This window comes from Thauera aromatica (assembly GCF_023093595.1).
GTDB lineage: Bacteria > Pseudomonadota > Gammaproteobacteria > Burkholderiales > Rhodocyclaceae > Thauera > Thauera aromatica_A.
This window is the reverse complement of sequence record NZ_JALLIK010000093.1, coordinates 1-57,338: the sequence shown is the minus strand read 5'-3', so window position 1 is coordinate 57,338 and position 57,338 is coordinate 1. Positions and strand designations below refer to the sequence as shown.

The 57,338-nt window shown below is 67.9% G+C and carries 46 protein-coding genes (1 of these 46 running past the window's edge); 17 read left to right on the top strand and 29 right to left on the bottom strand.

What is annotated here, in order from left to right:
• From MXC99_RS06615 to MXC99_RS06550, 14 genes are all read right to left on the bottom strand, one after another.
• Positions 1-2,073 carry the 5' portion of a malate synthase G gene (locus tag MXC99_RS06615; protein ID WP_247724698.1) on the bottom strand. The gene continues 111 nt to the left of window position 1, outside the view, so the window shows 2,073 of its 2,184 coding nt (coding positions 1-2,073); its start codon is at positions 2,071-2,073; its stop codon lies beyond the left edge, outside the window.
• A 195-nt stretch (positions 2,074-2,268) separates the two neighbouring features.
• A complete protein-coding gene (gene fdhF, locus MXC99_RS06610) occupies positions 2,269-5,049 on the bottom strand; it encodes a formate dehydrogenase subunit alpha (RefSeq protein ID WP_247724706.1) in 2,781 nt (926 codons plus the stop codon).
• Positions 5,049-6,812, bottom strand: a complete 1,764-nt coding sequence (locus MXC99_RS06605) for an NADH-ubiquinone oxidoreductase-F iron-sulfur binding region domain-containing protein (protein WP_247724697.1) — start codon at positions 6,810-6,812, stop codon at positions 5,049-5,051. The genes fdhF and MXC99_RS06605 overlap by 1 nt, the downstream gene beginning before the upstream one ends.
• A gap of 118 nt (positions 6,813-6,930) precedes the next feature.
• Positions 6,931-8,460 (bottom strand): 3-hydroxyacyl-CoA dehydrogenase PaaH, encoded by a 1,530-nt coding sequence (gene paaH, locus MXC99_RS06600; RefSeq protein ID WP_247724696.1) that lies wholly within the window; start codon positions 8,458-8,460, stop codon positions 6,931-6,933.
• A 69-nt stretch (positions 8,461-8,529) separates the two neighbouring features.
• A complete protein-coding gene (locus MXC99_RS06595) occupies positions 8,530-8,697 on the bottom strand; it encodes a rubredoxin (RefSeq protein WP_107220383.1) in 168 nt (55 codons plus the stop codon).
• A gap of 150 nt (positions 8,698-8,847) precedes the next feature.
• Positions 8,848-9,621, bottom strand: coding sequence for an alpha/beta fold hydrolase (locus MXC99_RS06590; RefSeq protein ID WP_247724695.1), 774 nt, complete (start codon positions 9,619-9,621; stop codon positions 8,848-8,850).
• A gap of 86 nt (positions 9,622-9,707) precedes the next feature.
• Positions 9,708-10,421, bottom strand: a complete 714-nt coding sequence (locus MXC99_RS06585; RefSeq protein ID WP_247724694.1) for an ABC transporter ATP-binding protein — start codon at positions 10,419-10,421, stop codon at positions 9,708-9,710.
• Positions 10,414-11,169, bottom strand: a complete 756-nt coding sequence (locus MXC99_RS06580) for an ABC transporter ATP-binding protein (protein WP_247724693.1) — start codon at positions 11,167-11,169, stop codon at positions 10,414-10,416. The genes MXC99_RS06585 and MXC99_RS06580 overlap by 8 nt, the downstream gene beginning before the upstream one ends.
• Positions 11,162-12,133 (bottom strand): branched-chain amino acid ABC transporter permease, encoded by a 972-nt coding sequence (locus MXC99_RS06575; protein WP_247724692.1) that lies wholly within the window; start codon positions 12,131-12,133, stop codon positions 11,162-11,164. Before MXC99_RS06575 ends, MXC99_RS06580 begins: the two co-directional genes overlap by 8 nt.
• 3 nt (positions 12,134-12,136) lie before the next feature.
• A complete protein-coding gene (locus MXC99_RS06570; RefSeq protein WP_247724691.1) occupies positions 12,137-13,003 on the bottom strand; it encodes a branched-chain amino acid ABC transporter permease in 867 nt (288 codons plus the stop codon).
• 118 nt (positions 13,004-13,121) lie between these two features.
• A complete protein-coding gene (locus MXC99_RS06565; protein WP_247724690.1) occupies positions 13,122-14,303 on the bottom strand; it encodes an ABC transporter substrate-binding protein in 1,182 nt (393 codons plus the stop codon).
• Between the two features lie 155 nt (positions 14,304-14,458).
• Positions 14,459-16,057 (bottom strand): benzoate-CoA ligase family protein, encoded by a 1,599-nt coding sequence (locus tag MXC99_RS06560; RefSeq protein WP_247724689.1) that lies wholly within the window; start codon positions 16,055-16,057, stop codon positions 14,459-14,461.
• 184 nt (positions 16,058-16,241) lie between these two features.
• Positions 16,242-16,709, bottom strand: coding sequence for a DUF4863 family protein (locus tag MXC99_RS06555; protein ID WP_247724688.1), 468 nt, complete (start codon positions 16,707-16,709; stop codon positions 16,242-16,244).
• A 172-nt stretch (positions 16,710-16,881) separates the two neighbouring features.
• Positions 16,882-18,459 carry a 3,4-dehydroadipyl-CoA semialdehyde dehydrogenase gene (locus MXC99_RS06550; protein ID WP_247724687.1) on the bottom strand — a complete coding sequence of 526 codons (1,578 nt, stop codon included), beginning with the start codon at positions 18,457-18,459 and terminating at the stop codon, positions 16,882-16,884.
• A 389-nt stretch (positions 18,460-18,848) separates the two neighbouring features.
• Here MXC99_RS06550 and boxC point away from each other — a divergent pair, with 389 nt between their 5' ends.
• The 3 genes from boxC (at position 18,849) to boxA (ending at position 23,368) form a co-directional block, all read left to right on the top strand.
• A complete protein-coding gene (gene boxC / locus MXC99_RS06545; protein WP_247724686.1) occupies positions 18,849-20,513 on the top strand; it encodes a 2,3-epoxybenzoyl-CoA dihydrolase in 1,665 nt (554 codons plus the stop codon).
• A gap of 73 nt (positions 20,514-20,586) precedes the next feature.
• Entirely contained in the window at positions 20,587-22,008 is a 1,422-nt protein-coding gene (boxB, locus tag MXC99_RS06540; RefSeq protein WP_247724685.1) for a benzoyl-CoA 2,3-epoxidase subunit BoxB, read from the top strand.
• Between the two features lie 109 nt (positions 22,009-22,117).
• Positions 22,118-23,368 carry a benzoyl-CoA 2,3-epoxidase subunit BoxA gene (gene boxA, locus MXC99_RS06535; protein WP_247724684.1) on the top strand — a complete coding sequence of 417 codons (1,251 nt, stop codon included), beginning with the start codon at positions 22,118-22,120 and terminating at the stop codon, positions 23,366-23,368.
• Between the two features lie 151 nt (positions 23,369-23,519).
• On the opposite strand, the gene bclA is transcribed toward boxA, so the two are convergent.
• Entirely contained in the window at positions 23,520-25,103 is a 1,584-nt protein-coding gene (gene bclA / locus MXC99_RS06530) for a benzoate--CoA ligase (RefSeq protein WP_247724683.1), read from the bottom strand.
• A gap of 287 nt (positions 25,104-25,390) precedes the next feature.
• On the opposite strand from bclA, the gene MXC99_RS06525 reads away from it, so the two are divergent.
• Positions 25,391-26,302 (top strand): helix-turn-helix transcriptional regulator, encoded by a 912-nt coding sequence (locus MXC99_RS06525; protein WP_247724682.1) that lies wholly within the window; start codon positions 25,391-25,393, stop codon positions 26,300-26,302.
• Between the two features lie 39 nt (positions 26,303-26,341).
• A complete protein-coding gene (locus MXC99_RS06520) occupies positions 26,342-26,950 on the top strand; it encodes a hemerythrin domain-containing protein (RefSeq protein WP_247724681.1) in 609 nt (202 codons plus the stop codon).
• A 244-nt stretch (positions 26,951-27,194) separates the two neighbouring features.
• On the opposite strand, the gene MXC99_RS06515 is transcribed toward MXC99_RS06520, so the two are convergent.
• On the bottom strand, positions 27,195-27,743 hold the full coding sequence (locus tag MXC99_RS06515) for a MarR family winged helix-turn-helix transcriptional regulator (protein WP_247724680.1): 549 nt from the start codon (positions 27,741-27,743) through the stop codon (positions 27,195-27,197).
• Positions 27,744-28,075: 332 nt separating this feature from the next.
• Between MXC99_RS06515 and MXC99_RS06510 the strand changes: the two genes are divergently transcribed.
• Together MXC99_RS06510 and MXC99_RS06505 are read left to right on the top strand one after the other, a co-directional pair.
• Positions 28,076-29,107 carry a TRAP transporter substrate-binding protein gene (locus tag MXC99_RS06510; protein WP_247724679.1) on the top strand — a complete coding sequence of 344 codons (1,032 nt, stop codon included), beginning with the start codon at positions 28,076-28,078 and terminating at the stop codon, positions 29,105-29,107.
• A 191-nt stretch (positions 29,108-29,298) separates the two neighbouring features.
• The gene (locus tag MXC99_RS06505) at positions 29,299-30,627 is read left to right on the top strand and encodes a porin (protein WP_247724678.1); all 1,329 of its coding nucleotides are present in this window, start codon (positions 29,299-29,301) and stop codon (positions 30,625-30,627) included.
• Here MXC99_RS06505 and MXC99_RS06500 read toward each other — a convergent pair.
• From MXC99_RS06500 to MXC99_RS06460, 9 genes are all read right to left on the bottom strand, one after another.
• On the bottom strand, positions 30,615-31,835 hold the full coding sequence (locus tag MXC99_RS06500) for an osmoprotectant NAGGN system M42 family peptidase (protein WP_247724677.1): 1,221 nt from the start codon (positions 31,833-31,835) through the stop codon (positions 30,615-30,617). The genes MXC99_RS06505 and MXC99_RS06500 overlap by 13 nt on opposite strands.
• Before the next feature lie 65 nt (positions 31,836-31,900).
• Positions 31,901-33,658, bottom strand: a complete 1,758-nt coding sequence (ngg, locus tag MXC99_RS06495) for an N-acetylglutaminylglutamine synthetase (RefSeq protein WP_247724676.1) — start codon at positions 33,656-33,658, stop codon at positions 31,901-31,903.
• Positions 33,659-33,668: 10 nt separating this feature from the next.
• The gene (locus MXC99_RS06490; protein ID WP_247724675.1) at positions 33,669-35,441 is read right to left on the bottom strand and encodes an N-acetylglutaminylglutamine amidotransferase; all 1,773 of its coding nucleotides are present in this window, start codon (positions 35,439-35,441) and stop codon (positions 33,669-33,671) included.
• Between the two features lie 114 nt (positions 35,442-35,555).
• Positions 35,556-37,364, bottom strand: coding sequence for an acyl-CoA dehydrogenase (locus MXC99_RS06485; protein ID WP_247724674.1), 1,809 nt, complete (start codon positions 37,362-37,364; stop codon positions 35,556-35,558).
• A 29-nt stretch (positions 37,365-37,393) separates the two neighbouring features.
• Positions 37,394-38,161, bottom strand: coding sequence for an SDR family NAD(P)-dependent oxidoreductase (locus MXC99_RS06480; RefSeq protein ID WP_075147497.1), 768 nt, complete (start codon positions 38,159-38,161; stop codon positions 37,394-37,396).
• A gap of 21 nt (positions 38,162-38,182) precedes the next feature.
• Positions 38,183-39,442 carry a thiolase family protein gene (locus tag MXC99_RS06475; RefSeq protein ID WP_247724673.1) on the bottom strand — a complete coding sequence of 420 codons (1,260 nt, stop codon included), beginning with the start codon at positions 39,440-39,442 and terminating at the stop codon, positions 38,183-38,185.
• Entirely contained in the window at positions 39,439-40,209 is a 771-nt protein-coding gene (locus tag MXC99_RS06470) for a crotonase/enoyl-CoA hydratase family protein (protein ID WP_247724705.1), read from the bottom strand. The genes MXC99_RS06475 and MXC99_RS06470 overlap by 4 nt, the downstream gene beginning before the upstream one ends.
• Before the next feature lie 23 nt (positions 40,210-40,232).
• On the bottom strand, positions 40,233-42,098 hold the full coding sequence (locus MXC99_RS06465; RefSeq protein WP_247724672.1) for a feruloyl-CoA synthase: 1,866 nt from the start codon (positions 42,096-42,098) through the stop codon (positions 40,233-40,235).
• 29 nt (positions 42,099-42,127) lie between these two features.
• Positions 42,128-43,270, bottom strand: coding sequence for an ABC transporter substrate-binding protein (locus tag MXC99_RS06460; RefSeq protein WP_247724671.1), 1,143 nt, complete (start codon positions 43,268-43,270; stop codon positions 42,128-42,130).
• 329 nt (positions 43,271-43,599) lie between these two features.
• Between MXC99_RS06460 and MXC99_RS06455 the strand changes: the two genes are divergently transcribed.
• Positions 43,600-44,514: a TetR/AcrR family transcriptional regulator gene (locus MXC99_RS06455; RefSeq protein WP_247724670.1), complete on the top strand. Its 915-nt coding sequence runs from the start codon at positions 43,600-43,602 to the stop codon at positions 44,512-44,514.
• Here the strand turns inward: MXC99_RS06455 and MXC99_RS06450 are convergent.
• The gene (locus tag MXC99_RS06450) at positions 44,511-45,476 is read right to left on the bottom strand and encodes a LysR family transcriptional regulator (protein ID WP_247724669.1); all 966 of its coding nucleotides are present in this window, start codon (positions 45,474-45,476) and stop codon (positions 44,511-44,513) included. The genes MXC99_RS06455 and MXC99_RS06450 overlap by 4 nt on opposite strands.
• Before the next feature lie 153 nt (positions 45,477-45,629).
• Between MXC99_RS06450 and MXC99_RS06445 the strand changes: the two genes are divergently transcribed.
• The 9 genes from MXC99_RS06445 to MXC99_RS06405 all read left to right on the top strand — a co-directional run bounded on the left by MXC99_RS06445 (position 45,630) and on the right by MXC99_RS06405 (position 53,925).
• A complete protein-coding gene (locus MXC99_RS06445) occupies positions 45,630-46,670 on the top strand; it encodes a cupin domain-containing protein (protein ID WP_247724668.1) in 1,041 nt (346 codons plus the stop codon).
• A gap of 47 nt (positions 46,671-46,717) precedes the next feature.
• Entirely contained in the window at positions 46,718-47,428 is a 711-nt protein-coding gene (locus tag MXC99_RS06440) for a fumarylacetoacetate hydrolase family protein (RefSeq protein WP_247724667.1), read from the top strand.
• A gap of 26 nt (positions 47,429-47,454) precedes the next feature.
• Entirely contained in the window at positions 47,455-48,663 is a 1,209-nt protein-coding gene (locus MXC99_RS06435) for a 3-hydroxybenzoate 6-monooxygenase (RefSeq protein ID WP_247724666.1), read from the top strand.
• A gap of 14 nt (positions 48,664-48,677) precedes the next feature.
• Positions 48,678-49,316 (top strand): maleylacetoacetate isomerase, encoded by a 639-nt coding sequence (gene maiA / locus MXC99_RS06430; protein WP_247724665.1) that lies wholly within the window; start codon positions 48,678-48,680, stop codon positions 49,314-49,316.
• Positions 49,317-49,368: 52 nt separating this feature from the next.
• Positions 49,369-50,343 (top strand): TRAP transporter substrate-binding protein, encoded by a 975-nt coding sequence (locus tag MXC99_RS06425; RefSeq protein WP_247724664.1) that lies wholly within the window; start codon positions 49,369-49,371, stop codon positions 50,341-50,343.
• A gap of 77 nt (positions 50,344-50,420) precedes the next feature.
• Positions 50,421-50,918 (top strand): TRAP transporter small permease, encoded by a 498-nt coding sequence (locus MXC99_RS06420; RefSeq protein ID WP_247724663.1) that lies wholly within the window; start codon positions 50,421-50,423, stop codon positions 50,916-50,918.
• Positions 50,915-52,192: a TRAP transporter large permease gene (locus MXC99_RS06415; protein ID WP_247724662.1), complete on the top strand. Its 1,278-nt coding sequence runs from the start codon at positions 50,915-50,917 to the stop codon at positions 52,190-52,192. The genes MXC99_RS06420 and MXC99_RS06415 overlap by 4 nt, the downstream gene beginning before the upstream one ends.
• Positions 52,193-52,248: 56 nt before the next feature.
• The gene (locus MXC99_RS06410) at positions 52,249-52,794 is read left to right on the top strand and encodes a hemerythrin domain-containing protein (RefSeq protein WP_247724661.1); all 546 of its coding nucleotides are present in this window, start codon (positions 52,249-52,251) and stop codon (positions 52,792-52,794) included.
• A gap of 105 nt (positions 52,795-52,899) precedes the next feature.
• Complete coding sequence (locus MXC99_RS06405; RefSeq protein WP_247724660.1) at positions 52,900-53,925, top strand: TRAP transporter substrate-binding protein; 1,026 nt, start codon at positions 52,900-52,902, stop codon at positions 53,923-53,925.
• Between the two features lie 106 nt (positions 53,926-54,031).
• On the opposite strand, the gene MXC99_RS06400 is transcribed toward MXC99_RS06405, so the two are convergent.
• From MXC99_RS06400 to MXC99_RS06390, 3 genes are all read right to left on the bottom strand, one after another.
• Positions 54,032-55,357 (bottom strand): TRAP transporter large permease, encoded by a 1,326-nt coding sequence (locus MXC99_RS06400; RefSeq protein WP_247724659.1) that lies wholly within the window; start codon positions 55,355-55,357, stop codon positions 54,032-54,034.
• Entirely contained in the window at positions 55,354-55,878 is a 525-nt protein-coding gene (locus tag MXC99_RS06395; RefSeq protein WP_247724658.1) for a TRAP transporter small permease, read from the bottom strand. The genes MXC99_RS06400 and MXC99_RS06395 overlap by 4 nt, the downstream gene beginning before the upstream one ends.
• A gap of 74 nt (positions 55,879-55,952) precedes the next feature.
• Entirely contained in the window at positions 55,953-56,978 is a 1,026-nt protein-coding gene (locus MXC99_RS06390; RefSeq protein ID WP_247724657.1) for a TRAP transporter substrate-binding protein, read from the bottom strand.
• Positions 56,979-57,338: the final 360 nt, after the last annotated feature.

Here is a 57,338-nt window from a genome sequence, read left to right as displayed (position 1 = left end):
GGCCACCGAATCGTTGAAATTCGGCGCCATCGGGCGGTAAGCCGGGTCACCGGCGTTCTGCCCATCGACCACCGCAGCCATCCGGCGCAGGGTCTGTTCGACTTCCTCGGCGCCGACCACGCCATGGCGCAGCCAGTTGGCGATGTGCTGGCTGGAGATGCGCAGGGTGGCGCGGTCTTCCATCAGGCCGACGTCGTTGATGTCGGGCACCTTGGAGCAGCCCACGCCCTGCTCGACCCAGCGCACCACGTAGCCGAGGATGCCCTGGCAGTTGTTGTCGAGTTCCTGCTGGCGCTCGGCGGCGCTCCACCCGGCCTTCGCCACCACCGGAACGGTGAGCAGGTCGTCGAGCAGCGCGGCGGCCTCCCGGTTCAGGTCGAGCTTCTCGATCTCCTGCTGCACCGCAGCCACGCTCACCTGGTGATAGTGCAGCGCATGCAGGGTCGCCGCGGTGGGCGACGGCACCCAGGCGGTGTTCGCGCCCGACTTCGGATGGTTCACCTTCTGCTCGAGCATCGCCGCCATCAGGTCGGGCATTGCCCACATCCCCTTGCCGATCTGGGCCCGGCCGCGCAGCCCGGCGGCGAGCCCGATCAGCACGTTGCGGCGCTCGTAGGCGGCGATCCACTTGCTGTTCTTGATCTCGCCCTTGCGCATCATCGGGCCGGCTTCCATCGCAGTGTGCATCTCGTCGCCGGTGCGGTCGAGGAAGCCGGTGTTGATGAAGGCCACGCGGGCCGGCGCGGCGGCGATGCAGGCGGCCAGGTTGACGCTGGTGCGGCGCTCCTCGTCCATGATGCCAAGCTTGACGGTGTGGGCGGGTAGGCCGAGCAGCTGCTCGACGCGGGTGAACAGCTCGTCGGCGAAGGCGACTTCGGCCGGGCCGTGCATCTTGGGCTTGACGATGTAGATGCTGCCGCGGCGCGAGTTGCCCTTGCGTTCGAGGTCGCGCTTGGCAGTCAGCGTCGTCACCACCGCGTCCATGATGCCTTCGGGCACTTCGTTGCCGGCGCCGTCGAGGATCGCCGGATTGGTCATCAGGTGGCCGACGTTGCGCACGAACAGCAGCGAGCGCCCGTGCAGCTTGAGCGCCTTGCCGTCGGCGCCGGTGTATTCGCGGTCGGGGTTGAGGCGGCGGGTCATCGGCTTGCCGCCTTTCTCGAACGTGTCCTCGAGAGTGCCGGCCATCAGCCCGAGCCAGTTGCGATAGACGACGAGCTTGTCCTCGGCATCGACCGCGGCGACCGAGTCCTCGCAGTCCATGATCGTCGACACTGCGGCTTCGAGCAGGAGGTCGTTCACCCCGGCGCCGTCGCCCTTGCCGATCGCGCCGGCGCGGTCGATCTGGATCTCGATGTGGAGGCCGTTGTTCCTCAGCAGCACCGCTTTCGGCGCGGCAGCTTCGCCCTGGTAGCCGACGAACTTGTCCGCCTGCTGCAGCCCGGTGGTGCTGCCGTTGTTCAGCGTCACCACGAGCTTGCCGCCGGCCACGGCGTAGGCGGTCGCGTCGGCGTGCGAAGCCCCGGCAAGCGGCGCGGCCTGGTCGAGCACCCGGCGGCCGAAGGCAATGACCTTCGCCCCGCGCACCGGGTTGTAGCCGGCGGTCAGTCCGGCGCCATCGGTCTGCGGGATCGCATCGGTGCCGTACAGCGCATCGTACAGCGAGCCCCAGCGGGCATTGGCGGCATTGAGCGCGTAGCGTGCGTTCATCACCGGCACCACCAGCTGCGGGCCGGCCTGCAGCGCCAGTTCGTCATCGACATTGGTGGTCGTGATCCTGGCATCGGCCGGCACGGGCAGCAGATAGCCGATCGATTCGAGGAAAGCGCGGTAGGCCGCCATGTCGGCGATCGGACCGGGGTGGGCACGGTGCCAGGCATCGATCTCGCCCTGCAGGCGCTCACGCTCGGCGAGCAGGGCGCGGTTCTTCGGTGCCAGCTCATGGATCAGCGCATCGAAACCGGACCAGAACGCTACCGCATCGACACCGCTGCCGGGCAGGGCTTCTTCTTCAATGAAACGCTTCAGGTTGGCAGCGACCTGAAGGCGCTGACACGTCACTCGTTCGGTCATTTTTCGGGCTCTCTTCGACAAGAATGTGGATCAACGCTCGTCCTGCGCACCGCGCGCAACCGAAAAAGGATGCGATCGATCGGCGCGTGGGTCAAGAGCGGCGGACAAAAGTCCTCTATAAGATACAACAGATGAGCCCCGGCCTGCAGCACACGCCCGGTCACAACGATCCGGAAGACCCCGAAGCCGCCGCGCTCAGGGCACGGCCTCGACCCGCAGCGCACAGTACTTGAACTCCGGGATCTTGCCGAAAGGGTCGAGCGCGGGCTGGGTCAGCAGGTTGGCCGCCGCCTCGCGATAGCAGAACGCCATGAACACGGTGCCGGCGCGCACGCCTTCGTCCGCCCTTGCCTCGAGCTCGATGCGCCCGCGCCGAGTCTGCAGCGCCACCCGCCCGCCCGCGGCCACGCCGAGGCGGGCGAGATCGGCCGGATGCATCGCGCACCAGGGGTCCGGGTCGAGCGCATCGAGCACTTCGGCGCGGCGCGTCATCGACCCCGTGTGCCAGTGTTCGAGCACACGCCCGGTGATCAGCACCATCGGGTAGTCCTCATCGGGCAGCTCCGCCGCCGGCAGCGGCGTCACCGCGACGAAGCGGCCGCGCCCGTTGGCGGTCGGAAAGCACTCCTGGAACAGCACCGGCTCGGACGGCGCATCGGCGGCGACTTTCGGCGCCACGATCGCACCCTCGGCCTCCAGCTTCGCCCAGCTCATCCCGCCATGGCTGGGCATCGCCCGCACGAGCTCGTCGAACACCGCCCCCGGGCCGGGGTAGTCCCACGCCAGCCCCATCCGGCGGGCGATCTCCTGGATGATCCACCAGTCCGCACGGGCCTCGCCCGGCAGCGGCAGGACCGGACGGGCGAGCTGCACCAGGCGGTCGGTGTTGGTGAAGCTGCCGCCCTTCTCGAACAGGCTCGAGGCCGGCAGCACGACGTCGGCCAGCATCGCGGTCTCGGTCAGGAAGATGTCCTGCACCACCAGGTGCTCGAGCTTTGCCAGGCCTTCGCGGGCGTGGGCGAGATCGGGGTCGGACATCGCCGGGTTCTCGCCTTCGATGTACATGCCGCGGATCTGCCCGGCGCAGGCGGCATCGATGATCTCGACCACGGTGAGGCCGGGGGTCTGCCCCAGCGGCGCCTGCCACAGCGCCTCGAAGCGCGCCCGCACCGCGGGATCGGCCACTTTCTGGTAGTCGGGCAGCATCATCGGGATGAGGCCGGCGTCGGAGGCGCCCTGGACGTTGTTCTGGCCGCGCAGCGGGTGCAGGCCGGTGCCGCGGCGGCCGATCTGGCCGGTCATCAGCGCCAGCGCGATCAGCGCGCGCACGTTGTCGGTGCCGTGGGTGTGCTGCGACACTCCCATTCCCCACAGGATCATGCTGTTCGGGCCGCGGGCGTAGGCGCGCGCGACCTCGCGCACGGTGGCGGCAGCGATGCCGGTGAGGGCCTCGGTGCGCTCGGGCGGGTAATTCAGCGCGGCGTCGCGGAAGGCCTCGAAGCCTTCGGTACGGGCGGCGATGAAGGCCGCGTCGGTGAGTCCTTCCTCGATGATCGTGCACGCCATCGACAGCAGCAGGGCAACATCGGCGTCGGCGCGGAACTGCAGCACGCGCCAGGCATGGCGCGCGAGCGGGGTCGCGCGCGGGTCCATCAGCACCAGCTTCGCGCCGCCGCTTTCGCCCCCGTGTTTGCCCCCCTTCACCGCGTTCTTGATGAAGCTCGCCGCCACCGGGTGGTTGGCCGCCGGATTGGCGCCGATGACGATGATGACGTCGGCGAACTCCACGTCGCGCACCGGATTGGACACCGCACCCGAGCCGATCCCTTCGAGCAGCGCCGCCACCGACGAGGCGTGGCACAGGCGCGTGCAATGATCCACGTTGTGGGTGCCGAAGCCGGTCCGCACCAGCTTCTGGAACAGGTAGGCCTCCTCGTTGCTGCCCTTGGCCGAGCCGAAGCCGGCGAGCGCGTGCGGGCCGTGGTCATGCCGGATCCGCAGCAGCCCGGCGGCGGCGGCGTCGAGCGCTTCGTCCCAGCTCGCCGCGCGGAACGCAGTCAGCGGAGCGGCCGGATCGACCACCGTCCCCTTGGGCACGTCCGGGCGGCGGATCAGCGGCGTGGTCAGGCGCTCGCGGTTGCGGCTGTAGGTGAAGCCGTAACGCCCCTTCACGCACAGGCGGCCGGCGTTGGCCGGGCCGTCGCCGCCCTCGGCGAAGACGATGCGCTGCGCCGCGCCCTCGCTGGCGACGTGGTAGCGCACCTGGCAGCCGACGCCGCAGTAGGGGCACAGGGAATCGACCTGCCGGGTCGGACGGTCGCTGGACGCGGGCGCGGCGGTGGCCTCGAGCAGCGCCGCCGGCTGCAGCGCGCCGGTCGGGCAGGCCTGGACGCATTCGCCGCAGCCGACGCAGCTCGAGTCCCCCATCGGCACGTCGAAGTCGAACACGATCGCGGTGTCGGCGCCACGGCGGGCGAGGCCGATCACGTCATTCACCTGCACCTCGCGGCAGGCGCGCAGGCAGCGCGTGCACTGGATGCAGGCGGCCAGATCGACGGCGATGCCCGGGTGGCTGCGCTCGGGGGCGGGATTGGCGCGGGGGGCGAAGCGGGGCTCCACGACGCCGAGCGCCTCGCACCAGTGCGCAAGTTCGGAGTCGGCCTTCTCGGCCTCGGCCGGCACGTCGGCGCGCAACAGCTCCAGCACCATGCGCTGGGAGGCGCGCGCGCGTTCGCTTGCGGCCTTCACCTTCATCCCCGGCTTGGGCGCGCGGCAGCACGAGGGGGCGAGCACGCGCTCGCCGTCGATCTCGACCACGCAGGCGCGGCAGTTGCCGTCGGCGCGCAGCCCGTCCGTGTAGCACAGGTGCGGGATGTCGGTGCCGGCGCGCTGCGCGGCCTCCAGGATCGATTCGCCGGGGGCGGCGTCGATTTCGCGGCCGTCGAGTTCGAAGCGGATCCGGTCGGTGGCGTTCATCATGCGCTCCTCGTGTCGTCTGCACGCTGCGCCGAAGGGGCGGGGCACGCATCGGGCGCCGTCGGCAAAGCGTCCGCTGCAGCGCCAGCGCGCGCGCCTCCGACCTCGTGCGGGAAGAAGCGCAGCACCGACTGCATCGGGTTCGGCGCGGCCTGGCCGAGGCCGCAGATCGAAGCGTCCATCATCGTCCTGCCGAGTTCGGTGAGCAGGCCGGCGTCCCACGCGGGCGCCTGCATCAGCTCCACCGCCTTCGCCGTGCCGACCCGGCACGGCGTGCACTGGCCGCAGGATTCATGGGCGAAGAAGGCCATCGCGTTTTCGGCGAGCAGGCGTGCCTGGTCGTGCTGCGAGAACACCACGATCGCCGCGGAGCCGATGAAGCAGCCGTGGGGTGCCAGAGTGTCGAAATCGAGCGGCACGTCGGCCAGCCGCGCGGGCAGGATGCCGCCCGAGGCGCCGCCGGGAAAGTAGCCGTACAGTTCGTGGCCGGGGAGCATGCCGCCGCAGTGCTCGTCGATCAGTTCGCGCAGGGTGATGCCGGCATCGGTGACGACGACACCGGGCCGGGCCACGCGGCCGCTGACCGAGAAGCTCCGGAGGCCCTTGCGGCCGTGGCGGCCGTGGCGCGCGAACCCGTCGGCGCCGCGCTCGGCACTCATTTCGACGATATCGCGCACCCACCACAGCGTCTCGAGGTTGTGCTCCAGCGTCGGACGGCCGAACAGGCCGACTTCGGCGACATAAGGCGGACGCAGCCGCGGCATGCCGCGCTTGCCTTCGATCGACTCGATCATCGCCGACTCTTCGCCGCAGACGTAGGCGCCGGCGCCGCGGCGCAGCTCGATCGGCGGCAGCTCCGGCCATTCGACGCGCACGCGCTCGAGCTCCTCGGCGAGGAGGCGGCGCAGCGCCGGGTATTCGTCGCGGATGTAGATCCAGATCGCGGCGATGCCGACCACCCGGGCGGCGATGAGCATGCCTTCGATGAAACGGTGCGGATCGGTCGACAGGTAGTGGCGATCCTTGAAGGTCCCCGGCTCGCCTTCGTCGATATTCACCGCCATGTGGCGCGGCGCCGGCTGCGCCGCGACCGTGCGCCACTTGCGCGCGGCGGGAAAGCCGGCGCCGCCCAGCCCGCGCAGGCCGGCCGCGTCGAGCGCGGCGACGATCGACGCGGGATCGCGCGCACCGCTGCACACCGCTTCCCACAGCGCGTAACCGCCGGCGGCGCGGTAGGCGTCGAAGCGGATCGCCGCGGGCAGGGCCTCCTCACGCTCGCCGCTGGCAACGACCGCCGCAACCGTGTCGACATCGGCGTGCAGCACCGGGCGCTGCCCGACCACCGCGACCGGCGCACTGTCGCAGCGCCCGACACAGGGCACGCGCTGCACCCGCACCCCGGCGCCGAGCCGCGTTGCGAGCGTGGCGGCGAGTTCCGCCCCGCCCGCCATCGCACAGCCGAGCGAATCGCACACGCGCACGGTGAGCGCCGGCGGTGCGGCGCCGCCCTCGGCAACGAAATCGAAGTGGTGGTAGAAAGTCGCGACCTCGAACACTTCGGCGCGCGCCAGTTGCAGCGCTTCGGCAAGCGCGGCGAGGTGCCCGGCGTGGAGCGCGCCGTGCGCGTCCTGCAGGCGGTGGAGGTATTCGATCAGGCGGTCGCGGCGCGGCGCCTCGCCGGCAAGCGCGGCGCGCGCGGCATCACGCGCGGTTTCGGACAGCGGCTGACGCGTGGGTCCGCGCATCACGGAACGGGCAGACATGGGGCTCTCCTCGGAGCAGGTTGCCGGGCTGCGCACGGGACGGTGCCCCCGGGCGCAGCGGCGGCGATGCCGCCCCCTGGCGCCGGGCACCGTCCCGCCGGAGCCGATCTTCGGATGCTCAGTGCAGGGGCGCGCCGGTCAGGGCGCGGCGGGCGATCAGCGGAGACAGACGATAACGCTCCTCGCCGTAATGCGCACGCAGATTCTCCAGCACGCGGGCGACGAAGGGCGTGCCGAGGCGGTCGGCCCAGGCCAGCGGCCCTTCCGGGTAGTTGGTGCCGTTGCGCATCGCGGTATCGATGTCGGCTGCAGTGGCGATGCCCTGCAGCACGCAGTCGGCGGCTTCGTTGGCGAGCATGCACACCGTGCGCAGCGCCACCAGACCGGCGACGTCGTCGACCCGGCTGAGCGCGATCCCGGCCACCTGCAGGGTGCCGACCACCGCCTGCCAGGCGGAATCGCTGCACTGGTCGGCACGGGCCAGCGCCAGGCGCGGCGTGCTCGCGTAGTCGCGCGCGAGATCGAACAGCACCAGCTCCGACGTCCCGTCCTCGACCGCGCGCCGGGTGGCGGTACGACCGTCGGACAGCGCCAGGCGCGCCGTGCCGATGCGCAGCTCGCCGCCCTCCTCGGCCGCGCTCGCCGCGCTGCGCTCGACGGCGATGCCGGCCTGCGCAAGGCGCGCCACCAGCGGCTCGGCCACGCCGAGACGGCCATGGACCACGAGCGCCGGCAGCGCCGCCGCCGCGGGCTCCGTCGCCGGCGCCGGTTTTTCCGCTCCGTCGCGGTAGTCGTAGAAGCCCTGCCCCGACTTGCGCCCGAGGCGCCCGGCCAGCACCAGCTCGCGCTGGATCAGGCTCGGGGTGTAGCGGCGGTCGCCGTGGTAGGCATCGAACACCGAATGGGTCACCGCGTAATTGACGTCGTGGCCGATCAGGTCCATCAGCTCGAACGGCCCCATCGGGAAGCCGCAGGCTTCGCGCAGCACCGCATCCAGCGTCGCCGGGGCGGCGGCACGCTCGGCGAGCACGCGCTGGGCCTCGGCGTAATAGGGACGGGCGACGCGGTTGACGATGAAGCCCGGGGTCGAGCTCGCATGCACCGGAGTCTTGCCCCAGGCCTTCGCGGTGTCGTACAGCGTGCCCGCGACCTCGGGGTCGGTGGCGAGCCCGGAGACGATCTCGACCAGCGCCATGCGCGGCGCCGGGTTGAAGAAGTGCATTCCGGCCAGCCGCTGCGGGCGTGCCAGCACCGCAGCCATCGCGGTGATCGACAGCGACGAGGTGTTGGTGGCGAGGATGGCCTGCGGCCCGGCCAGCGCTTCGAGCTGGCGGAACAGCTTCTGCTTGACCTCGAGGTTCTCGACGATGGCCTCGATCAGCAGACCGGCATCGGCGAGATCCTCGATGCGGCTGCTGCCGATCACCCGCGCCAGCACCGCCTCGGCTTCGGCTTCGGCGAGCTTGCCCTTGCCGACGAGAAAGCGCAGGTCCTTGCCGATCGCGTCGCGGCCGCGCGCGACCGCCTCCGCGTTCATGTCGTACAGATAAACCGTGTGCCCGGCGCGCGCCGCCACGTGGGCGATGCCGCTGCCCATGGCGCCGGCGCCGATGACGGCGATGCGGGTCGAGGTCGAAAGTGCTGCCACGTCCATCTCCAAAAAGGGGACTCGGGAAAAGCCTCCGGGGTGCGGGTGACGCCCCCCGTGAAGCCCGGTTCAGTCGGTGTTCAGTTCCATCCAGTTCGACTTCGGCGTGCCGCAGTCGGGGCAGACGAAATCGGCCGGCACATCCTCCCACCGCGTCCCGGCAGGGATGCCGTGCTCGGGCAGGCCTTCGGCCTCATCGTAGGGGAAATAGCATGCACTGCATTGGTATTGGGCCATGGTGACTCTCCGTGAGGGGCAAATGCCCGCATGTGACGAGGGGAACAGCGGCGGAATCATCGCCGTTTCCGGACCGGCGCAAGCCGGACGCGGAGCGTGGTCGTGCTTCCGTCCATGAGTGGGGTGCAGGATGTCCTGGCCATCCGGTATTCAGTCTTCGAGCACGCGCTCGACAAAAGCGGCAACGGTGTCGAGCACCGCCTGCGGCTGGTCCTTGTGCGGCGAATGCCGGCAATCGGCGAGGCGGCACAGTTCCACGTCGCGCGCCTGCGCGGCGATGCGCTCGATCTGCGCCATCGTGCCGTACTCGTCATCCTCGCCCTGGATCGCCAGCACCGGCACGGTGATCCCCGGCAGGTATTGCTCGATGTTCCAGGCGCGGAAATCCGGGTGCAGCCAGATGTCGTTCCAGCCGCGAAAGGCCGCCTCGACGTCATGGTGGTAGCGCCCCAGCCGGGACGGCAGGTCGGTCGTGGTCCACGCCTGCCCGGCGGCGGCGATGCTGGCAACCGAGATGTCCTCGACCATCACGTGCGGCGCCATCAGGATCAGCCCGGAGAGCGCAACGTCGGTCCCGCCGGCGCAGATCAGCGCGATCGAGCCGCCGTCCGAGTGCCCGAACAGCAGCGGGCGCTCGACGCCGAGCTCGGCAAGCAGCGCCGGCAGCACCGTCAGCCCTTCGTCGTGCATGTAGCGCACGGTGCGCGGCAGCGTCGCCGGATCGGAGCGGCCGTAGCCGGCGCGCGAATAGACGATGGCCTCGCATCCGGTCGCATCGGCCACGCGCTGCGGAAAATCGCGCCACATCGCCACCGAGCCCAGCCCTTCGTGGAGGAAAACGATCGCGGGGGCGCCCTCGCGCGGATGTGCCGAGGGCAATCGGACGTATTCGAGGCGGGTGCCGCCGATACCGACTGTCTTCATCGTGAACAAACTCCGTTTGGGGTGCCGCCCTTGGCGGGCGGCCGGTGCGGGAGCCGGCCCGGTGGGCGGCCCCCTGCGTGTTATTTTCAGACGCCGAGATGCTTCTGGATCAATTCCGGGTCGTTGCGCACCGCCGCGCTGGGGCCGTCGAAGACGACCTGGCCCTTGACCAGGATCATCGAGCGGTCGGTGAGCGCGGTCACCGCGGCGTGGTTCTTGTCCACGATCACGGTGGCGATGCCGGTTTCGCGGATGGTGCGGACCACGTTCCAGATTTCCTTCACCATCAGCGGCGCCAGGCCCTCGGTGGCTTCGTCCAAGATCAGCAGGTCGGGGTTGGTCATCAGCGCGCGGCCGATGGTGAGCATCTGCTGCTCGCCCCCGGAGAGCTGGCCGCCGCCGTTGGACAGGCGCTCGCCCAGGCGCGGGAAGGTCTCCATCACGCGCTCGAAGGTCCACGTGCGCTGGCCGTCGACGCCGGCGCGCGCGGCCATGACCAGGTTCTCGCGCACGCTCAGGTTGGGGAAGATCCCCCGCCCCTCGGGCACGTAGGCGATGCCGCGCAGGGCGATGCGGTGCGTGCTCGCCCCGGTCATGTCGTCGCCATTGACCTTGACCGTGCCGTGGCGCGGACGCACCAGCCCCAGCATCGAGCGGATCAGCGTGGTCTTGCCCATGCCGTTGCGCCCCATCAGGCCGAGCGCCTCGCCCTTCGCGATGTGAAAATCGACCCCGTGCAGGATGTGGCTCGAACCGTAGTAGGTGTGCAGGTCGTGCGCTTCGAGCAGCGTCTCAGACATGTTCGTCCTCTCCCAGGTAAGCGGCCTGCACTTCGGCGCTGTTGCGGATCTGCGCCGGCGGGCCCGATTCGAGCACCGCGCCGTTGACCATCACCGTGATCGTGTCGGCGACCGCGAACACCGCGTCCATGTCGTGCTCGACGAGCAGGATCGCGCGCCCGTCCTTGAGCCCCCGGAGCAGCTCGACCATCTTCGCCGACTCCTCCGAGCCCATGCCCGCCAGCGGCTCGTCGAGCAGCAGCACCTTGGCGTCGGTCGCCAGCACCATCGCGATCTCGAGCTGGCGCTGCTCGCCGTGCGACAGCGTGCCCGCCACCCGCGCCTCGCGCCCGCCCAGCCCGGCTTCGACGACCGCCGCGCGCGCGCGCTCGACGGTGTCGCTCAGGCGCTGGGCGTCGGTGAAGATCTTCCACGGCCGCGGCCGGCGCGACTGCGCCGCCAGGCGGCAGTTCTCGAGCACGGTGAACTGCGGGAAGATGTTCGTGCGCTGGTAGCTGCGCCCGATCCCCAGGTGCGAGCGCGCCGCCGCCGACAGCCGGGTGACGTCCCGGCCGCCGAGCAGGATGCGCCCGGACGAGGGCGGCAGATCGCCCGAGAGCATGTTGATGCAGGTCGACTTACCCGCGCCGTTGGGGCCGAGCAAAGCGTGCAGCGTGCCGCGCTCGAGCGTGATGCACACTTCTTCGTTCGCCGTCAGCCCGCCGAAGTGGCGGGTCAGGCGGTCGGCCACGAGCATTGCCTCAGCCATTCTTGTCCTCTCCCCAGTTGATCATGCGGATCACCCGCTTGGGCAGCCCGGCCAGCCCGTCCGGCATGAACAGCACCGCGAGCACGATCACGCTGCCCATCAGCAGCTGCCAGTGCTTGCTCAGATCGGTAAACAGCTCCTGCAGGCCGATGAAGGCGAACGCCCCGGCCGCCGCCCCCGCCAGGCTGCCCATGCCGCCCAGGATCACCATCATCAGCACGTTGCCCGACTGGTGCCACGACAGGTACTCGGGGGTGACGAAGCCGAACAGCACCGCGTACAGGAAGCCCGCCACCCCGGCCAGCGCGCCGGCCAGCGTGAACGCGGCGAGCTTGTAGCGGAAAGTGGCGTAGCCCAGCGACTGCATGCGGTGCTCGTTGCTGTGGATGCCCGCCAGCACGCGCCCGAAGGGCGAGCGCAGCACCAGCTTCAAGAGCACGAACACCGCCACCATCGCCGCCAGGATGAAGTAGTACATCTGCAGCGGCTCGTTCAGGTCGAACGGCACCCAGCCGCCGATCGCCGCATCGGGCTTGAAGTTCAGGTAGATTCCGTCCGAGCCTCCGCCCAGCGGGGTGTCGTGGAAGATGTAGTAGGCCATCTGGGCGAAGGCCAGCGTCACCATGATGAAGTAGATGCCCTTGGTGCGCAGCACGAACAGCCCGATCACGAGCGCGGCCAGCGCCGCGGCCAGCACCGAGGCCGGGAAGGCGAGCCAGAAGCTGGCCGGGTCGTACTTGGGTGTCACCAGCGCCACGACGTAGGCGGCGATGCCGAAATACGCCGCATGCCCGAGGCTCACCAGCCCGGTGAAGCCCACCAGCAGCGCCAGGCTCATGGCGAAGATCGCCATCACCAGCGTCTTGGCCAGCATCTCGACGTAGAAGCTCGAACCGTACAGCGGATAGGCGATCAGCACGAGCAGCGCGAGCAGTTGTAGAAACAACGGGATTCTGGAATTCATCGCCTAGCCTTTCTTGAAGATGCCTTCGGGGCGCCACAGCAGCACCACCGCCATCACCAGGTACACCGCCAGTCCGGCGAACTCGGGCACCAGCACCTTGCCGAAGGTGTCGGTAAAGCCCACCAGCAGCGCCGCCACCAGCGCCCCCCACACCGAGCCGATGCCGCCGATCACCACCACCACGAAGGAGATGATCAGCACGTTGCCGCCCATGCCCGGATACACCGAGGACACCGGCGCGGCGAGCATGCCGGCGAGCGCGGCCAGCGCCACGCCGAGGGCGAACACGTTGCGGTACAGCAGGTCGATGTTGACGCCGAGCGCCTGCACCATTTCGCGGTTGTGCGAGCCGGCGCGGATCATCATCCCCAGCCGGGTGCGCTGCATCAGCCACCACAGCCCGGCGGCCAGCGCCACGCACACCACCGAGATCACGATCCGGTACACCGGGTAGGACAGGGTGTCCGAAAGCTGGATCGAGGCCGAGAACAGCGCCGGGATGTCGACCCCGTGCACGTCGTCGCCCATGCTCAGGCTGCGCAGCTCCTCGAAGATCAGGATCAGCCCGTAGGTGAGCAGCACCTGCTGCAGGTGGTCGCGTTTGTACAGATGCACGAACAGCAGCTTCTCGAGCAGTGCCCCGAAGGCGAACGCCAGCGGAATGCCGAGCACGATCGCCAGCATCAGGTTGCCGGTCGCGCTGGTGAGCGCGAACGCCATGTAGGCGCCGATCATGTAGAAGCTGCCGTGCGCCAGGTTGATGATGCCCATGATCCCGAACACCAGCGTCAGCCCGCTGGCCACCAGAAACAGCAGCAGTCCGTACTGCAGCGAATTCAGGATCTGGATCAGGAAGGAAACGAAATCCATGCTTGGGCCTCCCCCTCCCGGACTCGCCCAGGGCGGCGGGATACGGTGGATGAAAGTGCGTGGGAAGGAAAACCCTGCGCCGGCACGGCCGGCGCAGGCGACGCGATCGGCGCAGCGATCAGTTCATGCGGCAGCCGCGTGCGGGATCGGCCAGTTTGGGCGCGGCGACGCCGACCACCTTGTTCTGGCTGCCTTCGACCTTGCGCAGGTAGATGTCCTGCACCGGGTTGTTGGCCTTCGACAGGGTGAATGCGCCGCGCGGGCTATCGACCGTGGCCGCGCTCATCGCCTTCATCACCGCGTCCTTGTCGAACTTGCCCGCCGGCGCCTTGGCCAGGCCTGCACCGAGCAGCTGGGCGGCGTCATAGCCCTGCACCGCATAGACGTCGGGCTGCATCTTGTAGGCGCTGGCGTAACCAGTGCGGAAACCCTTGTCCTTCTCGGTATCGAGGCCGTCGGCATAGTGCAGGGTGGTCATCACGCCCTCGCCCGCACCGCCCATCGCCTCCAGCGTACCGTCGGTGAGGAAGCCCGAACCGTACAGCGGGATGCTGTTCTTGAGCCCCGCCGCGTCGTAGTCCTTGACGAACTTGGCCGCGCCGCCGCCGGCGAAGAACACAAACACCGCATCGGGCTTGAGGCCGGCGATCTCGGTCAGGAAGGGCTGGAACTCGACGTTCGGGAAGGGCAGGTAGAGCTCCTTGGCGATCTTGCCGCCGGCCTGCTCGAAGGCCTCCTTGAAGCCGGCCACCGACTGTTCGCCGAACGAGTATTTCCACGTTACCGTGACCACGTTCTTGTGCCCGCGCTCGGCCACCACCTTGCCCATCGCGTAGGCCGGCTGCCAGGCCGAGAACGACACGCGGAACACGTTCGGCGCACACAGCGGCCCGGTCAGCTCGTCGGCCCCGGCGTTGGGGATGATCATCAGGGTCTTGGTGTCGCGCGCGACCTTGGCCATCGCCAGCGCCACGCCCGAGTGCACCGTGCCCACGAGCACGTCGACTTCGTCGCGCTTGACCAGCTTGTTGGCGTTCTCGGTGGCCTTGGCGGCGTCGGACTCGTCATCGACGACGAAGTATTCGACCTCGCGCCCGCCCAGCTTGCCGCCCTGCTCGGCCACGTACTGCTTGAACCCGTTGGTGATCGCATTGCCCAGCGAGGCGTAGGTCCCGGTGTAGGGCAGCATCAGGCCGACCTTGACCTTGTCCGCCGCGTAGGCTCCTCCCACCGGCAGCAAGACCATCAGGCCGACTCCAGCAACACCGGCCATGCGCTGCATCAGTTTCTGCTTGCTCATGTGACTCTCCTCCTGGTTCATCCATTTACATGGCAGGCAGAACTGCCCGCCGCTTTCTCGGACTCCACCGGCAACACGGTGAATTCCAGTTCAGTCGCGATTGTATAATATTTTTTAATCGTTTCATCAACGATTCACGCGAACATTTCCCGCCATCACCGTGCGCCCATCCCACGCAGCTTGAAACGCTGGATCTTGCCCGTCGCGGTCTTCGGCAGCTCTTCCACGAACTCCATCCAACGCGGATATTTGTAGGGCGCAAGCATAGCCTTGACGTGGTTTTTCAGCGTCTCGCGCAAGGCCTCGTCGGCCTCCAGGCCCGGCTTGAGGACGATGAAGGCCTTGGGCTTGATCAGGCGGTCCTCGTCCTCGCAGCCCACCACCGCGGCCTCGAGCACCGCTTCGTGCGCGATCAGCGCCGACTCGACCTCGATCGGCGACACGTAGATCCCGCTCACCTTGAGCATGTCGTCGCTGCGCCCGGCATAGACGTAGTAGCCGTCCTGGTCGAGCAGGTACTTGTCGCCGCTGCGCGTCCATTCACCGAGGAAGGTGGCGCGGCTCTTTTCCCGGTTGTTCCAGTAATACACGGCCGAAGTCGGACCGCTGATCTGCAGCTCACCGGGCTCACCGGGCGCGGTGATCTCATTGCCGGCATCATCGATCAGGCGTACCCGGTAGCCCGGCACCGGCTTGCCGCTGGTGCCGTAGCGCACCTGACCGGGGCGGTTCGACAGGAAGATGTGCAGCATCTCGGTAGAACCGATGCCGTCGAGGATGTCCAGCCCGTAACGCTCCGTCCACCGCCGGCCGATCTCCTCGGGCAGGGCCTCACCGGCCGAAGTGCAGGCCCGCAGATTCAGTTCGCCGCGCGCCGGGCAGTCCGGGCTGGCCAGCATCGACGCATAGAGCGTGGGTACGCCGTAGAAGATCGTCGGGCGGTGCTGGCGCAGGCGCTCGAACACGGCAGCGGGAGTCGGCCGCTCCGCCATCAGCACCGCGGTGGCGCCCACCGCCAGCGGAAAGGTCAGACCGTTGCCGAGGCCGTAAGCGAAGAACAGCTTCGCCGCCGAAAACACCACGTCGTCTTCGCGAATGCCGAGGACCGGGCGCGCATACAGTTCGGCGGTATGGATCAGGCTGGAGTGGATATGCACGGTGCCCTTCGGCGCACCGGTCGATCCGGACGAATAGAGCCAGAAGCAGGCGTCATCGGCAACGGTCGGCGCAGCGGGAAAGGCCTCCCGCCCCTGCGCGAGGAGTGCCGCCAGACTGTCCGCCCCGGCCGCGGGATCGCCGGCGACGATGATGCGCTCGAGCGTCGGCACCTTGCCCAGCAGCGGGCCGAACACCGCCATCAGTGGCTCGGACACGATCGCGACGCGGGCCCGGCTGTCGGTCAGCATGTATTCGTAGTCGCTCGCGGTGAGCAGGGTATTGACCGCGATCGGCACGATGCCGGCACGGATGGCGCCCAGGAAAACCGTGGGAAAGTCGATGGTGTCGTGGACGCACATCAGCACCCGCTCTTCCCGGCGCAGGCCGAGCACCTCGCCGAGAGCGCTGCCGCAGCGATTCACCCGGCGCGCCAGCTCATCGAAGGAATAGCGCCCCTCGTCGTCGATATAGGCGATTTTGGGACCGCGGCCGGCGTCCAGGTTGCGGCCGATCAGGTCGTCGGCTGCGTTGTAGTGGCGCGGGATGCGGATTTCGGGCGGACTCGCGGTGTGATCCGCCGCACTCAGTGTAGGCATGGAGGTCTCCTCCTTGGTTGGCTTGGTCGGGGGCCCGGTCGAGTTCCGGAGCGGGCGGCGGCGCCCGCTCCGGAGCCGGCACTCCCGCCCTGGCCGATCTCGATGTCGGCCTTTGCCGGCGGGCCCGGGTTGGGGTTGAGGGTGATGAAAACCAACACGGGATCACGGCTGGCACCCGCTGCCGCTACCGGCGGGTGAACTCGATCGAGCCCTGCGGCAGCAGGTACAGGACATGAGCGCGCCCGCCGCTGACGGTCGGACAATGCGCACTGCCCGGGCCGTAGACGAACCAGCCGGCACCATGGCCGTCGAATTTCGCATCGCCTTCGAGCGGCATGATCATGTCGATTTCGCCCTGCGGATGAACGTGATGGGGGCCGGCCACATCCGCCATTTCCACCACGTCCACGCTGAAGCCGGCCAGTTCCGGGCAGGGCTTGATGACCCGGCCGAAGCGGATCCCCCCGTGCTCGCGGTCGCACATCCAGCCTGCCGCCACCGCCTGCGCACAGGCCTCGGCAATGGCACGGAATTCCGCGCCATGGGCCGGAAAGCGCTGGTTGAGGAAATCGGCGAGCGCGGCGTCGAGCGCCCGGCCTTCGATTTCACGGGTAACGCCGGCAATCAGCTGCTGAAAATGTTCAGGGGTCATGCAGACACTCCTTTCAGGTGCAACACTCGGGAAGTCCGGCAGGGCGGCGATGGCGGGCGAGGCGGACGATGGCGGGTGCAACCGCCCGACACCACCCGCCCCTCGCCGGGAATGCGTCATTCGACCGGCCGACGGGGGCCTTCCCCTGCCTTCAAGGGTAGATGGGCCGGACTCAGGCGCCAAGCAAAGCCGCATCGGCCGCCTCTTGCGACAGCAGCTCGAGCACCGCCGGCCCGCCTTGCACGACATGGCGGCGGTGATACATCGCCAGCGCACGCAGGCCGCCGAGTTCCTCACCGCCGCCGGCCCGTCCGGGGCCGCCGTGCAGACAGGTCGGCATCACGTTGCCATGCCCGGTGTGATTGCTCCCGACCGCCGCGTCGACCACCATGATGCGGCCATGGAGATCGGCGATCGCCGGCACCAGCGCACCGACGAAGGCCGGATCGGCCGAATACACCGAAGCCACCAGCGAGCCACCGCCGCGACGTGCGATCGCCGCCGCTTCGGCGGCATCGGTGTATGGCAGGACGGTCGCCACCGGGCCGAACACCTCGACATCGTGCACGTAGCGTGCTGCCAGTCCCTTCTCGCAAAACAGCAGCGTCGGCTGGACAAAGGCGGCCTGCCGGGGATCGGCGTCGACCGGAACGAAATCCGGGTCGCCGCCATACACCACTTCGGCCTCCTCGCGCAGCTTCGCCAGGCCAGCGAGGGCCGCGGTCTGCTGCGCCTTGCTGACCAGCGGCCCGATCCGCACTCCGGCGGTGCGCGGATTGCCCACCGGCATCGCCGCAAGGCGGGCGGCGACGGCGTCGGCCAGCGCCCGCGCCACCGGCGCCGGGGCCAGCACGCGGCGGATCGCGGTGCATTTCTGCCCGGCCTTGATCGAAAGCTCGCGCACGATTTCCTTCACCGCCAGATCGAATTCCGCACTTCCCGGCACCGCGTCGGGCCCCAGGATGGCGCTGTTGACGCTGTCGGCCTCGACATTGATGCGCACCGCACGTGCGACCACGGCCGGATGGTTACGGATCCGCGCCGCCGTGTCGGCCGAGCCGGTGAAGGACACCACGTCGCATTCGCCCACATGATCGAGCAGATCGCGCGCCGATCCGCAGACGATGCTGAGCGCGCCGGCCGGCAGCACACCGGCTTCGACCACGTCGGCGACCATGCGCTGCGCCAGCCAGGCCGTGGGCGTGGCCGGCTTGACGAACACCGGCATGCCGGCAAGCAGCGCGGGAGCGGCCTTTTCCCACAGCCCCCAGGCCGGGAAATTGAAGGCGTTGATGAAAATCGCCGCACCGCTCATCGGCACGAGGAAATGCTGCCCCTGGAACACGCCGTCTTTGGCCAGCGGCACGCGCGCGCCCTCGCGCAGGCAGCGCCCAGCGCCGAGCACCTTGCCGGCACGCGCATAGGCCTTCAGCGTGAAGATCGCCCCATCGACGTCGAAACCGGCGTCGGCCTCGGTCGCGCCGGAGTTGCGCAGGGAAATGTCGAAGTAGTCGGCGCGCTTCGCCTGGAGGACATCGGCCACCTTGGCCAGCGCCGCCGCGCGCATCTCGTAGGTCATGGCGCGCAGCGCACGCCCCCCCTCACGACGGGCGAACGCCAGCGCCTCGGCCAGATCCAGCCCTTCGGAAGAAACCGACACCAGCGGCTCTCCGCTCACCGGGTCGAGCAAGGAAAGGCCTTCTCCGCCGCCTTCCTGCCACCGCCCGCATAGATGATTTGCCAGTTTCATGTCGTCTCCTATTGTGTACTTGGTGACAGGGGCCACACCGGCCACCAAACCCGAGGCCGCCTCTATGTGCTCATAGAGTACCTTCATTCTCTTGCGAGTCAAGCACTATCTTGCATGCAAACTCTAAATTTAATGCTTATAAATAACCTTTAGATCAGAATACGGCAGCAACGCGGGAGAGAAACAGAAATCCGTCGCATAAAGACAGAGATCACAAGAAAAAAAATGCACTATTTGTGTTGACTCAAAAAACGAGCTGCACTATTGTTCAACCACGGCTCGCGATTTGCGGCCCCAAGCACCCCGCACCCCAAAAGCGGAAGACAGACGAAACTTTCAGCATCAAAACGGCCCCGCCCCGGCCGAACCCCTTTGAGGAGGAGACGAACGTGGACACAGCAAGCACCGTGAAACAGGACGCCGTCGATTACCGCACCGAGCCGTCGCGATACAAGCACTGGTCGCTCGCAGTGGACGGCGAAGTCGCCACCCTGACCCTGAACATCGATGAAGACGCCGGCATCCGCCCGGGGTACAAGCTGAAGCTGAACTCCTACGACCTCGGCGTCGACATCGAACTGCACGACGCGCTCCAGCGCATCCGCTTCGAGCACCCGTCGGTGCGCAGCGTGGTGTTCACTTCGGGCAAGCCGAAGATCTTCTGTTCCGGCGCCAACATCTACATGCTGGGCGTCTCCACCCACGCCTGGAAAGTGAACTTCTGCAAGTTCACCAACGAGACGCGCAACGGCATCGAGGATTCCAGCCAGTACTCCGGCCTCAAGTTCATCGCCGCGTGCAACGGCACCACTGCCGGCGGCGGCTACGAGCTGGCGCTGGCGTGCGACGAGATCGTGCTCATCGATGACCGCAACTCCGCAGTGTCGCTGCCCGAAGTGCCGCTGCTGGGCGTGCTGCCGGGCACCGGCGGGCTGACCCGGGTCACCGACAAGCGCAAGGTGCGCCGCGACCACGCCGACATCTTCTGCACCATCTCCGAAGGCGTGCGCGGCAAGCGCGCGGTGGAGTGGCGCCTGGTCGATGCCGTGGTCAAGCAGCAGCAGTTCGCCGAGCACATCGCCGAACGCGCGCAGGCGCTCGCCGCCGGCTCCGACCGCCCCGCCGGGGCGAAAGGAGTGGCCTTGCCGACCCTCGAGCGCAGCGTCGATGCCGCCGGCTATCACTATGAATTCGTCGATGCCGCGATCGACGCCGCCGCCCGCAGCGTGACCCTGACCGTGCGCGCCCCGGCCGCCGTCACCGCGACCACGGTCGCCGAAATCGAAGCCCAGGGCGCCGACTGGTGGCCGCTGAAGATGGCGCGCGAACTCGACGACGCGATCCTCAACCTGCGCACCAACCACCTCGACATCGGCCTGTGGCGGCTGCGTACCGAGGGCGATGCCGAAGTCGTGATGGACATCGACGCCACCCTCGTCGCCCACCGGCAGCACTGGTTCGTGCGCGAGACGATCGGCATGCTGCGCCGCACCCTGGCGCGCCTGGACGTGTCCTCGCGCAGCCTCTACGCGCTGATCGAGCCGGGCTCGTGCTTTGCCGGCACCCTGCTCGAGATCGCCCTTGCCGCCGACCGCAGCTACCTGCGCGACGACGAGGACGGCGCCAACCGCATCGGCCTCACAGCGATGAATTTCGGCCCCCTGCCGATGGTCAACGGCCTGTCGCGCATCGCCGCCCGCTTCTACCAGGAAGAGGGCCCGGTGGCGGCGGTGAAGGCACGCAAGGGCGAGCTGCTCAGCGCGGCCGAGGCGATGGCGCTGGGCCTGGTGACGGCGATCCCGGACGACCTCGACTGGGCCGACGAAGTGCGCATCGCCTGCGAGGAACGCGCCAGCCTGTCGCCCGATGCGCTCACCGGGCTGGAAGCGAACCTGCGTTTCGGCATCACCGAGACCATGAACACGCGCATCTTCGGCCGCCTGTCGGCGTGGCAGAACTGGATCTTCATCCGCCCCAACGCGGTCGGCGAGAACGGCGCGCTGAAGCTCTTCGGTTCGGGTAAGAAGGCGCAGTTCGACTGGAACCGGGTGTAAGCCGGATGTAACCCCCATGCCGGCCGTGATCTCCCCACCATGGCCGGCACATTCCCCATCGAGGAGTAGAGACATGATCAACTACAGCGAACGCATCCCGAACAACGTCAACCTGTCGGAGAACAAGACCCTGCAGCGCGCCCTGGAGCACTGGCAGCCGGCCTTCCTCAACTGGTGGCAGGACATGGGCCCGGAAGGCTCGACCAACTACGACGTCTATCTGCGCACTGCGGTCAGCGTCGACCCGACCGGCTGGGCGCATTTCGACCACGTCAAGATGCCCGATTACCGCTGGGGCATCTTCCTCGCCCCGCAGGAAGAGGGCAAGAAGATCCATTTCGGCGACCACAAGGGCGAAGACGTGTGGCAGGAAGTGCCGGGCGAATACCGCTCGACGCTGCGCCGCATCATCGTCACCCAAGGCGACACCGAGCCGGCCTCGGTCGAGCAGCAGCGCCACCTCGGCCTCACCGCGCCCTCGCTGTACGACCTGCGCAACCTGTTCCAGGTGAACGTCGAGGAAGGCCGCCACCTGTGGGCGATGGTCTACCTGCTGCACGCGCACTTCGGCCGCGACGGCCGCGAGGAAGGCGAGGCCCTGCTCGAGCGGCGCTCGGGCGACGAGGACAACCCGCGCATCCTCACCGCGTTCAACGAGAAGACCCCCGACTGGCTGTCGTTCTTCATGTTCACCTTCATCACCGACCGTGACGGCAAGTACCAGCTCGCCTCGCTCGCCGAATCGGCCTTCGACCCGCTCGCGCGCACCTGCAAGTTCATGCTCACCGAGGAAGCGCACCACCTGTTCGTCGGCGAATCCGGCATTGCCCGCGTGATCCAGCGCACTTGCGAAGTGATGCAGCAACTCAAGACCGACGACAAGGACAAGCTGCGCGCCGCCGGCGTCATCGACCTGCCGACGCTGCAGAAGTACCTGAACTTCCACTTCAGCGTCACCAGCGACCTGTACGGCAACGAAGTGTCGTCGAACGCCGCCACCTACTACACCACCGGGCTGAAAGGGCGCTTCGAGGAAACCAAGATCGCCGACGACCACAAGCTGCAGAACGCCGAATACGAAGTGATGGACGTCGCAGGCGACAAGATCCTCGCCCGCCATGTGGCAGCGCTGTCCGCGCTCAACGAGCGCCTGCGCGACGACTGGATCGCCGATGTGCAGGCCGGCATCGACCGCTGGAACCGCATCCCGGCCAAGTTCGGCTTCGACTTCCGCTTCACCCTGCCGCACAAGGGCTTCCACCGCGCGATCGGCATGTTCGCCGACGTCCATGTCAGCCCCGACGGCCGCCTGCTGTCCGAAGCCGAATGGACCCACCAGCACCTGAACTGGCTGCCCAGCGACGAGGACCGCCTGTACGTGCATTCGCTGATGGGCCGCTGCCTGGAGCCGGGCAAGTTCGCCAACTGGATCGCCCCCCCGGCGCGCGGCATCAACAACAAGCCGGTCGACTTCGACTACGTCCGCTTCAACTGAGCACGAACGGGGCCGCCCTCGCGCGGCGGCCCCGCTTCGCGCCGAAACGATCGACACGCCCGCGGCACTGCCTTCGCTGCCGCTCCACCCGCCAAGGAAGAGACCCGCCATGAACGCGCCCGCAGAGCACGCCACCATCGCCCGTCAGCACCTGATCGACCCCGAGGTCTGCATTCGCTGCAACACCTGCGAAGAAATGTGCCCGATCAACGCGATCACGCACGACGCCCGCAACTACGTGGTCAAGTTCGACGTCTGCAAGGGCTGCCTGGCCTGCATCTCGCCCTGTCCGACCGGCGCGATCGACTCCTGGCGCAATGTCGACGGCACCCGCCCATACACGATCGAAGAGCAGCTTTCCTGGGACGCGCTGCCCGACACCACCGAGTTCGACAATTTCGAGGCCACCCTGGGGGCCCTCAGTGGCGAGGAAACCCCGCCCGAAGTCCAGCAGATCACCGACGTCGCCACCGCCGGCCAGGGCGGGCCGGCACTGGCACCGTGGTCGGCGTCCCATCCCTACGTCAATCTGTACACGCCCGCCCGGCCGCTCACTGCCACGGTCTCCGGCAACTACCGGCTGACCGCGGAGGACGCCTCCAGCGACATCCACCACATCGTCCTCGATTTCGGTGCGACCCCCTTCCCGGTGCTCGAAGGCCAGTCGATCGGCATCATCCCGCCGGGCACCGACGCCAACGGCAAGCCCCACCTGCTGCGCATGTACTCGGTGGCCAGTCCGCGTGAAGGCGAGCGCCCGCACCACAACAACCTGTCGCTGACGGTCAAGCGCGTCACCGAAGATCACGACGGCCACCCCGCCCGCGGCATCGCCTCCAATTACGTGTGCGACCTGAAAAAGGGCGACAAGGTCCAGGTCACCGGCCCCTACGGTTCGACCTTCCTGATGCCCAACCACCCGGGTTCGTCGTTGCTGATGATCTGCACCGGCACCGGCTCGGCACCGATGCGGGCGATGACCGAACGCCGCCGCCGGCGCATGGAGCAGAAAGAAGGCGGCGAGTTGATGCTGTTCTTCGGTGCGCGCGCGCCCGGCGAACTGCCCTACTTCGGCCCGCTGAAAAAGCTCCCGGAAGACTTCATCGACATCAATTTCGCCTTCTCGCGCGTCCCCGACGAACCCAAGCGCTACGTCCAGGACCGCATCCGCGAGCGTGCCGACAAAGTGTTCCGCATGCTCACCGACGACAACGCGTTCATCTACATCTGCGGCCTGAAGGGCATGGAAGCCGGCGTCCTCGAAGCCTTCCGCGACATCTGCCGCGCCCACGGCGCGGACTGGGAAGCCCTGCGCCCGGAACTGCTGGCCAAGGGCCGTTTCCACGTCGAAACTTACTGACACACGCGACAAGCGCCGCGATCCCCCCGGCGCCACTCGCCCCGGCCGGCGCAAAAAAACGGCAGCCGCGACGGACACGACGCTGTCCCTCGCGGCTGCCGCCGCACCTGCGCCCGGCCCGGGCCCAGGTTCCTGCCGAAACCGCCCGCGCTCAGGCGCTGCGCAGCTTGAAGCGCTGGATCTTGCCGGTGGCGGTCTTGGGCAGATCGTCGACGAACTCGATCCAGCGCGGATACTTGTACGGCGCCAGCAGGTTCTTGACGTGGGCCTTGAGGTCGGTACGCAGCGCCTCGCCCGCACCGTAGCCGGGCTTGAGGACGATGAAGGCCTTCGGCTTGATCAGGTGGTCCTCGTCCTCCCAACCCACCACCGCGGCCTCGAGCACCGCTTCGTGTGCGATCAGCGCCGACTCGACCTCGATCGGCGACACGTAGATCCCGCTCACCTTGAGCATGTCATCGCTGCGCCCGGCGTACACGTAATACCCCTCTTCATTGACGAGGTACTTGTCGCCGCTGCGCGTCCATTCGCCCATGAAGGTGGCGGCGGTCTTTTCCGGGTTGTTCCAGTACATCACCGCCGAACTCGGGCCGCTGATCTGCAGCTCGCCCGCGACCCCGGCGGCGGTGACCTCGGCCCCTTCCTCGTCGATCAGCCGCAGCCGGTACCCCGGCACCGGCTTTCCGCTGGTGCCGTAATGCACGTCGCCGGCCCGGTTCGACAGGAAGATGTGCAGCATCTCGGTGGAGCCGATGCCGTCGAGGATGTCCACGCCGAAACGCGCCTGCCAGCGCCGGCCGACATCTTCGGGCAGGGCCTCACCGGCCGAAGTGCAGGCACGCAGGCGCAGTTCGCCCTCTTTCGGACAGTCCGGGTTCGCCAGCATGCTGGCGTAGAGCGTGGGCACGCCGTAGAAGATGTCCGGCTGGTGGCGGCGCAGGCGCTCGAACACCGCGGCCGGCGTCGGGCGCTCGGCCATCAGCACCGCGGTGGCCCCCGCCGCGAGCGGGAAGATCAGGCCGTTGCCCAGCCCATAGGCGAAGAACAGCTTCGCCGCCGAAAACACCACGTCGCCCTCGCGGATGCCGAGAATCGGGCGGGCATAGAGTTCGGCCGTATGGATCAGGTCGGAATGGATATGGACCGTGCCCTTGGGCGCGCCGGTGGAGCCGGAAGAGTAGAGCCAGAAGCAGTGGTCGTCGGGCCGCGTCGGCGCCGCCTCGAACTGCTCGGAGCCGGTCGCGAGCAGGGCCGCCAGGCTGTCCTCGCCGGCACCGCCGGCGACCACGAGGTGCTCGAGCGTCGGCACCTTGCCGAGCATCGGGGCGAACAGCGGCAGCAGTTCCTGCGACACCACGGCGACGCGGGCCGCGCTGTCGGTCAGCATGTATTCGTAATCGCTCTCGGTGAGCAGGGTGTTGATCGCGATCGGCACGACCCCGCCCTTGATCGCACCGAGGAAGGCGGTGGGAAAGTCGATGCCGTCGAGGACGCACACCAGCACGCGGTCCTTCGGCTGCAGCCCCAGCGTCGTACGCAGGGCGCTGGCGCAACGATTCACGCGCAGGGCCAGTTCGTCGTAAGTGTAGGAGCCGGCATCGTCGATGTAGACCGTCTTTCCTCCACGCCCGGCAAGCAGGTTGCGCCCGATCAGGTCATCGGCGGCGTTGTAGCGCTCCGGGATCTTGATGACGGGCGGCGTGGTGCTGTGATCGGCCACACTCAGAGTGTACATGCTGCTCTCCTTGACGATTTACGAAATGCAATAAAATGCATGATAACCAGCAAAATATGCAGCAGAATACACTCAGATGAAGCACTGTCAAGCAAGCGCCCTGCTCCAGAAAGGATTGAAATCCAACAATGCATGCGATATATAGCATGCCCGACAAAACAAGGCAGATGGGCCGATTTCCAGCCCCCCTCAGCCCTGCACTAAAATACAATTTATATTGACAGCTGTTTTTTTTAAGCATTATTGTTCATTGGCAGAATGAACAAAGGTGCACGAAGGATGCAAGCATGAGCACCCAGATCGACGACAGCCTGAATGCCACGCCCAATGACGGCGATACCCAGGTCGACACCCGCAGCGATGCCGAATTTCTCGGCGCGCTCGGCAAGCGCGTGCGCGAGATCCGCGACCGCCGCGGCATGACCCGCAAGCTGGTGGCGCGCGAAGCGAGCGTATCGGAGCGCCACCTCGCCCATCTCGAAGCCGGCGAAGGCAACGTCTCCATCGTCCTGCTGCGCCACATCAGCCGCGCCCTCGACGTGCCATTGATCGAGCTGCTCGCGGTGGAGACCGAAGACACCGTCGAACGCCGCCTGATCCGCCGCTTTCTCGAACGCCTGCCCCGGCACCGGCTGGAAGACGTGGTGTTCCGGCTGATGCGCGACTTCGGCCACGAGGAAGCCGCGCGCCGCAAGCGCATCGCCCTGATCGGCCTGCGCGGCGCAGGCAAGACCACGCTCGGCAAGCGCCTCGCAACCACACAAGGCGTCCCCTTCATCGAGCTCGACGGCGAGATCGAAAAGGAAACCGGCATGCCCTCGAGCGAGCTTTTCGCGCTCTACGGACAGACCGGTTACCGCCGCATCGAGCAGCGCACGCTCGAGCGCGTGATCCGCGACCACGACCGGGCGGTGATCTCGGCCGGCGGCGGCGTCGTGTCGCAACCCGAAACCTACGACATGCTGCTCTCCAACTGCCTGACGGTGTGGCTCAAGGCCCAACCCGAAGAGCACATGTCACGGGTCATGGCCCAGGGCGACCTGCGCCCGATGGCCGGCAACGACGAGGCGATGGAAGACCTCAAGCGCATCCTCAATGCCCGCGAGCCACTGTACGCACGGGCCGATACCGTGATCGACACTTCCGGCCTGACCATCGACGCCTGCTTCCAGAAATTGCGGGAAATCGTCACCACCTGACCCCCGACACCCTTCGCCCCGCCAGAGGAAGCGCACATCTTGAAAGCCGAAGTCATCCAGATCATCAAGGACGAGCATCTCGCGATCAGCGCCGTGCTCTACACCCTGCGCTATCTGGTACGGGAGATGCGCGCCGGCACGCCCCCGGACTTCACCCTGCTGAAGGCGATCCTCGACTACATCGTGTCCTACCCGGATCGCTGGCATCACCCCAAGGAAGACGAATTCCTCTTTGCCGCGATCAAGCGCCGCACCCACGAAGCCGACGCCCTGGTCACCCGGCTCGAACGCGAACACCAGCTCGGCTACCCGATGATCGAGCACCTGAAGGAAAAACTCATCGCTTTCCGCAACGGCGACGAAGGCGCCGACCAGGCCTTCTTCGACCTCGCCGAACGCTACGTCGGCTTCGAATGGGCCCACCTCCATGCCGAGGAAGACCTGCTCCTGCCGCTGGCCGAGCGCGTCCTCGCTGCAGAAGACTGGGCCACCATCGGCGCCGCCTTCCGCGCCCACGACAATCCGCTGTTCGGCATCAAGCCAGGCGAGGAAGCGCGCACCCTGTACCAGACCATCCTCCGCCTCGCCCCGGCACCGATCGGCTTCGGCCCGACCGCCCCCTCCTCTTCTTCGACCAGCCGCCCGTAACACTTCCGCCCCCGCTTCACCAAGTAGCAGCAGGCAGTGCGGCCGATGGTCGAGGAATGGATCCAGGATAGCCTCCGCCAAAGGCGCCGACGGCCGGAAGCTATACGTGGGTGCGGTCGCCCTTGTGAAGCACCACGCCGGGAGCAGGTGAGTCCGCCCCCGGATCCATCGTGGGGCGGAAGCGGAACGGGCAACGGTCGGCCTTGCCCCTCCCCCCGCCAAACGCTCTCCCGCCAGCCTGCGCTCACGCCTTCCGGGCCGATTTTCCGGCCTTCTTGCGACCGGAGAAGGGCTCGTCACCGGACACTTCCGCAGCCAGGACCGGGTCGATGATCATCGCGCTCAGCGCGTGCAGGACTTCCCGCAGCGTTTTCGGCAGCCCCCCGCGCTGGGTCTCGCTCAACCTCCCCAGCATGTGCGCCTCGAGCCTGGAGATGCGCACGTGAGCTTCCGCCAGCTGGGCACGTCCCGCAGCGGTCAGCCCGAGGCGGACGACCCGCCCGTGCCCGGGGTCGGGCTGGCGTGACACCCAGCCTCTGGCTTCCATGGTCTTCACCATTTCATTGGCCGATTGCGGCGAAACCAGGGAGCGTTCGGCAAGCTGCGCGTTGCTGATCTGCACCTGCCCCTCGAGGAAGGACAGCACCGTGTATTGGGCGACGCTCAATCCGAGTGGCGCCAGCGCATCGCGCATGCGGCGGCCCAGCGCGTGGTGGAGCCGTCCGATCAGGTAACAGACGCCCGCCGGGCGGCCCGCGCTGACGGGCAAGGCGCCGTCATCGTCGGGACTCATGCAATGTCCTCGATGTGTTCATGTCGCTGAAGCTCGTCAATTCTGCCGATATCGACCGATCATTTTACCCGCCTCCGCCGAAGGCTTTGCAACTTTCGCCCGAAGCGCTCCCAGCGCATAAAACCCTTGCTTTTTCATGGACACTCCATATCATTGATAATATCAGGATGCCTGATACAAAATAATCATAAAAATGATTTGATGCTGATTCATCGTTTTCGCAAACGCTAAATCAGCGGGGCTCCCCCGGGCCACCGGGCGATACATCGTCCGGCGCCCGCCCGGGCCGCCCCCGAAGAAGAAGCCGTTCGGCACACCAGGAGGAGGAAGACATGAAACTCGGCAAGCTGGCGCGTAGCCTCATGTTCGCTGCGCTCGTTCCCACGGTCACCCACGCCCAGGAGGTCATCCTGAAGGTCGCGCATTTCGCGCCGCCGACCTCTCCGGGCCACGTCAAATTCGTTGTCCCGTGGTGCGACAAGGTCGCCGCCGAGTCGGCGGGCCGGATCCGCTGCCAGCACTATCCGGCGATGCTGCTGGGCGGCACCGCCCCGCAGTTGCTGAGCCAGGTCCGGGACGGCGTCGCCGACGTCGTCTGGACGCTGCCGGGCTATACCCCGGGCAGGCTGCCGCTGACCGAAGTGTTCGAGCTGCCGTTCATCTGCACGGACCAGGAGAGCAGTTCGCGCGCGGTGTGGGATTTCGTCGAAAAGCACACGATGGGCGAATTCGCCGGTCTGAAGCCGATCGCCGTCTGGGTACCCGGCAGCTTCGCCATGCACCTTCGCGACAAGGAGCTGAAATCGCTCGCAGACCTGAAAGACCTCAAGATTCGCGGCTCATCGCGGCTGACCACCCGCCTGCTCGCTTCGCTCGGCGCCCAACCGGTCGGCATGCCGATGACGCAGATGGCGGAGAGCCTCTCGAAAGGCATCATCGAAGCCACCATGCTGCCGTGGGAGGTCGTCCCCTCGACCAAGGTTCATGAACTCACCAAGTACTCGGTCGAATTCGGCGGCGAGCACACGATGTCGACCACGGTCCAGATGTTCGTGATGAACCGGAAAAAATACGACAGCCTGCCGCCGGAGCTGAAGAAGGTCATCGACGACAACAGCGGCCGCGAAACTTCCGCCTGGATTTCCGCGCAGTTGAAAACCGCCGATGCCGCCGGCCTGCAAACCGTGATCGATCGCGGCAACACGGTCCACCGGCTTCCTGCCGAAGAAATGGCCAAGTGGCAGCAGGCGACACGCCCGGTCATCGAAGAGTGGATCGAGGAAGTCTCCGCCAAGGGTGCCGACGGCCGGAAGCTGTACGAGGACGCGGCCGCCCTCGTGAAGTACCACTCCGGGCGCAAGTAAGCCCGAACCCGCCACCCGGCGATGGCGCCGGCGCCGGGGCGGGAAGCATCCGCGCCGGGACCGGACACCTTTCCAGCACGACCGGCACCACCGCATCCGGCAGTGGTGCGCCGACGAATGTTCCCGGCCACGGGAGCAGGGGCACGGCTTCGTCCGCGCTCAATCATCATAAAAATATCCGAGGAGATGCAATGAGAATCGACTTTCCACACAAGCACCGCGCCAACGCAAAGCCGCTGGTCCTCGCCCTGGCTGCAGCCCTGGGTATCGGTGCCAGCCTGCCGGCCCAGGCCGAGAGCGAAATCGAGGCCTTGAAGCGCGAACTGGCCGAACAGCGTGCGTTGATCCAGCGCCTGCTCGCCCAGCAGGAAAGCCAGGACAAGGCCGTCACCCGGATCGAACAGAAAGTAGCCAGCGCGCCTGCCGCCGCGCCGGCCTCATCGATGCCCGGACTACCGAAGGGACTCTCGATCTACGGCATCCTCGACGGTGGCGTGGAACGCATCACCAACATCCAGGACGGCGCCAAGACCGGCAGCCTGACACGTGTGCCGGGCATCACCGGCACCATCGCCTCGCGCCTCGGCTTTCGCTTCAGCAAGGCGATCACGCCGGACGTCAATGCCATCGCCACCCTCGAGACCGGTTTCAACCTCGACAGCGGCACCCTGGGCCAGGGAGGGCGCCTCTTCGGCCGCCAGCTCTTCGCCGGCCTCGAAACCCCCTACGGTACTTTCTCGATCGGCCGCCAGTATTCGATGCTGATCTACGCCATGGATGCCGACCTGCTCGGCCCCAACATCTACGCCCTGGGCTCGCTCGATGCCTACCTGCCCAACGCACGCTACGACAACTCCCTGGCCTGGCGCGGCGCGTTCGGCAAGGTTTCGCTCGGTGCCACCTACAGCCTGGCGCGCGACACCTCCGGCGGTGCGCCGGCCTCCGGAACCTGTGCGGGCGAAAGCGCGGCGGCCGACAGCAACAGCTGCCGGGGCTGGTCGGCGATGCTGAAGTACACCGACGAGCGCTTCGGCCTCTCCGCCGCGATCGACGAGCAACGTGGCGGCAAGGGCGCCACTGCCTACTTCTTCAACGGCGCCGCCCCGATTGCCTTCGCCAATTCGAGCGACAGCGACCGCCGCATCCATCTCGGCGCGCACATGAAAATCGGCAGCGGCGGCAAGGTGGGCATCGGCTGGCTCGGGCGGGACCTCGACACCGCCGGCACCGATGTTTCCTCCGATGCCTACTTCGTCGAAGGGGCGTGGAACTTCGGCGCGAAGTGGATGCTCGACGGCGGCTACCACCGCATCACCAACGACGACCAGGACCGCGACGCCGAACTCTACGTCCTGCGTGGCTTCTACTTCGTCGACAAGGACTTCTCGCCCTACGCCCAGATCGCCCGCATCAACAACAGCTCGAAGGCGCAGTACGCGGCCTCCGTGGGCGCCGGCATCGCACCGCCGGCCGGCGGCTCGCAGACCGCGGCCATGGTGGGCATCCGCTACCGCTTCTGAGCCTCACCCTGCGGCGCCGGATCGCCGAGAAAGCTTTCCGGCACCGGCAGCGGCGTGTTCGGCACCGCCATGTCGCCGGGGCAGAGCTGCTCGGTGAAGCCGTCGAGCGAGCCCAGCGAGCGGCAGTCGCGGCGCGCCACCGGTTCGCTCGTCATGTAGGCCACCACCAGCCGGGTGAGCGCTTCGAGGGCGTCGCGGTGGGTGCGCTCCTGGGCGTGGGAAGCGTCGCCGCCGAAGCCGATCAGCGCGGTGCGGATGTCGTTGCCGGCCTCGACCGCGGCCGCCGAGTCCGAGCGGTAGTAGCGGAAGATGTCGCGCCGGTGGGGAATGCCGTGGGCGTGGGCGAGCGCGATCAGCTTGTGGGTGAGGTGGTAGTCGAAGGGGCCGGACATGTCCTGCATGCAGATCGTCGCCGCGTGCTCGGAAGTATTCTGGCCTTCGGCGGCGATCGAGATGTCCAGGCTCACCATTTCGGCGATCTCGCCGTGCAGCGCCGCCGACGCCCCCGAACCGATTTCCTCGGTGATGGTGAGCAGCGGATGGACATCGACCGGCAGCACCAGGCGGTGGTCGCGCACTGCCTTGCACGCGGTCAGCAGCGCCGCCACCGCGGCCTTGTCGTCGAGGTAGCGCGCATTGATGTAGCCGCCGGGCTGGATCTCGGGCTGAGGGTCGAAGGCGATCCAGTCGCCGACCTCGAGCCCGGCGGCAAGCAGGTCCTCGCGGCAGGTCGCGGGCAGGTCCACCCGCACCTCGACCTGCCCCCACCCTACCGGCTGGGCGTCGACCTCGTCGCCGAAGGCGTGGCCGGAGGTCTTCAGCGGCAGGCAGGTGCCGCGCACCTGGCCGTGGTCGGTGAACACCGTCAGCCGTCCGCCTTCGGCGAAGCGCGCCGACCAGTGGCCGATCGGCACGATCTCGAGGCGGCCGTTGGGTTTGAGCGCGCGCACCATCGCCCCGAGGGTGTCGAGGTGGGCGACCACCGCGCGTGCCGGCTGCGAGGCCTGGCCGCGCAGGGTGGCGCGGATCGCGCCGCGGCGGGTGATCTCGTAGGGAATGCCGAGCGCCTCGAGGCGGCCCGCGGTGTAGCGCACCGCGGCATCGGTGAGGCCGACCGGGCTGGGAATGGCGAGCAGCTGGAGCAGGGTTTCCTCGAGGTAGGCGTAATCGATCGCGGGAATGGCCAGATGGATGCCGGGGTCGTTCATGTCGTCGTCTCTCCTTTCCGGGATGCCGGCTGCAGAGCGGATCGCCTGCGGCCGCCACGGGGCGTTCAAGGCGCGGCGCGGGTGCGCGGAAACAGCAGGTCGATGAAGCGCTCCGCGGTCGGCTGGGGCTCGTGGTTGGCGAGCCCCGGGCGCTCGTTGGCTTCGATGATCACGTAGTCGGGGCCATCGACCGCCGGCACCAGGAAGTCGAGCCCGGTGACCGGGATATCGAGCGTGCGCGCGGCGCGCTCGGCCGCCGCGCGCAGCGCCGGGTGAAGTTCGGCGGTGACGTCATGGATGGTGCCGCCGGTGTGCAGGTTGGCGGTGTTGCGCACCTGCACGCGGACGTCGACGTCGAGCACCGTCTCCAGCCGGTAGCCGCGGGCGCCGATGCAGCGCACGGTTTCGTCGTCGAGCGGGATGCGCGCTTCACCGCCGGTGGCGGCAGCGCGGCGCCGGCTCTGGCACTCGATGAGCTCGCGGACGGTGCTCACCCCGTCGCCCACCACCACCGGGGGGCGGCGCACCGCGGCGGCGACGACCTGGTAGTCGATGACGACGATGCGCAGATCCTCGCCACGGCAGCATTCCTCGACAATCACCCGGTCGCAGAAGCGCCGCGCGCGCGCGATCGCCGCGCGCACTTCGTCGGCGCAGCGCAGGTCGACGCTGATCCCCTTGCCCTGCTCGCCCTCGACCGGCTTCACCACCACCGCGCCGCACGCGGCGAGCAGGGCCGGCCAGCGTTCCTCGGCGGCGGCACCCCCCTCGACGCCGACCTGGCGCGGCACCGCCAGCCCAGCGGCGGCGAGCAGCTTCAGCGTGACCCGCTTGTCCTGGCAGCGGCTCATCGCCACCGCACTGGTCAGCTCCGACAGCGACTCGCGGCAGACGATGCTGCGCCCGCCCAGGGTGAGGCGGAAGTAGCCGTTCTCGGCATCGATCGCCTCGGCATGGATGCCGCGCCGCACCGCTTCATCCACGAGTAGGCGGGCATAAGGATTGAGCGCCTGCAGGCCCTCGCCGCCGCTGGTGAACAGCGGCTCGTTGATCGCGTTGCGCCGCTTCACCGCGAACGCCGGAATGCGCTGGAAGCCGAGTTTTTCGTAGAGCGCGATCGCCTGCTCGTTGTCGTGCAGCACCGACACGTCCATCCATTCCCGCCCGCGGGCGAGAAAATGCTCGGCCAGGTAACGCACCAGGGCTTCGCCCACCCCCGGGTGGGCGGCCTGCGGCGCCACCGCCAGCGCCCACAGGCTGGCGCCGTGCTGCGGGTCGGCGAACGCTTCGACGTGATCCAGCCCCATCGCCACCCCGATCACCTCGCCGCTCGCGCGGTCCTCGGCAAGCGCATAACTGATCGCGCGGCTGGCGCGCGCCCGCCATACCGCCGGGGCATCAACCGGCACCATCCGGCGCGCGCGGTAGAGGACGTTGATCGCGGCGACATCGGCACGGGTGCGCAGGCGGCGCAGAGTGAAGCCGCGCCGCCCGACCGAGCGCGGATGATAGGCGTTGAGATTGAGGCGGAAGGCGTCGGAGGGATCGAGAAAGAGCTGCTGCGGCGCGCTCGCCACCACCACCTGCGGCTTCTCGACGTAGAACGCGATGTCGCGCTGGCCATGGCGTTCCGCAAGCAGGGCGTGGGCGAGGGCGGCCGGATCGCGCCAGGTCTGCGCCGGCAGCAGCCGCCCCCAGCCGCAGTCGACGACGACGTCGGCGGGCATCCCGGCCGCTTCCGGCTGACCGGCAGGCAGCAGCAGGGGCAGGTGCGAGGGCCGGTTCCCGGCGCGCAGGGCGCGCGCGATGTGCTTGCGGATCATGAACGCCCCCTCAGCCAAGGTGGGTCTGCAGCCACCACTCGAGCAGACCGAGCTGCCACAGCTTGGAGCCGCGCAGCGGAGTGATGTGGGCGGACGGCTCGGCGAGCAGGGCGTCGACGTAGTCCTGGCGGAACAGCCCGCGCTCGCGCGCGGCGCGGCTCGACAGCGCATCGCGCACGCGCTCGAGCACCGGCCCCTGCAGGTACTTCAGCGCCGGCACCGGGAAGTAGCCTTTCGGGCGGTCGATCACCGCCGCCGGGATCCGCTTGCGCGCCGCCTCCTTGAGCACCCCCTTGCCGCCGTGGGCGAGCTTGTGGCGCGCCGGGATGCGCGCGGCGAGCTCGACTAGCTCGTGGTCGAGGAAAGGCACGCGCGCTTCCAGACCGAAAGCCATCGTCATGTTGTCGACGCGCTTCACCGGGTCGTCGACGAGCATCACCGTGGTGTCCAGGCGCAGCGCCTTCTCCACCGGATCATCGGCGCCCGGCGCACCGAAGCTGGCGGCGACGAAGGCGGCGCTCGCATCGACGCCGTGCCACGGCGGATTCACCGTGGCGAGGTACTCGTCGTAATCGCGGTCGCGGAAAGCGGCGAGGTAATCGGCCACCGGATCGGCGCTGGCGGCGAGCTTCGGATACCAGTGGTAGCCGCCGAAGACCTCGTCCGCGCCCTGCCCGCTCTGCACCACCTTGCTGTGGCGGCTCACCGCCTCGGCGAGCAGGTAGAAGCCGATGCAGTCGTGGCTCACCATCGGCTCGTTCATCGCCGCCACCGCCTCGGGCAGACGGGTCAGCAGCTCGCGCTCGGGGACGAAGATGCGCTCGTGCACGGTACCGAATTCGCCCGCGACGATGTCGGCGTACTCGAACTCGTTGCCTTTCTCGCCGCCGACGTCCTCGAAACCGACGTTGTAGGTGCGCAGCTCGCGCACCCCGGCCTCGGCCATCAGGCCGACGATCAGGCTCGAATCGACGCCGCCGGAAAGCAGTGCGCCGACCGGCACGTCCGCCACCAGGCGGCGCCTGACCGCGGCGCGCAGGGCGTCGAGCAGGACCTCGGACCACTCCTCGAAGCTACGCGCCTCATCCGCCGCATCGCGGGCGTATTCGAGCGACCAGAAACGGCGCTCGCTGCGCCGGCCGTCGGCCTCGATGCGCATCAGCGTGCCGGGGGCGAGCTTGCGCACCCCGGCCAGCAGCGTGTGCGGCGCCGGCACCACGGCGTGGAAGGACAGGTAGTAGTTGAGCGCCGCCGGGTCGATCGCGGTGTCCACGCCCCCCGCGGCGAGCAGCGCCGGCAGCGCCGAGGCGAAGCGCAGCCCGCCGTCGATCGGCGCGTAATACAGCGGCTTGATGCCGAGGCGGTCGCGACCGAGGAGGACCCGGCCGCTGTCGCGCTCCCAGAGGGCGAAGGCGAACATGCCGTTTACGCGGCCGACGAAGTCCTCGCCCCAGGCGTGGTAGGCCTTCAGCAGCACCTCGGTGTCGCCGTGCGAGTAGAACGAATAGCCCTTGCCCTCGAGCTCGCGGCGCAGTTCGGGATGGTTGTAGATCGCGCCGTTGAAGACGATGCCCAGACCGAGCGCGGGATCGAACATCGGCTGCTGCGCCGACTCGGACAGATCCATGATCTTCAGCCGGCGATGCCCCCAGGCCTGGCTGCCCTGGGCATACACCCCGCCCCCATCCGGTCCGCGTCGGATCTGCTGCGCATTCATCCGCGCCAGCGCGGCCAGATCGGGGGCTTGCCCGTCGAATCTCAACTCACCTGCAATGCCACACATTGAACTTCCTGTCCGTTCTCGAGACCTCCATTCTAACAAATTAGTTTTGTGCAAACTTTTTAAGCATAAAAGCGCCCCCGGACCGGACGGTCCGGAGGCGTCTCCGCCCGCGGATCAGAACGCGTTTTCCGGAAAGCGCGCCAGCGCGCCACCCGCGTCGCGCACGGTGACAGCGTGGGCGGCGGCCTGCGGGCCGATCGTAGCGAAGTAGAAACGGGTGAGCTCGATGAGGCTGCGCAGATAGACCGGATCGTGTGTCTCGCCCTGCCCGCCGCCGGCCCCCGCCAGCCGCCCCCGTGCTGCGAGCGCGGCCCGCGCCAGCTGCCAGCCGCCGCACACCGTGCCGAGCAGCATCAGGAAAGGCACCGCACCGGCGAGCACGTCGGCGGGCTGGTCGCGGCCGTTGGCGAGGATCCAGTCCGCCGCCCCCTCGAGGGCGTCGATGTTGTCGGCGAAGCCGTCGGCGATCTCGCCCAGGCTGCCGTCCGCGCGCAGCACGTCCAGGGTCGCGCGCAGCTCGGCGAGCAGCTCACGCAGGGTCTCGCCGTTCTCGCGCAGGATCTTGCGCCCGACGAGGTCGTTGCCCTGGATGCCGGTGGTGCCCTCGTAGATGGTGATGATGCGGGCGTCGCGGAAGAACTGGGCGATGCCGGTCTCCTCGACGAAGCCCATGCCGCCGAAGACCTGGATGGCGTCGTCGCAGATCTCGTTGCCGACTTCGGTGCACCAACCCTTGGCCACCGGCATCAGCAGGTCGACGTAGCGCCGGCAGCGGCCGGCGACCTCGGGGTCGGGGTGGTGGCGGGCGCGGTCGAACCAGCCCGCGGCGGTGTACAGCAGCGCGCGCATCGCCATCAGCCGCGCCCGCATCGACAGCAGCATGCGCTTGACGTCGGGGTGGCACAGGATCGGCCGCCCGCTCGCGCCGCTGAGCGCATCGCGCCCCTGCACGCGCTCGCGCGCATGGGCGAGGGCGAACTGGTAGGCGCGCTCGCCCAGCCCCACGCCCTGGACGCCGACGCCGAAGCGGGCCTCGTTCATCATGATGAACATCGTCTCCAGGCCACGGTTGGGGGCGCCGAGCAGGTAGCCCACCGCACCACCACCATCGCCGTAGCTCATCGTGCACGTCGGGCTGCCGTGGATGCCGAGCTTGTGCTCGATCGAGATGCAGCGCACGTCGTTCTTCGCCGCCGGCTCGCCGTCGGCGTCGAGCAGGTACTTGGGGACGATGAACAGCGACAGCCCCTTCACCCCCGCGGGCGCATCGGGCAGGCGCGCGAGCACCAGATGCACGATGTTGGCGGTGAGTTCGTGCTCGCCGTAGGAAATGAAGATCTTCTGCCCGAACAGGCGGTAGCTGCCGTCGGCCTGCGGCTCGGCGCGGCAGCGGGTGGCGGCGAGATCGGAGCCGGCCTGCGGCTCGGTGAGGTTCATCGTGCTCCCCCACTCGCCGCTCACCACCTTGCGCAGCCAGGTCTCCTTCTGCGCCTCGGTGGCGGCGATCAGCAGCGCCTCGGCCTGGCTGACGTTGAGCTGGGGCAGCATGGTAAACGCCATGTTGGTGGAGAACCACATCTCCCACACCGCGGTGGACAGGATCCGCGGCAGGCCCTGGCCGCCCCATTCCTGCGGCAGCGACAGCCCGATCCAGCCCGCCTCGGCGAAGCGCGCGTAAGCCTGCTGCCAACCTGCGGGCACGTGCACCCGCCCGTCGCCGTCCAGGCGGCAGCCCTCGACGTCGCCCGGATAGTTGATCGGCGCCAGCACGCCGGCGGCGAAGCGGCCGGCCTCTTCGAGCACCGCCGCCACCAGCTCGGGCGAAGCCTCCTCGCAACCGGGCAGGGCGGCGATCTCGTCGAGCCCGGCGAGCTCGTCCAGGATGAACTGCATGTCGCGCAGCGGCGCGTTGTAATCGACCATGTTCGGCGCTCTCCTCGTTGCCCGGCGGTTCAGCGCGGCGCCAGCCGGATCGCGCCGTCGAGACGGATGGTCTCGCCGTTGATCATGACGTTGTCGACGATGCTGCACACCAGCCGGGCGTACTCGGCAGGCTGGCCGAGGCGCGGCGGGAAGGGCACCGAGGCCGCCAGCGAAGCCTGGATCTCGGGCGGCAGGGTATGCATCATCGGGGTCAGGAACAGGCCGGGGGCGATGGTGACGACGCGGATCCCGCTTTTCGCCAGCTCGCGCGCGATCGGTAGGGTCATCGACACGATGCCGCCCTTCGAGGCGGCGTAGGCGGCCTGGCCGATCTGGCCTTCGAAGGCGGCGATCGAGGCGGTGTTGATGATCACCCCGCGCTCGCCGTCGGCCTGCTCCGCCCCCTGCGCCATCGCCGCCGCGGCAAGGCGGATCATGTTGAAGGTGCCGATCAGGTTCACCTGGATCGAGCGCGTGAACTCGGCCAGCGCCAGCGGGCCGTTCTTGCCCAGCACCTTGCCGGCGTTGCCGATGCCGGCGCAATTGACCAGCCCGTGCACGCCGCCGAAGCGCGCCTGCGCCAGTTCAACCGCAGCCTGCGCGTCGCCCTCGTCGGCGACGTTGGTGCGAGCGAACGCGGCGCGTGCGCCGAGGGCGGCGGCGAGGCCTTCCCCGGCCTCGACGTTGAGGTCGGCGATCAGCACCTGCGCGCCGCCGCCGTGGAGGGCGCGCACGGTCGCCTCACCGAGGCCGGACGCGCCGCCGGTGACGATGAAGGTATTGCCTGCGAGTTTCATGATGCGTTCTCCGGTCCTGTGTCAGCCTGCGTTCTCGAGCACGATCGCCACCCCCTGGCCGCCGCCGCAGCACGCCGACGACACGCCGTGCTGCAGGCCGGCTTCCTTCAGCTCGCGCGCCACCGTGGTGGTCAGGCGCACGCCCGAAGTGCCCAGCGGATGGCCGATCGCGATCGCGCCGCCATGGACGTTGACCTTGTCGCGGTCGAGCCCGAGCTCGCGCTCGCAGGCGAGGTACTGCGCACCGAAGGCCTCGTTGATCTCGATGCGGCCGAAGTCGCCCACCCCGAGCCCGGCGGTGCGCGCCGCGGCGCGGATCGCCGGGGCCGGGCCGATGCCCATGATCTCCGGCGGCACCGCCACCACCGCCCCGGCGACGATGCGCGCCAGCGGGGTCAGGCCGTGGGCGCGCACCCAGTCGCCGCGGGCGACGATCACCGCCGCCGCGCCATCGACGATCGCCGAGCTGTTGCCGCCGGTCTGCACGCCACCGAAGGCGGGCTTGAGCTTTTGCAGGGTCTCGAAGGGGGTCGGACGCACATGGCCGTCGCGTTCGCAGCACACGGCGCAATCGGCGAGCTTGAGGCTGCGCGGCTGGTAGCCGTCCAGCGTCCACGTGGCGTTGGTCACCGGGCACACCTCGCCGTCGAAGTAGCCGCTTTCCCAGCCGGCGAGCGCGCGCGCGAAGCTCTGCTCGGCGAAGCGGTCGACCTCCTCGCGGCCGATGCCGTAGCGCCGGGCGAGGTTCTCGGCGGTGTCGCCCATGCTTGCCGCGGGCGCGGTGTCCTTGGTCGCTTCCCACAGGAAGTCGCGGAAATCGACCTGCCCCATGCGAAAGCCGGCGCGATGGGTGTAGGCCGCCACCGGATTGCGCGACATCGACTCGGCGCCCACGCATAGCACCACCTGCGCCTTGCCCAGGGTGATCTGGTCGGCGGCGCTGAGGATGGTCTCGAAGCCGGTGCCGCACAGGCGCTGCACCAGCACCGCCGGCACGTTCGGATCGACGCCGGAATAGAGGCCGACGTGGCGCGGCAGGAAATAGGCGTCGAAGCTCGCCTGCGCCATGTTGCCGGCGACGATGGCGCCGACTTCGGTGGCGGGGATGCCGCTCTTCTCGAACAGCGCGCGCGCGGCGAAGATGCCCAGGTCGGTGGGCGAGACGTCGCGCAGCACGCCGTTGTAGTCGGCGAACGGGGTGCGCTGGCCGGCGACCAGCCAGATGTCGTCGTAGGCGCTGCTCAGCGCCGACGCTTCGGATGCGGAGTACGGGTTGCTCATTGCTGCGGTCCCTTGCCTTTGCGGTTGAGGAAATGGCCGATGCGCTCGGCGACTTCGGGGCTGGTCTGGGTCAGGGCGGCGGTCAGCGACTCGACGAACAGGCCGTCCTCGCTCGCCATGTTGTCGATGCGCGAGATCGCCGACACCATCGCCCAGTTCGCCATCGGCGCGTTCTCGGCGATGCGCCGGGCCAGCTGCTGCGCCTTCGCCAGGCTCTCACCGGCACCGACCAGATAGTGCGACAGGCCCAGGCGCTGGCCGTCTTCGGCGTCGAGGATGCGCCCGGTGAGCATCATTTCGCACATCCGCCCGGCGCCGATGATGCGCGCCACCCGCACCGAGCCGCCGCCGCCGACGAAGATGCCGTGGCGGCCTTCAGGCAGCTGGTAGATCGTGTCCGGCTCGGCCACCCGCACGTGGGTGGACATCGCCAGCTCCAGCCCGCCGCCGATCACCGCCCCCTGCAGCGCGCTCACCACCGGAATGCCGCCGTTCTGGAGGCGGTCGAAGATGCGGTGCCAGCCGCGCGAGTGCAGCATCACGCCGAAAGGCTCGCGGTGCTGGTGCTCGGAGAGGTCGAGCCCGGCACAGAAGTGCTCGCCGTCGCCGGCGAGGATGATCACCCGCGTGCCGGCCGGGGTCGCGATCAGGGCCTGCTCGAGCGCTTCGAGGAGGCGGTCGCTGATCGCGTTGCGCTTTTCCGGCCGCGCCAGGGTGACGGTATAGATGTGGTCTTCGGTCGAGGTCCTGACCAGTTGTTCGCTCATTGTCATTGTTTGGTTCCGGTAGTTCAGATTGCGGCGTGCACCGTGATCACGGTCTTGTCCGGCATGTCGGCATGGAGGAACTCGACCAGATCGGCGCGGCGGCCGAGCGCGATGCGCTGGTTGATGTAACCCTTGTCGGTGATCTCGCCGGCCTCCACCGAAGGCGGTTCGGCCATCAGCAGGGCGCGGGTAGGATAGGTCGAAGTGCCGCCGCCCTTGCCTTTCATCATCGCCATGCCGTGGCGCACGCGGCTGCGGATCTCGGGGTTCATCAGCACGTCGACCAGGGAGGCGTCCGGCGCCAGGCCCGGACACAGGCGGCGGCATTCCGGAATGTTGGGGAAGATCAGGAAGCCGATCTCGTCGCGGTCGTGGCCGGTGACGACGATGTCCTGGGCGATCGGCTTCATCGCGTCGATGCCGGCCACGCGCAGCGAACCGACATGGACCCAGGTGCCGGTGAGCAGTTTGAAGTCCTCGCCGATGCGGCCGTCGAACAGCAGGCCGAGCTCGGGGCGCGCGGGATCGACGAACTCGACCGCATCGCCGATCATGTAGAAGCCCTCCTCGTCGAAGGATTTCGCCGTGATCTCGGCCTGTTTCCAGTAGCCGGGGAACACGTTCGGCCCCTTCACCCGCACTTCGAGCTTGTCCGCCGACGGCACGAGCTTGAGCGTGGTGCCCGGAATCGGCACCCCGATCACCCCCGAGCGGATCGCATCGAAATGGCAGTCGGTGGCCATCGGCGCGGTCTCGGTCGAGCCCCACGAGGACACGATCATCACTTTCTTGCCGGTGGTCGCCTCGGACAGTTCCTCGAGCGCCGACCACAGGTGGTGCGGCAGCGCCGCGCCGGCGTAGAAAATGAACTTCAGCCGGCGGAAGAAGCTTTCGCGCAGGGCGGCGTCCTCGCGCAGCAGCGGCACCAGCATGTCGTAGGCGCGCGGGACGTTGAAGTACATCGTCGGCGACACTTCCTTGAGGTTGTTCACCGTGCGCTCGAGCAGCGCCGGCGTCGGCTTGCCGTCGTCGATGTACACCGACCCGCCCCAGCGCAGCACCATGTTCATGTTGTGATTGCTGCCGAAGGTGTGGCTCCACGGCAGCCATTCGACCAGCACCGGCGGCTCGCCGGCGAGGAAAGGCCACATCAGCGCCTTCGCCGTCTGGTTCGAGCACATCATGCGCTGGGTGTTGATCACCGCCTTCGGCGTGCCCACCGAACCCGAAGTGAACAGGAACTTGCCGATGGTGTCGGGGGTGATGCGGGCGAAGGCCGCCATCACCGCGGCCTCGTCGGCATCGCCCTCGAGCATCGCGAACGGCAGGGTGCCGGCGGTCGGCGCACTGTTGCCGCCGGCGACCACGACGCCGTCGTGGAGTTCGCCGATCGCCGCCAGCGCGGGAGCGAAGCGCTCCACCGGATCGGCGTAGATGAGCCCGGGGCGGAGCAGCTCGATGTTGCCCTTGAGCTTGACGAAGTCCTTCGACATCAGCGAGTTGCCCGGCGAGATCGCGCTCGAAGGGACGCCGATGTGCATCGCCGCCAGCATCAGCAGGGCGTGCTCGATCGAGTTGTCGGACAGGATCACCACCGGGCGCTCGGCCGACAGCTTCTGTCCGAGCAGCCAGGTCGCGATCGCCAGCACGCGGCGGCGGGCCTCGCCGTAGCTCAGCCGCACCCATTCGCCGGCGCGGTCGCGCTCGGCGAGGAACAGGCGATCGGGCGCCGCCTTCGCCCAGTGCTCGAACCAGTCGCCCACGCAACGGGTGTAGGTATCGGGAAAGGGAATGCCGGAGCGCAACAGCTGCGTTCCGTCCGGCCGCCGGTCGACGCTGACCACCGGCAGGGAGAACATGCGCTCCATTTCCTGGGTATCGACGCTCATGATGTTCCTCTCGCCTGTTCCGCCGCCGCTCACTGCCCGATCAGGGTGTAGCGGCCCTGGTCGATGCGCACCAGCACGCGACCACGCCGGTCGAGACCGAAGTGGTCGTCGGGACTCATGTTGTAGACCCCATGCACCCCGACCACGTCCTTGTTGGTTTCGAGCGCATCGCGTACGGCCTGGCGGAACTCGGCCGTGCCCGGGCGGGCGCTCTTGAGCGCGACCGGAACCGCCGCCTCGAGCAGGCGGTAGGCGTCATAGGCGTGGCCGGCGAAGGACGAGAAGCTGCCGGCACCGTATTTTTCCTCGTACTGGTGGACGAAGGCGGCACCGATGCGCTTCGAGGGGTGATCGCCGGCGATCTGGTTCACCACCACGACCGGCCCGACCGGCAGGATCACGCCGTCGGCCGCCTTGCCGGCAACGCTGAGGAAAGCCTGGTTGGCGACCGCGTGGGTCTGGTAGACCTGCCCCTTGTAGCCGCGCTCGACCAGGGTGGTCTGGGGCAGGGCGGCGGGGCTGCCGGAGCCGACGACGATGATCGCATCGGGCTGTGCCGCGACCAGCTTGAGCACCTGGCCGGTCACCGAAGTGTCGTTGCGCGCATAGCGTTCGATCACCCCGAGCTTGATCCCGGCCTGTTCGAGCAAGGGGTTGAGCGCGGCCAGCCATTCGTCACCGTAGGCATCGGAGAAGCCGATGAAGCCCAGCGTCTTGACCCCGGCGGATTTCATGTGTTCGACCAGCGCCCCGGCCATCACGCTGTTGTGCTGCGGCGTACGGAACGCCCACTGCCCCCGGTCGGCCGGCAGGCTGACCGGCGACAGGGCGATGTGCGGCGTCCTGGTCTCGAACGCGACCTGCGCGATCGCGGCACTGGCCGGCGTCACCGCCGAGCCCACCAGCACGTCGACCTTTTCTTCGGTGACCAGCTTGCGCGCATTCTTGGTCGCGTTCGACGGGTCGGAGCCGTCGTCGAGCACGATGTAACGCACTTTCTCGCCGCCGATCTCGCCCGGCAGCAGGGCGAACGCGTTCTTCTCGGGAATGCCGAGCGAGGCCCCGGGGCCGGTCGTCGACACCGAAATACCGACCACCACCTCGGCCAATGCGGACTGTCCGGCCAGCAGGCCGAGGGCCGAACACAGCACTGCGAGTTTCTTCACTTTCATCATCTTCGCTCCTCCGGTTTTCGATTCCGGACCCGCTCGGGCCCGAGGGTCTTGGCTGGGTGAAACCGGGGCTCGGCCGCCTCGCGGGGCCGTCCCTCTTGCTGTATCGCGCAACGCACCGCCCGGGCGTCCCGCCGTGACATTCACGGCCATCACCGCACGCTGCGACGGCGATGCAAAGCTAACCCGGACAAACTAACTTGTCAAACCATTGTTCAAATAATTATTCTATTACTGAAGCCGCTTGCAGCGAAGGTCCGAGCCGAAGCCGGACGACCGCGCTAGAATTCGCCTCCCACTTCCGGAACCGCCGTCCCGCCCTATCGCCGATGACACAGGACAGCCCCCCTTCCGCCCTCACTTCCGCCGCGGCCGACGAGATCGAATCGGCCATCCTCGACCTCGCCCGCAGCGAACCGACGCTCGGCCAGGCCGCCGTCGCCGGGCGCCTGCGTCAGAGCGGATTGCAGATCTCCGCCTCCGGGGTGCGCTACATCTGGCAGAAACACGGCCTCGAAACCGCGGTGAAGCGCCTGCAGGCGCTCGCCGACGCGGCGCCCGAAGGGGTCGACGCGCTGAGTGAGAGCCAGCGCCACCTGCTCGAGCGCGGCACGCTCAGCACCCGGCTGGCACGCGACGCGCACACCGGCGAGGAGCACGGGAAAGGCGGCGATGGCGGGGGTGCGGCGCTCGACCGCCGCCAGCTGATCCTGCACGCGGCGGCACGGCTGTTTTCCCAGCAAGGCTACGACCGCACCTCGATCCGCGACATCGCCGGCGAAGTCGGCCTGCTGCCGGGCTCGGTGTATCACCACTTCGCCTCCAAGGAGGCGCTCTATCTCGCCGTGCACCGGGAAGGCTTCAAGCGCGTGCAGGAACGGGCGAAAGCCGCCGCTGCCGCCGGCCGCGACCCTTGGGACAGCCTGCGGCGTGCGTGCGAAGTGCACGTCTCGGGCATGGTCGGGGATTCGCCGATCGATCGCATCACCGGGCGCAGCCTCGCGTTCACCGGCCATCAGAACCTGCTGGCAATGACCCGCGACGACCGCGAGGCGTTCGAAAAGATTTACCGGGACCTGATCGACGCCCTCCCCCTGGCGCCGGGCGCCGACCGCACCCTGCTGCGCCTGGTGCTGCTGGGCGCGCTGAACTGGGTGTTCATCTGGTACCGCGAAGGCCGGCGCAGCCCGGCGGCGATCGCCGAAGGCATCGTCGACATCGTCCGCCGCGGCGTCCAGGCCTAACGCCCGCCCGCATCGGCCCGCGCCGTGCCCCCGGGCAGCGCCCCTTTCCGCTCCTCCCCCACCGGCGCGCCGAGCAGTTCGCGGATCAGCCCGCGCAGCCAGCGGTTGCCCGGATCGTGGTGGAAGCGCTCGTGCCAGTGCTGCTTGATGTCATAGTCCGGGAGCGGGAACGGCACCGGATAGGCGCAGAAACGCCCGCGCCCGCGGAGCATTTCACCGAGGCGGGTGGGAATGGTGACGAGCAGTTCGGTGTGCTCGACGACGAAGGCGACGCCGATGAAGTTGGGCACCTGCAGCGCCACCCGGCGGACGATGTTCTGCCGTGCCAGTTCGCGGTCCAGGTAATGGTGGCCGGTCCCCGAAGTCGTCACCACGGCATGCTCCTCGGCCTCGAACTGCGCCAGATCGAGCGCGCCCCGGATGCGCGGGTGGTCGGCGCTCGCGAGGCAGACGTAGTGCTGGCGGAACAGGGCCTGCTGATAGAAGCCGGCCTCGAGCTGGGGCATGAAGCCGAGCGCCAGATCGATGTCGCCCGTCTCCAGGCGGGCGGGCGTGTCGGCCGCCAGATGGATCACCTCGATGCGCACCCCCGGGGCCTGCGCGCGCAGGCGCGCCCACAGCCCGGGCAGCAGCACCAGCTGCGAGATGTCGGTCATGGCGACGCGGAAGCTGCGCTCGACGCTGGCCGGGTCGAAGCTGCTGCGATGCCTCAGCGCCACATCGAGAGCATCGATCGCGGCGCGGATTGGCTGCACCAGCTCCTCGCCGAGCGGCGTCGGGTCCATCCCGGTCGAGGTGCGCACGAACAGCGGATCGTCGAAGTGCTGGCGCAGCTTGCCCAGCGCGATGCTGACCGCCGGCTGTCCCAGCCCCAGTTGTTCGGCGGCCAGGCTGACGCTGCGCGTCTTGTAGATTTCATCGAAGACCTGGAGCAGGCGGGTGTCGATGTTCAGCATGACCATGCCTTCTATTTCGTTTTGGAATTGATCTTATTCGATTCCGTGCATGGATTGAATTCTGCTCCACCGCTACAGTTCGAGCCGTAGAAATTATTTTGATCCATATTAAAGAAAAACCGATGCATCGGTTTTTCCTGCCCCCGGAGACAGTTCACCATGCAGCAACTCGGCACCCTCGAAGACCTGCCCCTCGAATACCGCGAAGCGCTCAGCGCGCAAAACCTCGTCCCGCTGTGGCCCAGCCTGCGCGCGGTGCTGCCCCCGGGCAAGCCGGCGCTGCGCACCCGCCCCACCTGCTGGTCCTACGCCGCGCTGCGCCCGCTGCTGCTGCAGGCCGGCGAGCTGACCCCGATCGAGAAGGCCGAACGCCGCGTGCTGGTGCTCGCCAACCCCGGCCACGGCCTGGAGAAGATGCAGGCCAGCTCGAGCATCTACCTCGGCATGCAGCTGCTGCTGCCGGGCGAGTGGGCGCCCGCGCACAAGCACACGCCCAATGCCGTGCGCATGATCGTCGAAGGCGAAGGCGCGTACACCACCGTCGACGGTGAAAAGTGCCCGATGCGCCGCGGCGACCTGATCCTGACCCCCACCGGGCTGTGGCACGAGCACGGCCACGACGGCAGCGAACCGGTGATCTGGCTCGACGTGCTCGACCTGCCGCTGGTGTATTACACCGAAGCTTCCTACCACGTCGAGGGCCGGGCGCAGGAGGTGCGCGCCACCCTCACCGAGCGCAGCTACGCCCGCGGCGGCATCGTCCCCTCGCCGGTATTCACCCGCGGCAGCGCGCGCCAGTACCCGATGCTGCGCTACCCCTGGGCGGAGGCCCGCGCCGCGCTGCTCGACCTGGCCGAGTCGCAGCCGCAGCTCGAGGCGGTGCAGGTCGCCTACGTGAACCCCGAGACCGGCGCCGACTGCCAGAACATCCTCGGCTTCTCGGCACTGATGCTGCGTCCGGGCGAAACCCTGAACCTGCCCGTGCGCTCGCCGGCGATGGTCTTCCACCTGATCGAGGGCAGCGCCGAAGTCGCCATCGACGGCAGCCCCTTCGCCCTCGCGCCGGCCGACACCTGCTGCGCGCCGGGCTACACCCTGGTGAGCCTGAAGAACCGCTCGACGAGCGAACCCGCCTTCCTCTTCATCGCCGACGAAAGCCCGCTGCACAAGAAGCTCGGCGTTTATGAAGTGCGCCCCTGAACGGCGCACCCTCCTGCATCCCCTTCCCTATTCGAGCGAGCGAGAACATGAGCGAAATCCAGTACCTGTGGGCCCCGTCGCCGGTCTATTCCCTGCCCGTGCGCGGCACCGGCGCACGCTTCCCGGTGCGGCGCATCTTCTGCGTCGGCCGTAACTACCACGCCCACGCGGTGGAGATGGGGCGCCCGGTGGACAAGGCGACGATGAGCCCCTTCTATTTCCTGAAGGACGCCTCCACCCTGGTCGACTCCGGCGCCACCGTGCCCTACCCGGCCGGCACCTCGAACTACCACTTCGAAATGGAACTGGTGGTCGCGATCGGCAAGGCCGGTTTCCGCGTCGCCGAAGCCGAGGCCGATGAGCTGATCTACGGCTACGCCGCCGGTCTCGACATGACCCGCCGCGACCTTCAGCTCGTCGCCCGCGAGCAGGGCCGGCCCTGGGACCTGGGCAAGAACTTCGAGAAGTCGGCCGTATGCACCGAGATCGTCCCCGCCGCCGGCCAGGCCGTGCTCGACAAGGGCGCGATCCACCTGGAAGTCAACGGCGAGACCAAGCAACGCGCCGACCTGTCGATGCTGATCTGGAACATCCGCGAAATCATCGCCGACCTGTCGAAGTTCTATCACCTCGAACCGGGCGACCTGATCTACACCGGCACGCCGGAAGGCGTCGGCGCGGTGAAGCCGGGCGACCGCATTACCGGCCACGTCGACGGGGTCGGCGACATCGTCCTGAACATCGGCCAGCCCGAATGAACCCGCCCCTGACGGAGGAGACGTCCATGACCCAGCAAGCAATCCAACAGCCGCTTCCCGTCCTCGTCGCCGGCGGCGGCATCGGCGGCCTCGCCGCCGCCCTCGCCCTCGTGCGCCAGGGCTTCCGGGTGAAGGTCCTCGAACAGGCCGCCGAGATCGGCGAGATCGGCGCCGGCATCCAGCTCGGCCCCAACGCCTTTCACGCCTTCGACGCCCTCGGTGTCGGCGACAAGGCGCGCGGCCGCGCGGTCTATACCGACTACATGGTGATGCACGACGCCATCGACGAGTACCAGGTCGGCAAGATTCCCACCGGCAAGGCCTTCATCGAGCGCTTCGGCAACCCCTACGCGGTGATCCACCGCGTCGACGTGCACCTGTCGCTGCTCGAAGGCGCGCAGGAAACCGGCCGCGTCGAGTTCCTGACCTCGACCCGGGTCGAGCGCATCGAGCAGGACGAAAGCAGCGTCACCGTGTACGACCAGCACGGCACCGCCCACCGGGGCATCGCCCTGATCGGCGCCGACGGGGTCAAATCGGTGGTGCGCCAGCAGTTCGTCGGCGACCCGGCACGGGTCACCGGCCACGTCGTCTATCGCGCCGTGATCGACAAGAAGGACTTCCCCGAGAATCTCCAGTGGAACGCCGCCAGCATCTGGGTCGGCCCCAACTGCCACCTCGTGCACTACCCGCTGCGCGGCGGCGAGCAGTACAACGTGGTCGTCACCTTCCACTCGCGCAACCAGGAAGAATGGGGCGTCACCGAGGGCAGCAAGGAAGAGGTGCAGAGCTACTTCCAGGGCATCTGCGCGAAAGCGCGCCAGCTCATCGACCTGCCCCAGAGCTGGAAGCGCTGGGCCACCGCCGACCGCGAGCCGATCGGCCAATGGAGCTTCGGCCGCGTCACCCTGCTCGGCGACGCCGCCCACCCGACCACCCAGTACATGGCCCAGGGTGCGTGCATGGCGCTGGAAGACGCGGTGACGCTGGGCGAGGCGCTGCGCGTGAACGACAACGACTTCGCCAAGGCCTTCGACCTCTACCAGCGCTCGCGCGTCGCCCGCACCGCGCGCATCGTGCTGTCCTCGCGCGAGATGGGCCGCATCTACCACGCCAAGGGGGTCGAGCGCCTGGTGCGCAACGAGCTGTGGAAAGGCCGCACGCCGGAACGCTTCTACGACGCGATGGAATGGCTCTACGGCTGGAACGTCACCAACTGCCTGGCGCGGGACTGAGGGAGGGCGGGCCGATGAAGCTGTACAACTTCTTCCGCAGCGGCAGCTCGCACCGCCTGCGCATCGCGCTCAACCTGAAGGGCATCGCCTACGAGTACGTGCCGGTCGACCTGCGCACCGAGGAGCACCTCGGTGCCGCGTTCAAGGCGGTCAACCCGCAGCAGTTGGTGCCGGCGCTGGTCGACGGCGAGCTGACCCTGATCCAGTCGCCGGCGGTGATCGAATGGCTCGAGGAGCGCCACCCCACCCCGCCGCTGCTGCCGGCGAACACCGAGGACCGCGCCCGCGTGCGGGCGATGGCGGCGATCGTCGGCTGCGATATCCACCCGATCAACAACCGCCGCATCCTCGAATACCTGCGCGGGCCGCTCGGCGCCGACGAGGACGCGGTCAACGCCTGGTGCGCCACCTGGATCCGCGCCGGCTTCGAAGCGCTCGAAGCGATGCTCGCCGCCGACCGGCGGCGCGGGCGCTTCTGCTTCGGCGACACGCCCGGTCTGGCCGACGTCTATCTGGTGCCGCAGGTCGACAGCGCGCGCCGCTTCAAGGTGGACCTCGCCCCCTACCCGAACATCGTCGCCATCGATGCCGCCTGCGCCGAGCTCGACGCTTTCCGGCGCGCCGCTCCGGGCGCACAGCCCGATGCGCGCTGAAGCCCGTGCGCTGAATACCTTGCCCCGCCCCCACCCCACAGAGAAGATGCCAATGAAACTGATCAACGCCGCGCGCGCCACCCTCGCCGCCCTCGCCCTGTCCACCCTCGCGTTCACCGCCCACGCCCAGAGCCTGAAGCTCGGCCACATCACCCCGCCCACCCACGTCTGGCACCAGGTGTCGGAAAAAATCGCCACCGAGCTGGAAAAGGCCACCGAGGGCAAGATGAAAGTGGCGGTCAGTCCGCTGCAGAAGCTGGGCAACGAAGCGCAGATGATCAACCTGATGCAGGCCGGCGCCCAGCACCTCGGCGTATTTACCGTCGGCGGCCTCTCCAACCGCGAGGAGTCCTTCCTCGGCTGGTCGCTGCCCTACGTGTTCCAGGACGTCGCCCACGCCTCACGCGCCGCCACCACTGCGGCGGCGCGGGAAATGCTCGCGCGCCTCGACCAGCACGGCCTGGTCGGGCTGGGCTACGCCTTCGCCGGAATGCGTCACGTGCTGTCGCTGCAGCCGGTGACTTCGGCCAAGGATCTGGCCAACAAGAAGGTGCGCTCCTTCCCCAGCCCGGTGTACAACGACTGGTGGAACGCCAACGGCGCCGCGCCGACCGCGATGCCGCTGTCCGAAGTCGCCCCCTCGCTCACCACCAAGCTGCTCGACGCGGTCGATGTCGACCTCGACGCTCTGGTCGGGCTGAAATTCCACCAGCAGGCCCCCTACCTGACGCTGACCAACCACATGGCCTTCCCGGCGGCGATCGTCGCCTCCAAGAAGTGGTGGCAAAGCCGCACCCCGGAAGAGCGCGCGCTGATCGCCAAGGTCGTCGCCGAAGCCGAGCAATGGGGCTTCCAGGCCGCGATCGCGGCAGACCGCGACAATCTCGCCAAGGCCAAGGCCGACGGCGTCACCGTGGTCGACGCCGACATCGACTCCTTCCGCGCGGTCGGCAGCACGGTGCGCGACCGCTACACCGCAAAGAACCCGCTGATCGCCCAGTTCTACGATCAGGCCAAGGGTCTCTGAGCGCTCCCGGAAAAAAGGCAGACGCCGCGCAGCGGGCGGCGTCTGCCCGCACGCATTGAGCGAAGGAATCGACGCAGATGTTCAAGTTCATCCAAGGGATCGACCAAGGCCTGGTCCGGATCGAGCGCAGCCTGGTGATCGGCCTCACCGGCGCGATCGCCGGCATCATGATGAGCCAGGTCGTGATGCGCTACTTCTTCTCCGCCCCGATCTTCTGGGCCGAGGAAATCTCGGTGCAGATGCTGGTGTTCGCGACCCTGTTCGGGCTGTCGCTGCTCGTCCACCACAGCATGCTGGTGAGCATCGATTTCCTCCCCCGCGCCCTGCCCGGGCGCAGCCGCCACGCCCTGCTCGCAGTGCTCGGCGGAGTGATGCTGGCGCTGCTCGCGTTCGTCGCCTGGCTCGGCTGGGAATGGGTCGCCCGCCCCGACGTTCGCCTCGAGCTCGGCGCCACCACCCAGCTGCCGCGCTGGTACAACTACACGGTGCTGCCGCTCGCCCTGACGGTGATGGCCTGGCACCAGCTCGTCGCCATCGTGCGTGAAGTGCGCGCCTGCCGCGGAGCGGCGCAATGATCACCCTGCTCGTGTTCTTCGGCCTGCTGTTCGCGGGCCTGCCGATCATCGGCAGCATCCTCGCCGCGGCCATCGTGTTCATGGTCACCAGCGATCTCGCGGTGCTCTACGACTCGATCCCGATCCAGCTCTACGGCGCGCTCGAAATCAACAGCCTGCTCGCCATCCCGCTGTTCCTGCTGGTGGGCGAGATCATGAACAAGGCCGGCCTCACCCAGCGCCTGATCGCGGTCGCCGAAGTCCTGGTCGGCGGCATCAAGGGCGGCCTCGCCTATGCCAACCTGTTCACCAACGCGATGGCGGCCTCGATCCTGGGCTCGGCGGTGGCGCAGATCGGGGTGATGAGCAAGGTCATGATCCCGGCCATGGAGCGCATGGGCTACCCCCGCGCCTTCTCCGGCGCGGTCACCGTTTCCGCCGGCCTGCTCGGGCCGATCATTCCGCCCTCGATGCTGATGATCATCTACGGCGTCGTCGCCGTGCAGCCGATCGCACCGCTGTTCATCGCCGGCATCGTGCCCGGCATCCTGGTCGTGTCGGCGCTCGCCCTCGTCATCTTTTTGTTCGGCGTGTTCGGCCCCGGCCTGCCCGCCGGCAGCCGCAGCGCGCGCAAGGCCTCGCTCAAGATCCTGCTCGAAGGCCTGGTACCGGCGCTGATCCCGACGGTGGTGATCGCCGGCATCATGGCCGGAGTGATGACGCCGACCGAATCGGGCGCGGTCGCCTCGATCATCTCCCTGGTGCTGGGTTTCGTCTATCGCGAAATCAAGCCCCGCGATCTGGGCAGGATCCTGCTCGAAGTCGGCATCAACACCGCCACCATAACCGGCCTGATCGCAGCCGCCTCGGTGCTGAGCTGGGTGCTCGCCTTCCAGGGCGTGCCCGACCTCGTGGTCGAGTACATGCGGGGACTCACCGACTCGCCCTTCGTCTTCCTCATCCTGGTGATCGCGATGATGCTCATCCTGGGCATGTTCCTCGAGAGCATCAGCGTACTGATCGTCGTCGTACCACTGCTGATGCCGGTCGTCACCAGCCTGGGCATCGACCCGATCCACTTCGGCGTGATCTGCACGATGGCCACCGTGATCGGCCTGGTGACGCCGCCCGTGGGTCCCGGGCTCTACATCGCCATGGTCCAGGCCGACATCCGCATGGGCCCGCTGTTCTACGCCACCGCGCCCTTCCTCGCAGCCGTGCTGCTGGTGCTGCTGGTGCTGGCCGCGGTTCCGGCCCTGTCGACCTGGCTGCCCGCCCTGATGAGCGCCCACTAAGCTGCGGCCGCGCACGGTACAGCCCCCTCCTTTTGCACAACCGGACGGACATTGCCATGACCTCCTCTGCCCCGACCACGGACAAGAACGCACCGCTCCAGGACTTCTCCCAGTGCCATGCCGGCATCCTCGGCAAGCTCGACATGCTGAGCCAGCTGCCTGCGCTGCTGGAGCCCGCCACCCGGGCCCGGATCATCGCCGCCAGCGCCCTCGAATTTTTCCGCGAAGCGATCTTCGAACACCACCTCGACGAGGAGCGTGAGCTGTTCCCCGCCGTCCTCGCCAGCGCCGAAAAGGGCGCCGAGGCCGAGCGGGTGCAGGCCCTCGCCCGCCGCCTGACCGACGAGCACCGCGAGCTCGAAGCCGCCTGGAAGCGCCTGGAGCCGGGGCTCAAGCGGGTGGCCAAAGGCCAGGGCAGCGAACTCGACGTGACCGACATCGAGGACCTGATCCGCCGTTATCGCGCCCACGCCGAATTCGAGGAAGTCGAATACCTGCCCTTGTCGCAGGCGATCCTGGGGCGCAACGCCAGCCACCTCGCCGCCCTCGGGCTGTCGCTGCACATGCGCCACGCCCCGAAGCGGCCGGCGACCTACATCTGAACAGGCCGCCGTGAAGATGACGGTGGACTATCGAGGTCCTTTCGGTATACTGAATAACCGTTCATTCAGTTTCAGCCACACGCTTTTTCCCGGAGGAGACGCACGATGAAAGTCCGCAACACCGCACTTGGCCTCATCTCCACCCTGCTGCTGCCGACTGCGGCGCAGGCCGAAGAAGTCGTATTGAGAGTTGCCCACTTCCTGCCGCCGACCACGCCGATGCACGCCAAGGTGATCGCGCCCTGGTGCGACAAGATCGCGGCCGAATCGCAGGGCAAGATGAAGTGCCAGATCTACCCGGCGATGCAGCTCGGTGGCACGCCGCCGCAGCTGCTCAGCCAGGTGCGCGACGGCGTTGCCGACGTGGTATGGACCCTGCCGGGGTATACGCCCGGCCGCTTCCCCGTATCGGAAGTGTTCGAGCTGCCCTTCATCACCACCACGCACGAGCCGTCCGCACGCGCGATGTGGGATTTCGTCCAGGCCCATGCGATGAGCGAATTCGCCGGCATCAAGCCGCTCGCGGTGTGGGTCAACGGCCCCAACGTGCTCCATTTCCGCGACAAGCAGGTACAGAATCTGGAAGACCTGAAGGGCATGAAAGTGCGTGCGCCTTCGCGTCTGGGCAACAAGCTGCTGGCTTCGCTCGGCGCCACGCCGGTGGGCATGCCGGTGCCGCAGATGGCCGAGAGCCTGTCCAAGGGCGTGATCGAAGGCGCGCTCATTCCGTGGGAAGTGGTGCCGGCAACGAAGACCCAGGAACTGACCAAGTTCCATGCGGAGTCCGGCGCCGAGCGGGCGATGACGACGGCGACGATGATCTACGTCATGAACCAGAAGAAGTACGACAGCCTGCCCGCCGAGCTCAAGCAGGTCATCGACAACAACAGCGGGCGCGAATTCTCCGCCTGGGTCGCCGCCCAGCACGTCGCCGCCGACACCGTGGGGCGCGAGAGGACCGCGGCCAACGGCAACCTCATCTATTCGATCCCGGCCGAGGAAATGGCCAAGTGGGAAGCGGCGGCCAAGCCGGTGACCGCCGAATGGATCAAGGAAAGCAGCGCCCGGGGCAGCGACGGCCAGAAGCTGTACGACGACGCCGTCGCCCTGGTGAAAAAGTACTCCGAGTAAAGACGGGCCGCAGCCTCTGGCAAAAAAACCGCCGCCGGATGTTCCGGCGGCGGTTTTTTTCGCAGTCCTGGGGGCGGGCGGCTCATCCGCCCGCCCAGCCGGGGCGTTAGTTAAAGACCCACAATGCGACCAGCGAAATGCTGGGGAAGAAGACGAGGAGGAAAATGCGCAGGATGTCCGAGGCGAGGAAAGGAAGCACGCCACGGAAGATCGTCGCCATCGGAATGTCCTTGGCCACCCCGTTGATGATGTAGACGTTCATCCCCACCGGCGGTGTGATCAGACCGACCTCCATCACCACCAGCGCCACCATCCCGAACCAGATCGCCTTTTCTTCCAGCCCCAGGCCCCAGTACTCCATGCCCAGAACGATCGGCAGGAAGATCGGCACCGTCAGCAGGATCATCGACAGGCTGTCCATCACGCAGCCGAGCAGCAGATAGATGAGGATGATGGAAAACAATACGGTGAACGGACCGAAGCCCATTTCCTGCACCCAGGCCGCCGCCTCTGCCGGCAGCTGCGACAGCGCCATGAACGAATTCAGCGTATCGGCACCGAGCAGGATCAGGAACATCATGCCGGTTCCTTTCGCCGTCCCGTACAGGCACTCCATCAGCCCCGCCCCTTTCAGGCCGCCCGAGCGCCAGGCCGCGACCCCGGTGGCGAGCGCACCGATCGAGGCCGCCTCGGTCGGCGTGAACAGCCCGCCGTAGATGCCGCCGATCACCACCAGGAAGATCAGGAGCACCGGCCAGGTCTCGATCACCGTGCTCAGACGCTCCGCCCACGAATGCCGCGGCGTCCCCGGTCCGCCCGCAACCGGATCCAGGCGGCAGACGATGCCGATCACCACCATGTAACCGACTGCCGCCAGGATGCCCGGCAGGAACGCGGCCAGGAACAGCTTGGCGATGTTCTGCTCGGCCATGATGGCGTAGATCACCAGCGGCACCGAAGGCGGGATCAGGATGCCCAGTGTGCCGCCGGCGGCGACCGAGCCGGCCGCCAGCGACGGCTTGTACTGATGGCGCTTGAGTTCGGGCAGCACGACGTGCGACATCGTCGCCGCCGTCGCCAGCGAGGACCCGCAGATCGCGCCGAAGCCGGCGCACGAGCTCACTCCGGCCATCGCCATGCCGCCCTTCCAGTGGCCGATGAAGGCGTTGCCGGCCTTGAACAGGGCGCGCGACAGGCCGCCATGGGTCGCGAACTGCCCCATCAACAGAAACAGCGGCACCACCGACAGGTCGTACAGCGAAAAGCGTCCGTAAGGAGCGTTCTTCAGGTAGGCGAGCAAGGGATCGAGCCCGGACACCCAGATATAGCCGATGCCACCGGTCAGGAACATGGCGACGCCGATCTGCACGCGCAGCGCCAGCATCCCCATCATGACCGCGCCCATCGTCAGGCCGATTAGACTGCCGCTCATCGTTTGCTCTCCCTGCACAATTCCTGGGTGAAGGTGTACAGCGCGGTGATTCCCAGCAACACGAACGCGGGCACCACCGGCACGTAGCCCCACCAGATCGGCAGGGAAATCACCATCGACGTCTCACCGTATTCGCGCATTTCGATCATGCCCGCCCAGATCCTCCAGGCCAGCACGAAGGCGCAGAACGCCATCAGCAGCGCGGCCATCGAGTCGAGGATCCGCTTCAACCAAGGCGAGGCCCACAGGGTGAAGAAATCCACGAACACATGCCCGCCTTTCAGCTGGCAGTAAGGCAGGCACATCGCGATCCCCATTGCCGACAGCATCTGCACCAACTCATAGTCGCCAGGCACCGGCAAATTGAATGCAGCCCGCCCCACCACGCTGACCACCGACATTACCGCCTCGATGCAGAACATCAGGCCGGCAAGCAGCGCCAGCACGGTACAGGCCAGTTCGATACTCCTGCCGATCACCCCGCAGGTGCGGGGGGCCGACTCGATTACGGATTCAGCCATGCCATCCTCCTCCAGTTTTCTCTGCGAACCCGGCGCCGGCCTCGCTTGGCACAGGCGCCGGCGCAAAGACTGCCTTATTTCGAGTGCTTGTCGACGAGCGCGGCGGCTTCGTCATGCAGCTTCTGTCCGTCCAGCCCCTTCGCCGAGATTTCCTTGACCCATTCGGCGGTCACCGGCTTCGCCGCAGCCTGCCATTTTGCGATTTCCTCCACGGGAATCTGGGTGATGGTGTTGCCTTGCGCCTGGGCAGCCTTGCGCCCGTCTTCGTCCGGTTCGGTGAACTGTGCCGACACCCACGCCGAAGTCTCACGCCCGCTGTTGGCGTCGATGACCTGCTTCAACTCGGGGGGCAGGCTGTCGTACTTCTTCTGGTTCATGACGAAGATCATCGTCGCCGCGATCAGCGGATGATTGCCGCCGGCCTCGGCATGAAACTTGGTCAGTTCATGAGCCTTCGTCGCCGGCACCACTTCCCACGGCACCAGCGCGCCTTCGATCACACCCTTGGACAGGCTCTCGGCCATCTGCGGCACCGGCATGCCCACCGGCGTGGCACCGAGCGATGCCAGCAGCTTGGTGCCCAGGCGTGAAGGCGCACGCACTTTCATGCCCTTCAGGTCTTCCAGATTCCGCACCTGCTTGTCGCGGAAATGGAGCACATACGGCCCGGTCACCCAGGTGGCGAGCGGCTTGAGGCCGGCGAATTCGCTCATCGCGTGGCCCTGGACGAAATCCCACAGCGCACGCGACGACGCTTCGCGCCCGGTGGTGAAGAACGGCAGCTCGAACACTTCCGATACCGGGAAGCGGCCGGCGGTATACCCCGGCAGCGTCCATACGATATCGGCGACGCCATCGCGCACCTGGCTGAGCAGTTGCGGCGGCGTGCCGCCGAGCTGCATCGCCGGGTAGATCTGGCACTTCATCTTGCCGTGCGATTCGGCCGCGATCTTGTCGCACCACGGCACGATGAACTTGGTGTGGGCGGGCGAAACCGGCGGCAGGAAATGCGCGACTCTCAACAGCACTTCCCCGGCCTGCGCTACCGCCGGAACGAACACGGCGGCAGCGAAGCCGAGCGCCAGACTGCGAACCTTCATGGGAATCTCCTCGTCATCTTCGATTGGTGCATGCGGCCCGGGCTGCTTGCCGGGGAGCGGCGAGTCTGCCGTCCGGGACGGAGCACCGACAGCCGGCCGCGACACTATCTGGTATACAAAAAATGAATAGCCGGCTCGATCATATCGCGGCTTCGGTCGGCCACTCCCAGTGCCTGACGGCGAGGTGCGGCTCCTTTCCCGGTGGAGCATGAGGGTGAATGTTCGACGTCAAACAATGAACGACCGTTCATTCATCCTAAATCCGGCAGTTACCCCAGCCCATCTGCATGATCAGCCAGCAAACGGAGGGGGTTCGGTGGCCCGATGGCTGCCAGCGTGCGCTTGAGCTGCTCACAGCAG

What these genes read in the sequence shown, in the direction of transcription:
- fdhF (WP_247724706.1), bottom strand. Translation starts at nt 5,049, where the DNA reads ATGAACGCCACCGACCGGATCCGCTTCGAACTCGACGGCCGCGAAATC.
- MXC99_RS06605 (WP_247724697.1), bottom strand. Translation starts at nt 6,812, where the DNA reads ATGTCTGCCCGTTCCGTGATGCGCGGACCCACGCGTCAGCCGCTGTCC.
- MXC99_RS06595 (WP_107220383.1), bottom strand. Translation starts at nt 8,697, where the DNA reads ATGGCCCAATACCAATGCAGTGCATGCTATTTCCCCTACGATGAGGCC.
- MXC99_RS06590 (WP_247724695.1), bottom strand. Translation starts at nt 9,621, where the DNA reads ATGAAGACAGTCGGTATCGGCGGCACCCGCCTCGAATACGTCCGATTG.
- MXC99_RS06585 (WP_247724694.1), bottom strand. Translation starts at nt 10,421, where the DNA reads ATGTCTGAGACGCTGCTCGAAGCGCACGACCTGCACACCTACTACGGT.
- MXC99_RS06580 (WP_247724693.1), bottom strand. Translation starts at nt 11,169, where the DNA reads ATGGCTGAGGCAATGCTCGTGGCCGACCGCCTGACCCGCCACTTCGGC.
- MXC99_RS06575 (WP_247724692.1), bottom strand. Translation starts at nt 12,133, where the DNA reads ATGAATTCCAGAATCCCGTTGTTTCTACAACTGCTCGCGCTGCTCGTG.
- MXC99_RS06570 (WP_247724691.1), bottom strand. Translation starts at nt 13,003, where the DNA reads ATGGATTTCGTTTCCTTCCTGATCCAGATCCTGAATTCGCTGCAGTAC.
- MXC99_RS06565 (WP_247724690.1), bottom strand. Translation starts at nt 14,303, where the DNA reads ATGAGCAAGCAGAAACTGATGCAGCGCATGGCCGGTGTTGCTGGAGTC.
- MXC99_RS06560 (WP_247724689.1), bottom strand. Translation starts at nt 16,057, where the DNA reads ATGCCTACACTGAGTGCGGCGGATCACACCGCGAGTCCGCCCGAAATC.
- MXC99_RS06555 (WP_247724688.1), bottom strand. Translation starts at nt 16,709, where the DNA reads ATGACCCCTGAACATTTTCAGCAGCTGATTGCCGGCGTTACCCGTGAA.
- MXC99_RS06550 (WP_247724687.1), bottom strand. Translation starts at nt 18,459, where the DNA reads ATGAAACTGGCAAATCATCTATGCGGGCGGTGGCAGGAAGGCGGCGGA.
- boxB (WP_247724685.1), top strand. Translation starts at nt 20,587, where the DNA reads ATGATCAACTACAGCGAACGCATCCCGAACAACGTCAACCTGTCGGAG.
- boxA (WP_247724684.1), top strand. Translation starts at nt 22,118, where the DNA reads ATGAACGCGCCCGCAGAGCACGCCACCATCGCCCGTCAGCACCTGATC.
- bclA (WP_247724683.1), bottom strand. Translation starts at nt 25,103, where the DNA reads ATGTACACTCTGAGTGTGGCCGATCACAGCACCACGCCGCCCGTCATC.
- MXC99_RS06525 (WP_247724682.1), top strand. Translation starts at nt 25,391, where the DNA reads ATGAGCACCCAGATCGACGACAGCCTGAATGCCACGCCCAATGACGGC.
- MXC99_RS06515 (WP_247724680.1), bottom strand. Translation starts at nt 27,743, where the DNA reads ATGAGTCCCGACGATGACGGCGCCTTGCCCGTCAGCGCGGGCCGCCCG.
- MXC99_RS06510 (WP_247724679.1), top strand. Translation starts at nt 28,076, where the DNA reads ATGAAACTCGGCAAGCTGGCGCGTAGCCTCATGTTCGCTGCGCTCGTT.
- MXC99_RS06505 (WP_247724678.1), top strand. Translation starts at nt 29,299, where the DNA reads ATGAGAATCGACTTTCCACACAAGCACCGCGCCAACGCAAAGCCGCTG.
- MXC99_RS06500 (WP_247724677.1), bottom strand. Translation starts at nt 31,835, where the DNA reads ATGAACGACCCCGGCATCCATCTGGCCATTCCCGCGATCGATTACGCC.
- ngg (WP_247724676.1), bottom strand. Translation starts at nt 33,658, where the DNA reads ATGATCCGCAAGCACATCGCGCGCGCCCTGCGCGCCGGGAACCGGCCC.
- MXC99_RS06490 (WP_247724675.1), bottom strand. Translation starts at nt 35,441, where the DNA reads ATGTGTGGCATTGCAGGTGAGTTGAGATTCGACGGGCAAGCCCCCGAT.
- MXC99_RS06485 (WP_247724674.1), bottom strand. Translation starts at nt 37,364, where the DNA reads ATGGTCGATTACAACGCGCCGCTGCGCGACATGCAGTTCATCCTGGAC.
- MXC99_RS06480 (WP_075147497.1), bottom strand. Translation starts at nt 38,161, where the DNA reads ATGAAACTCGCAGGCAATACCTTCATCGTCACCGGCGGCGCGTCCGGC.
- MXC99_RS06475 (WP_247724673.1), bottom strand. Translation starts at nt 39,442, where the DNA reads ATGAGCAACCCGTACTCCGCATCCGAAGCGTCGGCGCTGAGCAGCGCC.
- MXC99_RS06470 (WP_247724705.1), bottom strand. Translation starts at nt 40,209, where the DNA reads ATGAGCGAACAACTGGTCAGGACCTCGACCGAAGACCACATCTATACC.
- MXC99_RS06465 (WP_247724672.1), bottom strand. Translation starts at nt 42,098, where the DNA reads ATGAGCGTCGATACCCAGGAAATGGAGCGCATGTTCTCCCTGCCGGTG.
- MXC99_RS06460 (WP_247724671.1), bottom strand. Translation starts at nt 43,270, where the DNA reads ATGAAAGTGAAGAAACTCGCAGTGCTGTGTTCGGCCCTCGGCCTGCTG.
- MXC99_RS06455 (WP_247724670.1), top strand. Translation starts at nt 43,600, where the DNA reads ATGACACAGGACAGCCCCCCTTCCGCCCTCACTTCCGCCGCGGCCGAC.
- MXC99_RS06450 (WP_247724669.1), bottom strand. Translation starts at nt 45,476, where the DNA reads ATGGTCATGCTGAACATCGACACCCGCCTGCTCCAGGTCTTCGATGAA.
- MXC99_RS06445 (WP_247724668.1), top strand. Translation starts at nt 45,630, where the DNA reads ATGCAGCAACTCGGCACCCTCGAAGACCTGCCCCTCGAATACCGCGAA.
- MXC99_RS06440 (WP_247724667.1), top strand. Translation starts at nt 46,718, where the DNA reads ATGAGCGAAATCCAGTACCTGTGGGCCCCGTCGCCGGTCTATTCCCTG.
- MXC99_RS06435 (WP_247724666.1), top strand. Translation starts at nt 47,455, where the DNA reads ATGACCCAGCAAGCAATCCAACAGCCGCTTCCCGTCCTCGTCGCCGGC.
- maiA (WP_247724665.1), top strand. Translation starts at nt 48,678, where the DNA reads ATGAAGCTGTACAACTTCTTCCGCAGCGGCAGCTCGCACCGCCTGCGC.
- MXC99_RS06425 (WP_247724664.1), top strand. Translation starts at nt 49,369, where the DNA reads ATGAAACTGATCAACGCCGCGCGCGCCACCCTCGCCGCCCTCGCCCTG.
- MXC99_RS06420 (WP_247724663.1), top strand. Translation starts at nt 50,421, where the DNA reads ATGTTCAAGTTCATCCAAGGGATCGACCAAGGCCTGGTCCGGATCGAG.
- MXC99_RS06415 (WP_247724662.1), top strand. Translation starts at nt 50,915, where the DNA reads ATGATCACCCTGCTCGTGTTCTTCGGCCTGCTGTTCGCGGGCCTGCCG.
- MXC99_RS06410 (WP_247724661.1), top strand. Translation starts at nt 52,249, where the DNA reads ATGACCTCCTCTGCCCCGACCACGGACAAGAACGCACCGCTCCAGGAC.
- MXC99_RS06405 (WP_247724660.1), top strand. Translation starts at nt 52,900, where the DNA reads ATGAAAGTCCGCAACACCGCACTTGGCCTCATCTCCACCCTGCTGCTG.
- MXC99_RS06400 (WP_247724659.1), bottom strand. Translation starts at nt 55,357, where the DNA reads ATGAGCGGCAGTCTAATCGGCCTGACGATGGGCGCGGTCATGATGGGG.
- MXC99_RS06395 (WP_247724658.1), bottom strand. Translation starts at nt 55,878, where the DNA reads ATGGCTGAATCCGTAATCGAGTCGGCCCCCCGCACCTGCGGGGTGATC.
- MXC99_RS06390 (WP_247724657.1), bottom strand. Translation starts at nt 56,978, where the DNA reads ATGAAGGTTCGCAGTCTGGCGCTCGGCTTCGCTGCCGCCGTGTTCGTT.